Raw genomic sequence first — 57,671 nt, 5'->3', positions numbered from 1 at the left:
ATGCCGGCGGCTGCGCAATGAAGGCCAGACCCTGCCGATCATCATGCTGACGGCACGCGGCGATCCGGTGGACCGCGTCCTCGGTCTGGAAATGGGGGCCGACGACTACCTCGCCAAACCCTTTCTGCCAAGGGAACTTCTGGCCCGGATCGAGGCCGTGCGCCGCCGCCAGAGTCTCGGCCCCCACCTTGGGAGTTCCGGACAGGCGGTGGTCGTCTTCGGGCCCTATGAACTTGACATGGCGCGGATGTGCCTGACCCGGGACAAGGCGCCGGTGGAGCTGTCAACGCGTGAATTCATGCTGCTGAAGACCTTGGTCAGTCACGCCGGCCGGCCACTGTCGCGTGCCCAGATCATTGATCTGGCTCTGGGACGCGACGCCGAAATTACCGACCGGGCTGTTGACGTCCAGGTGGTTCGCCTGCGCCGAATCCTCGAGGCCGATCCGGCCAAGCCGCGTTGGATTCGCACAGTCTGGGGCCACGGCTATGTTTTTGCCATGCCGGAGGCCAACTGATGCGCCGGCGGTCGTTGCGTTTCCAGACCCTGGCCGGCACGATTCTCATCGTCGCCCTGGGCCAGGTCCTGGCCATCGTGGCCATGACCCTCCTGGTGGTGCGGCCGCAGATTGAGCGGACGGCGGATATGGTTGCCCAGAATGTGTCGGTCATGATCGAGACCTATGACGGCCTGCCGCCGGACGCCCGGCCGGTGATCTTGGCGCGGTTAAAGGCCTCGCCCTATCTGGCCGTCTGGCAGGGGGCCGCGCCGCCCGACCGGTCCGGCCCACCACCGCGCTATATGGAACGCGCCTTCATGCGTGCCCTGGCTGATCGTCTCAGCACCCAGGCGCATCTCGACTGGCGCACAGATTCTCGCCGCAAACTGTGGGTGCAGGTTTATCTGGCGGGACAGCCCTATTGGATAGGCTTGAAACCCAAGTCAGTGTTTGCGCCCACCGGGCTGATCGCGACCCTGATGCTGATTGCGGTAGGCCTGGCGTCTCTGCCAGCCTATTGGCTGAGCCGGCAATTGTTGCAGCCGCTGACAGATCTGCGCAGCGCCGCCGACCGGCTCAATCTCAGCGCCCATCCTGAACCCCTGCGCGAGGACGGTCTTGACGAGATCGCCGGCCTCAGTCGCAGTTTCAACGCCATGACCGGCCGCCTGCGCGAGATCGAAGCCAACCGCGCGCTGGTGCTGGCCGGTATTTCGCACGACCTGCGTACGCCTCTGACCAAGCTGCGCCTGGGACTGGAGATGGCGGGCATAGCCGATCCGGCCTTGCGCGAAAGCACCCTGCGCCAGGTGGAAACCATCGAGCGCATTTTGTCGCGATTCCTGCAGTTCGCCCGCGGGTTCGATGCCGAACCCGCGGAAGCGGTGCGACTGGCGGACCTGTTTGCCGCCTTGCGGGCCGATTACGCCGATACCGGCCTCCAGGTGGTTCCGCCGCCACCAGGGATGACCGTAATGGCGCGGCCGATCGCTCTGCACCGTGCCCTGGGCAATCTGATTGAAAACGCCCTGACCTATGGCCGCCCGCCGGTGCGCTTGTCCTGGCGATGGGAAGGAGAAGGCCAAGACGCGTCAGGGCTGTTGCTGAGCGTCCTCGATCAGGGAGAGGGCTTTGGGGAAGGCGAGGCTGAGCTCTATGTGAAGCCTTTCGTCTGCGGCGATGCGGCCCGCCAGCCGCAAGGCGGAGCGGCGCCTGGCACCGGGCTGGGCCTGGCCATGGTCGATCAGATCGTGCGTCTGCATGGCGCCCGGCTGGTGTTTTGCCGACGCGATGGCGGATTTGAAGCGGCGATCGTCCTGCCGCAGATCTACGGTTCTTGAAAACCCCTTCAAAGTGTGTCAGTTCCCCAGTGAGAGTGCCATCGAGTTTATGGCGGGGATGATTTGAAATCCGCAAAACCAACGATTAACGTTGCGGCAGGGGCCGGAGTAGACCGGGGCATCGTGTCGGGCGTTCTGAAGGGCGGGATGAACACTCGAGCCGGATGAGTTTTGATGGACTCAAAATCCCGCTCCACGTTTTTGTTTTGTCGCGCAAGTTTTCCGAAAACGGGAGCGCCCGTGCGGTGGCGTGCACTTTAGCGGATTGCGCTCTCGTGACACGTCGCGTTATGCAATATTGGCCGCCGTCGAGTTGCTGCTTGCCGGCGTGCCCGCTCCGGCGGCGGAAAGGCGACCACAATGAACTATGACATTATTGGTGATATCCACGGGCATGCGGTCCCACTTACGGCGCTGCTGACCAAGCTTGGCTATCGCCAAAGCGCCGGCGCCTGGCGGCATCCCGACCGGATCGCTATCTTTGTCGGGGATTTCGTCGACCGCGGTCCCGGCCAACTGGAAGGTCTTCGCACGGTCCGGGCGATGATCGACGCAGGTTCTGCCCAGGCCGTCATGGGCAATCATGAATTCAACGCCATTGCCTGGTCGCTGCCCGATCCGGACGAGGACGGTGGCTATCTGCGGCCAAGGAACGCAAAGAACCGGAATCAGCACCGCGCCTTTCTGGAGCAGATCGGTGAGGACTCGGCTGAGCATCGCGCATGGACGAACTGGTTCCTCGACCTGCCGCTGTGGATCGAAACGCCGGCCTTTCGCGTTGTCCATGCCTGCTGGCATGCGCCCAGTGCGGCGGAACTCCTGCCGCAGCTCAAACCCGGCCTGAAACTGGATCATGATCTCGTGCTGCAGGCCAGCCGGCGGGGTTCCAAGCCGTATGCGGCGATTGAAACTCTGTTGAAGGGCAGGGAGGTCAGGCTGCCGCCCGACGTCAGCTTTCGTGACAAGGACGGCAACGAACGCCATGAGGTCCGTATCAAGTGGTGGGCCGGCGAAGCGCGCACCTATCGTGACGCCGCCATGGGGACCGGCGATGCTGTCATTCCCGATATTGCTATTACCGGCCTGGACAGTGTGAACGCGCCGGACCGGCTTACCTTTATTGGCCATTACTGGCTGAATGCCGACCACGGGATCGGGCCGCTTTCGCCCAAGGTGGCATGCGTCGATTACAGCGTCGCGCGCGGCGGGCCATTGGTGGCCTATCGCTTCGACGGTGAAGCGGAAGTCGAGCCTGCCAAGTTTGTCGCTGCCTATGGCGATGGGTGAGGGGTGTTTCCGGCGCGCGAAAGACGAAAAAAGCAAAAGGCCCTAACCGCCCACAGCCATCGTGTTCTGACCCGCAGTCGCTTTGCGGTCGGCGCGGCGTTCTTCATCGGGGTAGTTGTCGGCCGAGCGACGGCGACGGTCGGGGCCCTTGTAATTCGGCGCCAGCACGAAACCGCGCGGATAGTCGGCGACCGCCACCAACTTGCGGAACAGGTCTTTGGGTATGACCGGCTTGACGCAGACTTCGTTGATGCCGGCGTCGCGGGCGGCCTCGATTCGCCTCTTTTCGGTCGAGCCCGAGATGATGATGATCGGCGAAAAGCGGTTGGGATGATGCTCCTTCGCCCGCACCCGTCGCGTCAGGGCCAGGCCGTCGCCGCCTTCCAGCACGTAGTCCAGCAGGATTAAGTCGTACTCCGATCGCTCCATGGCGATGTCCGCTTCTTCCGCAGACATAGCCGCAAAGATGCGTTTGGCGCCGAAGCCGCGCAGGACCGTTTCCAGGATCTGCCGCATATGGGCATTGGAATCCACGATCAGGATTTTGCAGTTCTGAAGTCCGACCATACCGGCCCCCAACCACGCCAGCAAACAGCTTTGCACGCTCAGGATGTGCCGAGGCCATTAACAACGGTTTAACGCTACCGGATAAAAACGGGTATTTCGACGAACTTCACGCCAGGCTGGTGGCGATGGTCAGGTTCTGGTTCAGGGGCCTGGTTACCGGCGTGCGTTCGTAGACCTCCAACAGGCTGGAGCGGGATGCCGGAGTGGCATGTCGGAGTGGCGGGCGATAGTGTTTCGGAAAGAAAGTCGCCCCACCACCGCAATTCACTCACTTCGCCTTCGGCTAAGTTTCGCTCGAGCGGTCCCCCTCCCCACGCAAGCGCGGGGAGGTATAGATCAAGCTTTTTTCTCCGGCCTTAGCGACCGCACTTCAAACACATCGAGACCCGAGCCCCGCGTGGTGAACCGCACCCGGACCTTGTCCTTGCCGGCCGTCATGACCGCCGGCAAGGCATAGTCCACGACCCGGAACTGCGCCTCTGACGGGTAGTCCAGCTTTTCGTTGGTCAACAACCGGCCATCGACCGTGATGTCGAAATTGCGTCCAACATCCTGGCCCCAATAGGTCACCTGCAACGCGGTCTGCGCTTCGACGTTCAGAGTAAACTCGAAATACTTGCCCGTCGTCCACATCAGCCAGCGGCCGGACCGGCCCAGCCGTGACGATGGTTCCGAAATATCGGTAGCAAACCCATGGTCGCGCTCGGGCTGCATCTCGCCCAGCCGTAAGATGTCGATGGTGCGCCAGTTGAGCGCCACACGGTCGGCTTCGGCTTCCTCATATGCGGCCTTCTCGACCTGCCATTGGGCCTCGGTAAACAGCGGGAAATAGACGGCCGTCCGGCGATGATACTGATTGAAGAACGGCACAAGCTGCAAGGCCTGCGGCTGGGCATTCAAGGTCAGACTCCCGCGATTGACGGCGCTCAGGGCACTGGCGGCCACGACCACCGGGGCCTGAGGGACATCACCTTCGGCGGGGCCCATATCGCCAGCCATAACCATCGGCCCCTTGATAAAGGCGGCCAGGCGCGGATTGTCCGGCATGGTCTCGACCTTCAGCGCGTGGGGCAGGGTGAGTGCGACCGTATCGCCGGCTTTCCAGGAACGGCGGACGCGGACATAGCCGTTTTTGACCAGCAGCGGCGTGTCCTTGCCATTGACTGATAAGCGCGGTCCGTCGGCCCATTTGGGCACGCGGATGGCCAGGGTGAAATCGGCCTTGCCTTGCGGCGTCACGGTAAAGGACACCGGTTCGGCCTTCAGGATATCGCCGGAAAGGGCAATCTTGGTCGCCTTGTCGGCCCAGGTCAGTTCAGACGGGATGAACAGGTTGGCATAGACGGTGTCGCCGGATCTCCACCAGATCGAGTCTGCGTGCTTGGCGTGACTTTCCATGCCCGAGCCGACGCAGCACCAGAAGCTGTTCTCCGGCGTCGAATAGAGCCGCTGGGATCCCGAGGCCAGGGGGACGAAATAGACGAAGGCGCCGGTCTGCGGGTCCTGGTGCGCCATGATATGGTTGAGGTGGGCGCGTTCGTAATAGTCGAACCAGGCGGCGTCTGGCTGCCATTGATACAGGTGCCGCGTCAGCTTCAGCATGTTGTAGGTGTTGCAGCTTTCGCAGGTCTTGTCGTCGATGCGGCCGCTCAGCTTGCCCGGGGCGCCGAAATGCTCACCGGCCGAATTGCCGCCGATGACATAGGAATGGTGATGCACCACCCGGTCCCAGAAGAAGGAGGCCGTGTCGCGATAGCCAGTGTCGCCGGTGACTTCGTAGAGCCGCGCCAGGCCGATCAGCTTGGGGATCTGGGTGTTGGCATGCTTGCCGTCCAGTTCGTCGCGGCGCTGGGCCAAGGGCGTCAGGACGGCCTTGTGGTAGATGCGCCGGGCCATGTCGAGGTAGCGTTTGTCGCCGGTGCGAACATAGGTTTCAGTGAAGGTCTCGTTCAGGCCGCCGTGCTCGGCCGCCAGGACCTTCTGCATCTCGTCGTCGGACAACCCGCTTAAGATCCCGATCAGATAGTCCGACAGGCCGACGGCGACCTTGAGCGCCTGGTTGTTGCCGCCGTAGCGATGGGCATCGAGCAGGCCGGCGTGGACCTTGTGCCAGGTGTAGAGCGGCACCCAGCCGCCATTGAGGTCGAAACCGTGCGAGGTGATGACGTGGTTGCGGACCTCTTCGAAGACGATCTTGCCGTCGACGATCTTGCCGTCGCGCTCAATGGTGGTGCCGCCGACATAGCCGTCGCCATGGGCTTTCTGGATGACGTTCATCTCGCTGACGGTATAGTCGAGCTTCTGCTTGAACGCCGGATCGCGGGACTGGGCGTAGGCCAGGCCCAGTGCCGTCAGATAATGGCCCAGCGAGTGGCCGGCGATGCCCATGTTTTCCCAACCGCCGTAGATCTCGCCCTTGGGGGCCAGGCCGGCGGATTTATGGAAGTTGTGCAGCAGCCGGTCGGGTTCCAGCGCCAGCAGGTAGCGGCCATTTGCCTCGACGGCATCGCGCCAGATGGAGGGGCTCAGGGTGACGGCTTCGAGCGGGAAGGCGGAGACCTTGACGGGTGCGGTCTTGGCGGTCGCCACGACGGGCAGGGCGGCCATGGCGGCGCCGGTGAGCAACAGTCCGCGGCGATTGAACATGACCATCTCCCGGTTTTTGTCTGACAATAAGGCGGTGATGTATGCGCGTCAATTGCCAATTGGGCAGCCGACGTGTCGATTTTTTCGATTTTTTCGACACCTCCGACTCCCTGAGCACCAACTTTGTCGGGATCCGCGCCGACGTCGCCGGCTGGTCTTCACGCAGGGCGCAGACGCTGTTGACCGGGCGACCAGACGGAAAGGTGTTACGGTCAGTGTAACTTGGATCAGGCAGGGACTTGGGAACGTTCTTCACAAAATGTCGCTTTGGTGATAGATTTTCACAGTTGGTGAAGATCTTGCGCATTAAGGTGCCGCTGGTGGTGAAAAAAAAATCACAGAGAAAAGCATGGGTGAGTGGTTCTCGCAGCCGGTGACGGAATTTCGCGGACGGTCCTTGCCGGAAGCCGGCATACCTGCGGGCTATGCGGCCATCATCGAACGCTACGACCTCTTCGTGCCAAACCCGCCTGTCATGGCCGCGATCGCGCGACGCCACCATCCCCGGTCTACGAAAGACTGGTACTTTGTGACGCCCCGCCAGGCACCCGCCCCGCAACTTGGCGCGCACCTGAGCTTTGCCTTCAGATACGAAGGAATCGACCTCCAGATCCTGGCCCGGCTCTTCTCGACCATCGACGCAGCGGACATCGAAACTGTCGTTCGCACGACGCCGACCGGCAGTTTTTCACGACGCCTGTGGTTTCTCTATGAGTGGCTAACAGGTCGCGACCTTGATATCGCTGATCCGGGCAAGATACGCTTCATTCCCGTTCTCAATCCCGACCAGCAGTTCGCCCTGGCCACCGGCACGCCATCGCCCAGGCACAAGGTCGTCAACAACCTCCCCGGAACCCACCAGTTTTGTCCGCTTGTCCGTCGTACAGGCGTGCTCGAAAACTACGCGGGTTTAGATCTTCCTGGCCGCGCGGCCCAGGTCATGGGTAAGGTCAGACCGGACATCATGGCGCGGGCAGCCGCCTTTCTGCTGCTGAGTGACTCGAAATCATCATTTGCCATCGAAGGCGAGCGGCCCACGGGTCGGCGGGCCGCGCGATGGGGACAGGCCATCGCACAGGCCGGCAATCGTCCTTTGTCCGTCGACGAATTCAACCGCCTGCAACATATCGTAATCGGAGATGCGCGCTTCGTCCGCCTTGGCTTGAGACACGAGGGCGGATTTGTCGGAACGCATGACCGGGAGACAAACATGCCGGTTCCCGATCACATCAGCGCACGGTTCGAAGACCTCCCGATGCTCATGCAAGGTGTCGTTGATTTCTCCGCCCGCGCCGTGGAAGGTGGTCTTGATCCTGTCATCACGGCGGCCAGTCTTGCCTTCGGTTTCGTTTACATCCACCCCTATGTCGACGGTAATGGCCGCTTGCACAGGTGGCTGTTCCACCACGCCCTTGCGCAAGCCGAGTACAGTCCTGCGGGTCTTGTGTTTCCGGTCAGCGCCGCGATCCTTCGCAACCTGGAGTCCTATCGACAGGTCCTGGAATCGTACTCGGCACCCCTGCTGCCCTTTATCGAATGGGAAAGGACAGCCACCAACAATGTCGAAGTCCTAAACGAAACCCTCGACTACTACCGCTTCTTTGATGCGACCGCGCACGCGCAATTTCTGTATGGATGCGTTCAAGAGACGATCGACGAGGATCTTCCTGACGAGGTATGGTTCCTCCAGGCCTTCGACAGATTTAACCAGGCCTTGCAGGACATAGTCGACATGCCGACGACTGAGGTCGAGCTCCTGTGTAAATTCCTGTCCCAGAACGCGGGAAGGCTTTCGAAGAGGGCAAGGCAGAACGAGTTTGAAGCGCTGACGCCGGACGAACATCAGCAGATCGAAGCCCTGTATGCCGATACATTCGCGCGTGAGCCCAAGGGTTAACCCGGTTAGGTCCGGGGGCACTTCATGCGATTTTTCTCGGCATCTCGAACGCCGGCACGACTGGCCAGGTTGTTGTGATCACACCACGGTCGCGGAATTTCCAGCCTGTGTCATCGAACCGTAACAGGGTTTTCACAAATCCGTTGTGCGCAAGCCCTATCGCTTAACTCGGGCGCTCGTTTCGGGCGCTGGTCAGGCGCTGGCTCCGGGCGCTCCCGAACGAAGGCAGATAACCATGGCACATCAGTACGCGACACCCCGAACGCTTTGGAAACCGCTGTTGTTGGGCGCGACGTGCCTGGCGTCGCCCTTGACCGCCTTTGCCCAGGACGCGGCAACCGTTGCGTCGGAAGACACCACCGAAGTCATCATTCTGGGCCGCGGGCAGCCCCGTCAGGTCCAGACGATCAAGGCGCAGAAGGTCCTGGACTACAAGGTTCCGGGCGCCAGCCCGCTCAAGCTGGCGGAACAGCTTCCCGGCGTTTACTTCGCCGGTGCTGATCCGTTCGGAACCTATGAATATGCGGCGACCCTGTACCTCCGCGGGTTCAATCAATCGCAACTTGGCTACACGCTGGATGGCGTGCCGCTGGGCGACATGAGCTACTCGAACCACAACGGCCTGCACATTTCACGCGCCATTATCTCGGAGAACGTCAATACGGTTCAGTTGGCCCAGGGCGCCAGCGATGTTGACGCGGCTTCGACGTCGAACCTCGGCGGTTCGCTGCGTTTCAGCGGCCGGCGTGCCCCCGAGGCGTTTGGCGCAGACCTGTCGCTCAGCGCCGGCTCCGATGATTACCGCCGGCTGTTCGCCCGCGTCGATACCGGCGAGATCGCCGGCTCGGGCGTGGCTTTGAGCCTGTCGTACGCCGACAGTTTCACCCACACCTGGAAGGGGTCAGGCGAACAGCAATCGCGTCAGGCCAATCTGCGCCTTGACCGCAACTTCGGCGACGACCATCACGTGGCGTTCTGGCTGCACGGATCGCAGCGCCGTGAGAACGACTACCTGGAGCAGTCCCGCGAACAGATAGACCGCCTGGGCTACGACTGGAACTACCTGGCGCCTGACTTCGCCCTGGCCGAACGGATCGCCGATGTCGCCAACAACCGGGATGACACAGGGTTGGGGATCGTAACAAATGCGGCCGCCGGCACCGACTATCCCGGCAATATTCAAAGCCCCGACGACTCCTATTATCAAGGTGCCGGCCTGCGCGACGACCTGATCGGCGCGATCACCTGGGACGGCCGGCTTAATCCGGCCGTAAGCTTCAGTGTCAGCGCCTATGGTCATGCCAACAAGGGACAGGGCCCGTGGTTCACGCCCTATGTTCCGTCTCCCAATGCAACCGACCCGCTGGCGACGGAAGACAATTCACCTTTGTCGTTCCGCGGATTTTCCTACAACTTCACCCGCGCCGGTGCGATCGGCGGGCTGAGCGCCGAACTGGGGGCGCACAAGCTGTCGACGGGCCTTTGGGTTGAGATCAACAACTCCAAGGAAGCCTACAACTATTATGGTCTGACGCGCGGCCGCCTTAATCGCGATTCCCTGGAATTCCAGACAAATCCTTTCTTCACCGACGACCAGTACAGTTTTGAGACCAAGACGGTGAAGTTCCACGTGGCGGACCTGTGGCGCGTCAGCGATGTCCTGACCGTGCAGTACGGTTTCAAGTCGCAAAGCGTCGTCAGCCGGTCGCGCAAGCTGATCGATGAAAATGCGCCGGTGGGGCCGGGCGACGCCGGGTATGTGGCGGGAAAAATCAGTTCTCAGGATGGCTTCCTGCCGCAGGCCGGATTTGTGTGGCGCGTGCAGCGCGATCACGAGGTTTTCGGCGCCTATGGCGAAAGCATTGCCGCCTTCGCCGCCCAGGTTAACGGCATTATCGCCAATGGCGATCAGGCCATTGTCGATGACGCGATCGCCAAGGTGAAGCCGGAACGTTCGCGGACGACGGAGCTGGGCTGGCGTTACAAGGGCAAGCAGTTCGACACGGTTCTGGCCGCCTATGCGGTGCGTTTTGATAACCGCGTCCTGGCATTTTACGCTGACCCGACCTCGCCGATTCTGGTGTCGGATACCATCTACCGCAACGTCGGCTCGGTCCGCACCGTCGGGGTCGAGGCCGCGATCAACTACCGGCTGGACTCTCACTGGACGGCCTCGGCGTCCTACACCTACAACGATTCACGCTACGACAGCGATGTTGTGGAAGATACCGGCGCAGTGTCCGTACAAACACGTGACAAGGTCGTCGCCGGTGAGCCGTCGGAGTTGGTGAAGGCCAGCGTCAACTATGATGACGGCGCCCGGTTCGCCGGCCTCAGCTATGCCTTGCAGGGGTCGTGGTACTATACCTATGAGAACGATAATCCGGTCAAGGGCCATGACCTGGTGGATGTGACGGCGGGCTATCGCTTCCAGACGGGTACGCTCAAGGGGGCAGAGGTCACCGTGAATGTTTCCAACCTGTTTGACCGTCGCTACCTCTCAACCGTTGCCGGGCTGGTGCCGAACGATCCGGACGGTACGGCGCAGGTGCTGTTTGTCGGCGCGCCCAGGAGCGTGTTCATCACCGTCAGCAAGGCGTTCTGACACTTCGCCATACGTGAAACGGCGCCATGATCTTCGGCGCCAGGCCCCTCGTGCGCCCTGGACGTCGGGCGCCAAAAACCTTAGAGCGGCGTTTTGGTAGAATCAAAACGTCGCTCCAGATTTTTGTTTTGACGCGCATTTTTCCGAAAACGGGAGCGCCCGTGCGGGTGCCGTACACTTTATCGGATTGCGCTCTAAGGTTTGCTGAAGACCGGGAAAGGTTTGCCGATATCGCTGGCGAAATCCTGCCAGTCCAGACCGAGCGCGGTCAGGGCCGTGGCGGCCAGCTGGTGCGTTTGGGCACAACCGCCGGCGGCAAGGCCCGTCTCGCCGGCAGGGTCAATGGACGGTCCGATGGCGGCAAACCAGACCTTGTCCGAACCCGTCACGCCGGTTTCATTGTATTCCGGTTGATAGGTCGGATTGAGCTGGTGATAGCGGACGGCCGAGTGATCGCGCCAGGCACCGGTGGCCAGGTCACCGCGACCATGATCCGTCGTGACGAGCAGGGTCGTCTGGCCGCGGTAGAAGGGGTCCGCCTGCAGCGTTTCCCACAGCTGGCGCAGATAGTCGTCGCCGCGTTCGATCGCCTGGAGATATTGATCATAGTCCCCGGCGTGCGCCAGCTCGTCGGTGTCGCCAAAGGCGATGTAGACGACACGCATGTGATCGCGGATGGCTTGCAGGCCGTAGCGCGCTGTCAGGACGTCGGTCGGATAGCGACCCGCAAACGCGGCGTTGACGGGAATTCCGGAGCGGCTGGCATTGACGATGTTCGGAAAGAGAGTCCAGGTGCCCACCATGGTCACCTTGTCACGGAAATCCTGACGTCGGTTGAGGTATTCCAGGAAGGTGACGTTCGCATTGGGAATGTCGTCGTTCTCGACGATCCGCGCATCTGCCTTGCCGGTCAGAATCTCATTGTAGCCGGGGTAGGAGAACCACATGTCATTGGCGACGTGCGCGCACTGGCCGATATCGTCATTGCCGTAAAGCACGCCGTCGCGCGCGACCACACCATGAAGAAACGGGGCCAGGGCGGCAGGACGATCGGTGGGGTCCAGGTAAACGGGCTTGACCACGTCCGCGTTCAGGTCGGGTTCGACGAAGCGGGCGTCGGCGGCGATAACGGGGTCGGCGCCGCGAAAAATCTCCTGCCAGCGCACGCCGTCCATGGTGACGAGCACCAGCTTGGGTTCAACAGGGGGTGTTTGTGCCATGGCCTGTAAGCCGGCCAGTGCCCACATTATGCTCGCCGCTGTCAAAGAACGCATCATTTCCAATCTCCACGATGGCTGGTATGGGTTGGATAGGTGACGTTCGCGAACCTGATATGACAGGGACGCAACCCCTTTACTTTGAAAGTCGCCATTGGCTGGGGCTGTGCGCGCCGGCCACCTGTGCGGCGTTCAAGAGGGTTTTTCATGCCCAAATGGGCTAGTATCTTGATTTTATTGAAGAAGAGGATGGTGGGTGGGCACGGACTCGAACCGTGGACCCGCTGATTAAGAGTCAGCTGCTCTACCAACTGAGCTACACACCCAAACCATTCGTCTGTCCCAGCCTTGCGGCCGTTCCCATTAGGGAGGCGACCGTTTAATCGGTTTGTTGCCGTGTTGCAAGCACAAATCCATGAAACTTTTGGCTTTGCAACAATCAAGCTAAGGTCGGCCCGGCTAAGGTCGGCGCCAGAGATGACGAAACCGCTTGCATCTTAACTATTTCAAATTAAATTAATAAAAAAGCTCGTGAGGAAACCCCTATGACTATGTCCCGTCGTTCCGCTCTGGGCGGTATCAGCGCGTTGGCTCTTGCGGCTGGCGGCGGCGCAATAGCGCAAACCGTTCCGGCCAAAGGGGCCTTGAGCAATCCGAAGGCTTCGCCCGAAGCCAGGGCGCTCTATGACTATCTGTGGAGCCAGTACGGCAAAAAGACCCTGACGGGACAGCAGGAATCGATCTGGCGCAAGCCCGACGGGCCGCGTCATGAACTGAACTATATCGAACGCACGACGGGGAAACTGCCGGCCATACTGGGCCTGGACTATATCGATCCCAACGACTACGACGCGCTGAATGATCGCGCCACCTCGTGGTACAAGGACGAGAATGGTATTCCCAGCATCTGCTGGCATTGGGGTAATCCGATGCTCGGCACGGGTTACGAGAACTCCAAAAAGTACTTCGACATGTACACCGCGTTCAAGCGCGGCACGCCGGAGAATGAAGCCCTGCTGCGCGACATGCGCATTATCGCCGACAATCTGACGGTGCTGCGCGATCGCGGTGTGCCGGTTTTGTGGCGGCCGATGCATGAGTTTACCGGTAACTGGTTCTGGTGGGGGATGTCGGGTCCTGAGCCGTTCAAGGCTTTGTGGATCGCCATGTACACGTACTTCACCCATGAGCGCGGTTTGAACAACCTGATCTGGGTGCTGGGCTACACGGCCGAGGTCAAGCCCGGCTATTATCCCGGGCGGCAATATGTCGATATCGCCGGTGCCGACACCTATGTCGACCACCACGGCCCGTTGAGCGAGATGTTCCAAGCGGTGAAGGCCGAGGTCGGTGATACCGTGCCGATCTGCCTGCATGAGAACGGCCCGATTCCCGATCCGGACAGGCTGGGGCCCGACGCTGACTGGCTGTGGTTCATGACCTGGCATTCGGAATGGATTTTTCCCGGGAAGCACAATACCGACGCCAGCGTGAAGAAGGCCTATGCGTCGGAGCGCTATTTGACCAAGGATGAACTGGGTGTGTTCAAGCCTCAGGCCTTGTAAGGAGAGGGACCAGGATTTGTACGTGGGTACCCTGGGGGACCTTACACATCGCGCCGCATGGGCGGGGATTGTTAATCGGGGAGCCGGGGTAGTGACTGATACAAGTGTTTGCCCTTGCGGGGGGGGGGGGGGGCACTCAAAAAATGCGGAAGATCCAGCCTTGAATGTTTCTTAAATTTCGCGATTGACGTCCGGTTGAAGACGTTGGACAATTTATGCACGGTTAAGGTTGCAGAAAAAGCGTCTACCAAAAGAGCCGGGAAAGCGGAACCGAGCCTACGCTGAGATCGTGATCGGAAATGCCGGCAACAATGCCCTGAATGGAGGCGCTGCCAAGGATACTCTGGCTGGCGGGCTGGGCGACGACAGCTACTGGGTTGACAATACCGGTGACAAGGTTGTCGAGGCCAGCGGCGAGGGTTTCGATACCATTTATGCCAGCGTGACCTGTACCTTGACCGCGCGCTATGCCGAGGTGCTTGAGCTTACGGGTTCGGCCAATCTTGACGCCACCGGCAACAGTGTCGGCAATACGCTGAAAGGCAACAGCGGCGGAAATACGCTGAACCGCCTGGGCGGCAATGACATCCTGACCGGTGGTACGGGCCTGGACGTGTTCCTGTTCCAGACCGGTAGCCGGCTGGACACCGTTACCGACTTCACGGTGGCCGATGGCGACCTGATCAATGTCAACGCCTTTACCGGCGGGGTGGCCAATGCCGGCTTGGTGTCTCAGGTCGGGGCCAATGTGCTGATCACTCTGGGCGGTGGCAACACGGTCACCGTGCTGGGCGCCAACCAGGCCGATGTGCTGGCGCATATGGTTTGGTGAGTTCCGCGCCGATCAACACTGTCAGGTTTCCGGGTCCAGGGTGTTTTGCAGCCTGGACCACATTTCATCCTTATTTTTTTGCGGGCAAAGCTTACGGCCAGGGCAGGATAAGGAACAGAACATCATGTCGAAGACAGAGGAAGTTTGCCGCTGGGCCTATGCCAGGGCCATGCGTCTGGACCATATTCGTCAAGCTTTGGAAAACTATGGCCGGGCCGTGTTTTTCGATGACGGTCTGGGCGAGCCGGAAGTCCTGCCGGTGCCGTATCGCTTTGTGTTGTCGCGGGTCGAGATGTCGGCCGCGACCGGCCACGCCCTGACCTATTGCAATGGCGTCCAGGTCGCCTGAGGGCGGCTTCGACATCGTAAGCACCCTGGGCTGGGGCAAGCGTGTTGCTCCGCTGAGTGCCAATCAAGCAGATGTGTTGAGTCAAACCCGTTGGCAGGTGTCTCAACCAGAAATAACTATAGCCTAGGCTATCGAAGCGCATTATCGTGGTAAGTTCTCGCCGTGGTTGACGGAAGAGGTGCCTGCCATGTCTGACAGAATTACGGTTCAGATTAACGATCACGCCCATTTCGTGACCTTCAAGCTGCGTGGCATCGTCTATGGCAGCGATCTCCTGAAAACGACCGAGGTGGTTTACAAGGGCCTCAACGAGCCGTGGCGCTACAACCGCCTGTTCGACATCCGCGCCTTTATCAATGTGCTGCAGTTCGAAGACTTTCGCGCCACGGCCGAGCAGTGGCCAGCACTGGCCGGCGGGGCTTACCCGACCCGTTTCGCCGTGGTCACCGACGACCCCGTCCGTGCGGCGCGGATCGAAGCCTTCGGTCCTCTGTTCCCCGATATCACCACGCGGGTGTTCAGCCGTACGCGCGACGCCATAGGCTGGCTGAACGAGGGCGTTGCGGTGCAAAGCCTTTTGCTGGCGCGGCGGGCTGTTTGATACCAAGCCTCATAAAGAATGACGCTTAATATTCGCATTTTTTCAGCTCAAACGCCGGACCAGGCGTCCCGCATGGCGCCTCGGATAAGCTCGGGCGGCCAGGGTCTACGGTGTTTCGTTCCTATCACACCACATCCCGCTCGTCTGCGAAACCCGATTTGGGATTGATCCCGGAAAGGTACCTTTGCCTTGCTCCGCTCGCATCCACCTCACCCTGAAACCGTTGAGGTCGAGGCGCTTTCTTCTGGCGATGGGGATTGTCCCGTTTCACAAACTCAGGCATGCCATTGATCCTGCCCCAAGTTTGGCGCCGCAGGCTTCACAGCAAGCGCGGCGAGTCAGATAGCGGCGGGGTAGGCGGTCTCGTTGTGCAGTCGGGGGCTAGGGGTGAACCATCTGTCGATCCGGAATAGCGATGTCGCGTCCTTCAACGGTTCTGACCCCACACTATTGGCATGGTCGAAATCCGACACTGACCGCCCGGCGCGCGGGGGTGCGTTATGAGGGTGGGCTGGGCGCGCCTTCTTGACCTTGCGCGCCGGATTAAACGCCGGCGCAGGTTGCTGTTGATCACCCTGGCGGTCCTGTTGCCGGTTTTTGTCCTCTCCGGGCTTGTTATCCAAAACAGTGCCAGGGAGACAGCGATTACGCAAAAGGAACTGGCGGGCACCGCCTATATGCGTCGGACCTGGGACATTCTGTCAGCCTGCGATGCCGGGCTGCCGCTGCCGCAATCGGGCCTGGTTGCGCCGCATCACCATCGTCTGCCCGAACTGGCGACGGCCAGCGCCCGGCTGATCGATGACATGTCGGGTGAGCGCGATCGTCGCGCCGCCTGTCATCGCGCCCGCAGCTTTCTGCGCCAGGTGGCCGACGACAGCGGCCTGATCCTGGACCCCAGGGCTGACACCTATCACCTGACCCACATGACAGCGAAGGACCTTCCCGAGCTCAGCGGTCACGTCGCAGACCTTGCGACCCCGGCGGCCAACGTCGAAAGCGATATTGACCGGCTTTCGGAGGCCACTGCCGAGGTTGTGGATTCGCTGAACCGGGCGACCCAGCGCGACGGTGATGGCGCGCTTCGGTCGGGTGTGGCCTTGCCGTCAGATGTCCTGACCCGGGCGGTCGACCGCTACAAGGACGCCGTGCGTAAGAACGGCGTCGCCGATGCCCGGGATCTGCGCGGCCCGCTGGATACCCTGTGGGGCGTCGGCGTTGACCATCTCGAAAGGTTGTTGAACGCGCGTGTGGCCTGGGCGAAGTTGAAACTGTGGCTGTCCTTGGGGACGGCTTTCCTGCTGACCGGTCTGGCCCTGGCTGTGCTGGTCTATTTCGAGCTTTATGTTGAACGCGAAGAGATCATCAAGCTGAACGCCAGTCTGAAACAGTCGAATGAAGAACTGGAACGTTTCGCCTATATCTGCTCGCACGACATGCAGGAGCCGGTGCGGATGATGAACATCTATGCCGGCCTGCTGCTGACGGATTCGCGCGACCAGCTCGACGAGACCGGTCGCCGCCATCTCGACTATATCGCCCAGAATGCCCGCAACCTGCGGCAGATGATCCAGGACATTCTTGATTTCTGCCGGGTCGGCCGCGATCGGATGGATCTGGTGCTGGTCGATAGTGGCGCCATCGCTGCCCAGGTTCTGGCCCTCTATGCACCGCAGATTGCCGCCGGCGCGGTGAAGGTCAGCGTGGCCGATTTGCCGAGGGTGACGGCCAATGCGACTTTGCTGCAAGTGGTGTTCCAGAACCTGATCGGCAATGCGCTGAAATTCCAGGATGGCGGCCGGACGCCCGACATCCGGATATCGGCGCGGCAGACCGGCCTGTTGTGGCGGTTCGAGGTGAGCGACAACGGTATCGGTATCGACGAAGCTGGCCGCGAGGATGTCTTCGCCGCCTTCCGCCGGCTGAACCGCCGCGAAGACTTTCCGGGCAATGGCCTGGGGCTGTCAACCTGCCGCAAGCTGCTGCGCCTGGTCGGTGGCGACATCGATTTTACGTCGACGCCGGGGCAAGGCAGCACCTTCTATTTTACCCTGCCGGTGACGCCGGAGACACAACAGGCTGTGGCAGGCGGCCAGAGCGCAATCCGATAAAGTGTGACGCACCGCACGGGCGCTCCCGTTTTCGGACAAATTGCGCGACAAAACAAAAGCTTATACCAAGCCTCATAAAGAATGATGCTTGGTATTCGCATTTTTTCAGCTCAAACGCCGCGTGGCTCCTCGCAAAAGCTCGGGCGCGCAGTCGCGCTTGCCAACCCGCGATGAGTCAAGGTCATCGAGGGTTGGTTTTAGAGCGGTGCGATACGGTCGCGCGGCACGAACCAGGTCACAGCCGCGCTGTGCGGATCGGGAATATCGAGTTCGTAGTCGAGGCCGCAGGATCCGCGGCGGACGGACAGCACCGTCGCCGTGCCCAGACCTTCGTAGGGAAAGCGCAGGTAAACCGTTGCGCCGGCTTCGAGGGGCGGCGCGGCGGGCAGGGCAGGGCGCGGACGCAGCAGACAGGTCGCCAGCGACGGATCGGCGGCGACTGCCCGGTTGACGCAGGCACTGTGGCTGAAGGGGATTACGGCGATCCCGGCGGCCTCAGGCAGACCGAAACGAAAACCGGTGGCGTGGGTGTCGTCCATGAATGCCCCCCGATTGCAGGGATAAAATGTACTAAATATACATTCAATAGTCAAGCGGCAATGTGTTAAGTGTATATTTTTGCAGAGGGAGAGGTAGAACTAGTTCGCCCGAAGTCCCTCGAAGGGGCGGGCCCACTCGACGGTTACGGCTTCGATGGGCGCGAAGGCCGGGTTCAGGCTGTGGAGATCCCACAGGCCGGGCGTCTTGCTGGAGCGCAGGATCTTGATCATCCGCTGGCCGTCGGTCGTCCGCACCAGGACCTGTTTGTTCACCAGGGACGAGGGATCGTCATACTTGTGGCCGAAGACGGCGATTTCGCCCGGCATGAAGCGGGGCGTCATCGAGGTGCCGTCGACAATCACGGCCACGCTGTCCTCGATATTGAAAGGCTCCAGAGGTTCGAAATCACCCGTGTCGTAGTCATCGATATGGGAGCCGTCGGGGCCGGCCAGGGCACGGCCGATCACCGGCACCTTGCCCTCGCGCATCGGGCCGATACCGGCATACAGCCACGCTGCCCGCACCTTGAACTTCTCGGCATAGTCCAGCGACTTCTTGAACGAGAAGGAGGCCGTGCCGCTTTCGTTGTTGCGGTACGAACTGGTCCAGCCGAACCGGCGCGCAGCATCCACCGCCGTTTCAAACCCCGCCTCGATCCGGGCCCGCATCAAACGTTCGCTCTGTTCGCTCATGGGGTTAATGTATAAACCCTACAAATGTATTTTGCATACATTTTTTTCTTGACCTTTGAATGCATATTTTATACATTGCACTTCGCCGGAAAGCTCCGGCCTCCCTGAAACCTGCGGGCGGCTGTGTCTCTGTTGCCGCCCGCCCCTTTTTTGCGCCCGGGAGCGCCTGCGATGATGCATGTCCACAATTTTGTAATCCTGCTGCGGGGCTGTCGCCGCCTGTGGGAAATGGCTTTTCCGCGCCCCGTGTCCTGTAATCCGTTGCTGCGCGACCCGTTCTGCGCCCGGCTGCGTGCGGCGATTACGCTGGCGCAGCGCCGCCACCGGCCGGTGCGGCATTTGAAGGCACAGCTTCAGGCCCGCGTCGACGAGATCCTGGGCGAAAAGGGGCGACCATGAGCGGCTGGACCCCATTGCGGCTGGCGGAACTGAGCCGGCGCTGGAACGAAGGCGAGTCGAGTGCCGCCATAGCCAACTATCTCGGTGTCAGCCGCAGCGCCGTGATCGGCAAGGTGTTCCGGCTGCGGAAGGCCGGCCACGACCTGAGGGACAATTCGGCGACCATCGCCATGGGCTATCTGTTCACCCGCGCCCGGGTGGCGGTCCGGACCGAAATAGCGGAAGCGGCGGCGCCGTTTCGACCTGTCGGGCTGGACCCATTTGCCGCCGAGCCTGAACCGGCCAGTCCCCGGGCGCGTCAGGCGGCAGAGGGCCGCGCTTTCCTGACGGCCCTGGAGGACGCCATGCCTGGCACGGGGATACCGTTCGCGGCCTTGAGCCCCCGGACCTGCGCCAACGTTACGGGCGGCGAGGCGCCGATGTGGCTGTTCTGCGGGGCGGAAACCGCGCCGCGCAGCCGCTATTGCGCCGCCTGCCGGCCGAAACTTTATCTTCCCCGAAAGGCGGTGCCATGACCCAGTCGAAACGCCGCAAACGCCTCAACCAACTGACCTATTGTCCGGCGCCTGAGGCCGTCGCTCTGGCCGGGATCGCCCGGCAGGACCTGGAGCCGGTCTATGACCCGAAAGGCGCCGATAGCGGCGTCAGGCGCCGCTCCAACGTGTTTCGGGTGCTGCGCGAGACGGAAGAGATTACCTCCAATCAGTCGGCGGCCGGCGCGAAGCTGGTCGAGATCTATGCCCGCTGGCGCGGCCTGTGCGGCAGGCCCGATGCACGCGAACTGGGCTGGGCCATCGTGTCGGGCAATGCGGCGCCGGATCTGGTGACGGACCGGATGATCGAGAGCGGCCGTGTCTGGCGTCACGTGATGCGCTTTGTCGGGCCGTCATCGGGGCGGCTGCTGACGGCGCTGGTCCAGGACATCCTGGAGGGCGACGGCGTGGTGGTACGGAGCGCCGACGGACGGGCGGGTGTGCGCTGGCGTCAGGTGGTCGAAGCGGTCACCGGTGAACGCCGGCCGCAGGCTCAGGCGGCCCTGGTGCGGCGAGCGTGCGAGGACCTGGAGGCGTTCTGGCGGTAGCGCGTGGTCTCCTTCGCGGGCCAAACACGGCACCTGTCAGACACTGTGCGGCGTTTCCCTGACGCCTTTCAGGCGTAAAATTCGCCAACGCGTGTAAAAACGGGCTTCCTTCGGGGCACGCCTTCGCTTAGTGTCCGCGCGCCTTTAAACCTACCTGCCTCTGGGGGAAATCATGACCAAACTGTTCGCCGCGAGCGATGCGCTGTCCTTGTCCATCGTGTCGGCGCCAGGTGAGGCGCTGTTTGTCGGTTCACCCGGAAACGACACCTATGCCGGGACCGTGCAAGACGATGAAATCTTTGGAAACGACGGCGATGACCTCCTGTCCGGCGGCAGCGGCAACGACGAAATCGTCGGAGGCGCGGGCAGCGACCGGCTGGAAGGCGGCGGGGGCTATGATACGGTCGAGGGCGGCGATGGCAATGACGTCCTCAGTGATTCCGCCGGTGGCGGCTTCCTGTCCGGCGAGGCCGGCAATGACAGCCTCATCGGCGCTGCCGGCAACCACAGCCTTGTCGGCGGAGCCGGCGATGACAGCGTGGTCGGCGGCGACGGCAACGATACCCTGGAGGGTGGCGACAACCTGGGTGACAGCGGCCATGACCAACTGATCGGCGGCGAGGGCAACGATCTCGTCATCACCGGGGGCGGTGCTGATACCGTCGATGGTGGTGCCGGCGACGACGCCCTGGTATGGAACCGCAGCGACACGACTCTGGGCGTCTATGCCGGCGGTGACGGCATTGATACATTCCGTTATATCTCCGGCGACATCTTTGGCAGTTTCGCCGGCTACGAAATTCTGGACGGCGGCAGCCATGAGGTCCGCGCGTCCACGGCGTTTATCAACAGCTTCGCCACCGTCTTCGGTAGCCGTTTCCTGTTGACCGACGAAGGCACGGTGGACCTGTCGACCATTGCCAGTGGCATCCAGGTCAATGCCGCTGGCGGCGCGGCGACAATCACCACCGGCGGCGGCAATGATACCCTGATCGGCAGCGATGACGCCGATGCCCTGAGCGGTGGCGACGGTGACGACTCGTACTATGTGAACGCCGGCGATACCGTGACCGAAGCCCTGGACAAGGGCACAGACACCGTCATTACCGCGCTCAGCTATACCCTGGGCGCCAACCTGGAAAACCTGGTTCACAGCGGCAGTGCTGACGTCACCGCAACCGGCAATGCGCTCGACAACCGTCTCACCGGCAACAGCGGCAATAACTGGCTCGACGGCGGCGCCGGAGCCGACACGCTGAGCGGCGAACTGGGCAATGACAGCTATATCGTCGACGATGGCGCCGACTCCGTCGTTGAAGCCGCCGACGGCGGCAGCGATACCGTCCGGGCATCGGTGACCTACACGCTGTCGGCCGGGGTCGAGACCCTGATCCTGACCGGAAGCGACGCGATCGACGGCACCGGCAATGGCCTGGTCAACAGCCTGAGCGGCAATGACGGTAACAACCGGCTGGACGGCGGGACCGGCGCAGACAGCCTGACCGGCGGCCTGGGCGACGACACCTTTAGTGTCGACGATGCCGATGTGGTTGTCGAGGCGGCCTCGGGCGGCAACGATAGCGTGGTGTCGTCCGTGAGTTACAGCCTGACCGCCCATGTCGAGAACCTGACCCTCACCGGAAGCGGCAACCTGACCGGTCTTGGCAATGCGCTCGGCAATAGCCTCACCGGCAATACCGGGGGCAACCTGCTGGACGGAGCTGCAGGTGCTGACAGTCTCGCCGGCGGGCTGGGTGACGACACCTATGTCGTCGACGACGCAGGCGACGTCATCGTCGAAGGCCCGGCAGAGGGCAGCGACACCGTCCTGGCTTCGATAAGCTACACGCTTACCGCCGGGGTCGAGGTCCTGACCCTGACCGGAAGCGGTCATTTTGACGGCACCGGCAACGGTCTGGCCAATATGATAACCGGCACGGACGGCCATAACCGTCTGGACGGCGGCGCCGGCAACGACACCCTGAACGGCGGCCTGGGCAACGATACCTTTGTGGTCGATGGCGACGATGTCGTTGTCGAAGGCGAGAGCGGCGGCATCGATACCGTGTTGGCCTCGCTGAACCACAATCTGGCCGCCAACGTCGAGACGCTGATCCTGAGCGGCGACGCTGATCTGAACGGCGGCGGCAACGGCCTCGCCAACATGATCACTGGCACGACGGGCGATAACGCACTGGACGGCGGGGCGGGCGCAGACAGCCTGACCGGCGGCCTGGGCAATGACACCTACTATGTCGACAATGCCGGGGACAGCGTCTACGAATCCCATCTGGAAGGCCGCGACACGATTATCTCGTCGGTGAGCTATTCGCTGAACAGCCGTGCCGTCGAGGTGCTGACCCTGACCGGCGCTGAGCACCTCAACGCGACCGGCAATTCACTCGACAACCTCCTGACCGGCAATACCGGCAACAATATCATCGACAGCGCGGGCGGCAACGACCTCCTGGACGGCGGCGCAGGCGTCGACAGCCTGACCGGCGGTTTGGGCGACGATACCTATATCGTCGACGGCGCCGATGCCGTCGTCGAAACCGAGGCGGCGGGCATCGACACCGTCCTGGCGTCGGTGAGCCACAGTCTGGCGGCTCATGTCGAAAACCTGACACTCACGGGTTCGGCCGGGATCAGCGGCACCGGCAACGATCTCGCCAACACGGTGACCGGCAACAGCGGCAACAACGCTTTGGATGGCGGCACGGGGGCCGATACCCTGACGGGTGCGGCGGGTGATGATACCTACTATGTGGACAACACCGGCGACAAGGTGGTGGAACTGGGCAATGAGGGCACAGACATCATCTTCGCGTCGGTCAGCTATACCTTGTCCGGCCGCGTGGTTGAAAGCCTGACCCTGACGGGGGCGGAAAACCTCAATGCCAGCGGCAATTCGCTCAAAAACACCCTGACAGGCAATACCGGCAACAATCTGATCGATGCCGGAGCGGGCAATGACGTGCTGGACGGTGGGGCGGGGACGGATACCCTGGTCGGCGGGTTGGGCGACGACACCTTCGTGGTCGATAGTGACGATGCCGTCGTCGAAGCGGCAGCCGGAGGCAACGATATCGTACTGGCCTCGGTCAGTCACGTCCTGACCGCCCATGTCGAGACCCTGGTCCTGACCGGGGTGGATCATCTGAACGGCACCGGCAATGCGCAGGCCAACACGATTTCCGGCACGGCTGGCAACAATGCACTGGACGGCGGCGCCGGGGCCGACAGCCTGACCGGCGGACAGGGTAATGACACCTATTTTGTCGACGACGCCGGCGACAGGGTGGTGGAACTGAGCGGCGAGGGCGCGGACCTGATCGTGGCCACCGCCAGCTACAGCCTGGCCGGCCGTGTGGTGGAGAGCCTGACTCTGAGCGGGTCGGGCAACATTAATGCTACTGGCAATGGGCTCAACAATCTCCTGACCGGCAATGTCGGCAATAACCTGCTGACCGCCGCCGGCGGTAATGACATCCTGGATGGCGGGATGGGGACCGATACCCTTACCGGCGGGGAGGGCAACGACACCTATTATGTCGATAATGCCAGCGACAGGGTTATTGAAAACCACCTGGAAGGCAGCGACTCCATCTTCGCCTCGGTCAGTTATTCGCTGTTCGGCCGGGCGGTCGAGGCGCTGACCCTTACCGGCGCCGAGCACCTGAGCGCCGTCGGCAACAGCCTGGGCAATACGATCACCGGCAATGCCGGCAATAACAGCCTGGATGGCGGTACAGGCGCCGATACGCTGACCGGCGGGCTGGGCGATGACACCTACTATGTCGATAATAGTGGCGACAAGGTCGTCGAACTGAACGGCGGCGGCAACGACCTGATCCTGGCCTCGGCCAGCTATACTCTGGCCGGACGGTTCGTGGAAAACCTGACGCTGACAGGGGCGGGCAACCTGGCCGGCACCGGCAATAGCCTTAGCAATCTTCTGACCGGCAACAGCGGCAATAATGCGCTGGATGGCGGCGCCGGCCATGACGTCCTCGACGGTGGTGCCGGCGTCGACAGCCTGACCGGCGGGCTGGGCGATGACACCTTCTACGTCGACACCAGCGGCGACAAGGTCTTCGAACTGACCGACGGCGGCAATGACCTGATTCTGGCCTCGGCCAGCTATTCGCTGGCGGGGCAAGCGGTCGAGAGCCTGAGGCTGACCGGAGCCGGCAATCTGGCGGGCACCGGCAACGGGTGGGACAACCTCCTGACCGGCAACACCGGCAATAATGCGCTGGATGGCGCCGCCGGCCATGACGTCCTCGATGGCGCTGCCGGGTCGGACAGTCTGACCGGGGGGCTGGGCGACGACACCTACTATGTCGATAGTGCCGGCGACCGGGTTTTCGAAAACCACTTCGAGGGCAACGACCTGATCGTCGCCGCGGTCAGCGTTTCCTTATTCGGACGGGCGGTCGAAGGCGTCCTGCTGACGGGCAGCGATCATCTTGCTGTTACCGGCAATTCGCTCAACAACAGCCTCACCGGCAACAGCGGCAATAACAGCCTGGAGGGCGGGGTTGGGCTCGACACACTGACGGGCGGCCTGGGTGACGACAGCTATTATGTCGACAATGCCGGCGACCTGGTCATCGAAGCCGGCGATTCGGGCAACGATGCGATTTTTGCCTCGGTCAGCTATTCGTTGTCCGGACGGACGGTGGAGACCCTGACCCTGACAGGCCTCGGCCATATCAATGCCACCGGCAACGGCAGCGCCAACACCTTGATTGGCAACAGCGGCAACAACCGTCTTGACGGCGGCGGGGCCGGCGACATCCTGACCGGCGGGCTGGGGGCGGACGTGTTTGTCTTTATGGCCGGCAGTCGCAAGGACACGATCACCGACTTCAGCGCGACCGACAACGACATGATCGATGTCCAGGCCTATACCGGCGGCGTGGCCAATGCCGGTTTGGTGGCTCAGGTCGGGCTCGATGTCGTCATCACCCTGGGCGGCGGCAATGTCGTTACGGTGCTGAATGCCAGCCAGGCCGACGTGCTCAGCCACATGGTTTGGTAGCCGGGTCTATGGCGTTCGCACGATCGCAACGCCCTGGGCCGGAATCGTCATGGTTATCCGGCCCGAGGCGTTGCTGGTAACCGTGGCGCCCGTCGTCGGGTAGATGGTTGCGAATGTCGTGACACTCAGGCCGGTATCGGCGGTCATGGTTTGTGAAGTCGTCGACAGGTTGATCAGCACCACGGCTGTCTGAGCGGCCTGGCGGCGCAGGAAAACCACGCGCGGATCGCCGGCCGCTGACAACAGGGTCAGAGTGCCTGATTGCAGCAGCGGATTGGCGGTCCGGACTGCATACAGGCCGCGATAGGTTTCCAGCAGAGACACGGAGACACCCGTCTGGGCGGCGGCATTGTAGCTGGCCAGGTTCGATGCGACCGTCCGGTAGGGCGTGCCGGAGGTGAAGCCCGCGACGGTATTGGTCCAGCTCATCGGGGCACGCAGGCTGGCATCGCCGCTTTCACCGTTGCTGCCCATGCCGATCTCTTCCCCGTAATAGGCAAACGGCGTGTCCGAGCCAAGGATGGCAATGGCGGCCGCGATGCGATAGTCGCCTTCTGCGTGGCCGCTTAACTCAACGATCGGACGGCTGCCGGCAAAGCTGTCGTGGTTTGACAGGAACAAGGGAAGCACTGATCGTTGCGGTGAAGCGAAGTGGGCGGCCAGGCCGGCCGTCATTGCGCCCGACGTGGCCGTGGTGCGGATATCGCTTTGGCGGCCGAAGGCGAAGACATGGCCGCAACTGGCGCCGGCATAGTCACCGGGATGGTCGGGGGCTTCGCACACCATGTAGCGATTGGCATAGCTGTTGATGGTGTTGCGCGCCTGGATCAGGACGGCGTGGGTCTCGGGTTGGTTGTACCAGTTGGCGGACCCGTTCTCGACAAAGGTTTCGACCGCGTCAAAACGGAAACCGTCGACGCCGCGGTTCAGCCAGAAGCGCAGATTGTCCATATGCCAGGCGACGACCGCCGGGTTTTTCAGGTTGAAATCGGGCATGATGTCCGCGAACAGGCCATAATTGTAGCCATAGGCGGTCGGCCGCCAGGGATTGCCGCCCCAGGTGCTCCAGTTGGGATCGGTAGCGTTGAAGACATACCAGTCGCGGCGGCTGTTGGTGGGGCTCGACACGGCGTCGAGGAACAGCGGGTTCTGCGCCGCGGAGTGGTTCATGACATAGTCGAGGACGATACCGATGCCGCGGGCGTGGGCCTGGGTCACCAGCTCATCGAAATCGGCCATCGTGCCGTAGTCGCGCTCAATGGCGCGGTAATCGGCGACGGCATAGCCGTGGTCGTTGTCCTGGCTTTCGAACACCGGCATCAGCCACAGGCCGGTGACCCCGAGCGATTGCAGATAGTCGAGTTTGGAGGTCAGGCCCTTGAGGTCGCCGCGGCCGTCGCCGTCGCTGTCCTTGTAGGACCTGACGAAGATTTCCATGAACTGGCCGCGTTGCGACCAGCCGGCGGGCAGGGCGGAGGTGGTCGTGCCAACGGGAACAGCGGCCATGTCCAGGCTTTCGGCCTGGCGGCCGACCTTGGCCGCGGCGGTGTCGGCGGCGGCCTGGGTGGCATACAGCGTGCCGGTTTCCTGAACGACCCAGACATCGCTGCCGAAGGTCGCATGGTTGACGCGCAGGTCCAGCATCGGGCTCTTGGCGTCGCCCTTATGGATCAGGAAGTTGAGATGGGCATTGCTGTTGCTCAGCGGGATGATGGCGGTGGCCCAGCCACCGGTAACGCTATCGAAGGCACGCGGCGAGGTCCAGGTGGTGACGGTACCCGACGCTATGGCGGCTGTGCCGGTGGTGTCGTTCCACAGGTGCAGGCCCCAGCCGGAATAGTCGTTGTCGAGCCGCTTGTAGTGGATGGTCAGGGTGAGGGCGGCACTGCTGGAGGACGAACTGCCGGATCCGCCGCCGGACCCGCCAGAGGATCCCCCGCCGCCGCCGCAGGCCGCGACCAGCAGGCACAGGGCTGCCGCCAGGAGGGCCAAAGCCCGGTGCATATTGGTCATGATCGCTCTCCCGCGTGCCGCCACTTTTGTCCGGGCGTCTTGCGGAGGAGGCTACATCGCGTGGTGACCGGCCCGGGCGTGAATACGTATGCGCAGGGGCGTGAATACGTATTCGGCAAGACGGGGAAGTTTCGCGTCGGGTGCAATTCCCTCTCGCCATTGCAGGCATTCGAGGCTAAACACCGCGCCCTCCCTGACTTTCGGCGCACGACATGGCCTTACCTTACTGTGGCATAGACTTCGGCACTTCCAATTCCGCCGTCTGCATCGGCAGCGGCGACATCGTGCGCCTGGCGCCGATCGAAGGCGAGGCCGTGACCATGCCGTCGGCCATCTTCTTCAATGCCGAAGCCGAGACGGTCACCTTCGGGCGGCAGGCCATTGCCGAATATCTCTACCATTTCGACGGCCGGCTGATGCGGGCGCTCAAGTCGATCCTGGGCTCCAGCCTGATGGACGAGAAGACCCAGGTCGGCGACCGGCGCAAGGATTTCCGGAGCATCATCGGCCTCTATATCGCTGAGGTAAAGGCGCGCGCCGAGCGTGTCGCCGGCCATACCATCGAGCAGGTCGTCATGGGGCGCCCCGTCCGGTTCAACGACGCCGATGACGCCGCCGATGCCCGCGCCGAGTCCGAACTGCGCGCCATAGCCCAGGATGTCGGGTTTCGCGACATCGCCTTCGAATATGAGCCCCTGGCGGCGGCGCGGGACTATCAGTCGCGGCTGACGCGCCAGGAGATGGTTCTGGTGGTCGATATCGGCGGCGGCACGTCCGACTTCTCGGTCGTCGAGCTCGCACCGGCGGGTGGTGATAGCCGTATCCTGGCCAATGGCGGCGTCCATATCGGCGGTACCGACTTCGATACGCGGCTCAGCCTGGGCACGGTCATGCGCGACATGGGCTACCGCAGTCAGTTGAAGAGCGGGCTGGAAATGCCTGGCCTTTACCACCATCAACTGGCGACCTGGCACCTGATCAATTTCGTGTACACGCAGAAGACCATGGCGGGCATTCGCCAGCTGCATCACCAGGCGGCCGATCGCAGCCTGACCCAGCGCCTGATCGCAACCGTCGAAAGCCATGCCGGCCACGAGATCGCCAACAAGGTCGAACAGGCCAAGATCGCCCTTTCGGATGCTGAGACGGCGACCCTGGACCTGACGGCGATCGACCCGGCATGGCGGCCGCAGATCGGCCGCGAAGCGCTGGTTGCCGCCACGGCGAACGACATCCAGCGCGTGGTCGATGCCGCGGTCGCGACCGTGTCGGAGCGGGCAGGCCTGGTGCCGGAGCGGATCGACACCCTGTTCATGACCGGCGGCTCGACCGCCCTGCCGGGGTTCGAAGACGCCATGCGGGCGGCCTTTCCCCAGGCGCGCATGCACTATGGCGACCGCTTTGCCTCGGTGGCCTTCGGTCTGGGTTTAGCGGCGCGGGAGCGCTTCGGGTAACTGGCCGTAGAGCGGGATGGCTTTAGGTAGAATCGCCATCTCGCTCTAATACCAAGCCTCATAAAGAATGACGCTTGGTATTCGCAATTTTTCAGCTCAAGCGCCGCATGGCTCCTCGCGCAAGCTCGGGCGGGCAGTCGCCCTTGCCAATCCACGATGAGTCAAGGTCATCGTGGATTGGTATAATGCCAAGCCTCATAAAGAATGACACTTTATATTCGCAATTTTTCAGCTCAAACGCCGGACTAGGCGCCCCCCATAGCTCCTCGCAAAAGCTCGGGCGCCCCAGAAACGTACACTGGCGCGCTTGCCAAGCCGCGATGAGTCAATGTCATCGAGGATTGGTATAAGTTTCTGTTTTGTCGCGCAATTTATCCGAAAACGGGAGCGCCCGTGCGGGTGCCACACACTTTATCGGATTGCGCTCCAGTGATGCCAGATTGCTCGTGCCAAGGTATCGCCGCTTGCGCAGGCATCCGGAAAATTTTCGCCAAAACGGCGACTGGCTTGTCCGGCGGTGGATTTGTGTCTACAGTCGTGGACAAGGGGACGCTATGACTGCCTTGCCAGTATCCGTCTCGACCTTGCGGGGGCCAACGAACAGACCTGAAGCGTTGATCGGCACAGTTGAGGATTCCTGTTCGCGAGCTTGTATATCGCCAGATTTCTGAAAAAGTGCCAGACGTCACGCGTCTGATTCGACGGATTGCGCGAGATCTTCGATTTAAGCCATGGCTTGACCCCTTGCGCACCTGTTGTGCCATCTTGCTGTCATTGAAAGGATGTCTATGAGCATTTCCCTGAAAAAAAATGCGTCGGTAAGCCTCACGAAAGAGGGCGGTGACGGCTTGACCAGCATCACCCTTGGGGTGGGTTGGGATGTCGCCAGCGGTCTGCTGGGCGGGCTGTTCGGCGGTGGCGGCAGTATCGATCTGGATGCCTCGTGCATTGCCTTCGGCGCCAACGGCCAGGTCATCGACACCGTGTGGTTCCAGCAACTGCTCAGCCGTGACGGCTCGATCCGCCATAGCGGCGACAATCTGACGGGCGAAGGCGATGGCGACGACGAAACCATTTCGATCGACCTGACTCGCCTGCCGGTCGAGATTGAAACCCTGGTTTTCACTGTCAGCAGCTTCCGTGGCCAGACCTTCGACAAGGTCAAGAACGCCTTCAGCCGCGTCATTGACAGCCGGGCCCGCAAGGAGCTGGCGCGCTTTGACATCTCCGAAAGCGGCCCCCACACCGGCGTCGTGCTGGCCTATGTCAAGCGTGACGGCGGTCAGTGGACCTTCAAGGCGATCGGTGAACGCACGAACGCCCGGACGGTTAAGGACATTACAACCCTCGCTGCACAACTGATCTGATATTGACAACTTGGAGAGGGGCCAACGCCTCTCTCCCCCCAACTCCAGAGACAAGCATGCAATTGCAGCGTGGCGAAAAGCGCGCCCTTTCGGACCTTGGCATCGGTACCCAGTGTGCTGTGAAGGTCGAATTCGGCATGGACGGCGCCGATATCGCCGCCTTCGGTCTTAACAAGGATCGCAAGATCGGTGACGACCGCTATGTCGTCCTGTTCTCCAACACGCGCACCCCGGAAGGCGCCATTACCCTGGCGCCGTCGTCCGGGGCGGCGCTGTTCAACCTCGAACTCGACAAGCTGCCCTCTTCGATTGACCGGGTGGTGTTCACCGCCACCCATGATACGCGTCCGGTTGGTGAATCGAGGCCCCTGCTGGTGACCGTCGGCAATGCCCAGGCCACCTTCAATGTCGCCGAGCACCTGAACGCCGAAAAGGCCGCGATGCTGATCGAAATCTATCGCCACAGTTCCGGCTGGCGGCTCGGTACCATCGCCGCCGGTTTCGAAGGCGGCCTGGCCAGCCTGATTGCCCACTTTGGCGGTGAAGTCGCCGATGCTCCAGCGCCTGCACCCGCCGCAGCGCCCGCGCCAATTCCGGTGGCTCAAACTGCGCCAGCGGCTTCCCCTGCGCCCGCCGCGGCCGCTTCCGTCAGCCTGAAAAAAGTGACGCTGGAAAAAGGCAATTCCCGTGTCAGTCTGCAGAAGACAGGAGGCAGTTTCGGTGAGATCGTCCTCAACCTGAACTGGAGCCAGCTGGAACAGAAACGCGGCCTGTTCGGCGGAGGTACGAAGACCCTCGACCTCGACCTGGGCGTCATGTTCGAACTTCAGGACGGTTACAAGGGCTGTATCCAGGGGCTGGGCCGCAGTTTTGGCGACTATGAGCGTGAGCCCTATATCCAGTTGTCGGGCGATGACCGCACCGGCGCCGTGACGTCGGGAGAGACCATTCGCGTCAATGGCCGCCACTTTGACAAGATCAAGCGGATCGGCGTCTTCGCCCTGATCTACGAGGGTGCTCCAAACTGGCAGCAGACAGATGGTGTCGTCCGGATGACGGTGCCAGGCCAGCCCGAAATCGAAATTCGCCTGGTGGAAGGCCGCGACAATGCCCGCCTGTGCGGAATTGCCCTGCTCAACAATGTGAATGGCAATCTGCAGGTCGACCGTCATATGCAGTATTATCGCGATCAGAAGCAATTCGCCGACGATATTGGCATTTTCCTGCAGTGGACCGCTGGCAGAAAAGACTGACAAGCCCCATATGCGCGGATCATTGCGGTAACCCCAGGGTTTTGCCCAACGCCAACACAGGATACCTATGCTAAAGAACTTTTACGGATCGATCGCCTTTACCGTGGTCGCCCTGATCCTGGCGGGTGCGCTGGGCTTTTACCAAAACGGCGGCACGGCCGCCGCGGTGCTACAGATGCTCTTTCTGGCCAGTGTGCTGGGCATCATGGAAACCTCGCTCAGCCTCGACAATGCCGTCGTCAACGCCTCGATCCTGAAGAACATGGATCCCGTATGGCAGCGCCGCTTCCTGACCTGGGGCATCCTCATTGCCGTGTTCGGCATGCGGATCATCTTCCCGATCATGATCGTTTCGATCTCGGCCATGGTGACGCCGTGGGAAGCCACCCGCATCGCCATCATGGACCACGAGCTCTATGAAAGCATCGTTACCAAGGCGCATGTCGGGATTTCCGGTTTCGGCGGTGCCTTTCTGATGCTGGTCGGGCTGAACTTTTTCTTCGACGAGGACCGTGAGCACCACTGGCTGGGCGTTATCGAGCGGCCGCTGGCGTCGCTGGCCAGGATTCCGTTTTCACCCTATATCGTCACCGCCCTGCTGATCGGCGGTTTATCGTTCCTGGTCCACGGAGAAGAGCAAAAGACCTTCCTGATTGCCGGTCTGTCGGGCGTGGCAACCTTCTTCGCCGTGCAGAAGTTCGGCGACTGGATCGGAGGCGGTGAGACGGACCATACCGGCGCGGTCGTGCGTACCGGGGCCGGCGGCTTTATCTATCTCGAATTCCTCGATGCCTCCTTCTCGTTCGACGGCGTGATCGGCGCCTTCGCCATCACCAATGATATCATCCTGATCGCCCTGGGCCTGGGTATCGGCGCCATGTTCGTGCGCTCGATGACCATCGCCCTTGTGCGCGGAGGCCACCTGGCACAATTTCGCTTCCTGGAGGCGGGGGCCTTCTATGCGATCATCGCCCTGGCCAGCATCATGCTGCTCAGCATTCGCTTGCATATCCCCGAGGTCATCACGGGCCTGATCGGGGCGATCATCATCGGCGTTTCGCTGTGGGTCTCGATTGACCACAAGAAGCGGTTCCCGCAGGAATATGCCGAGGATGGCGACGCGCAGATTATCCTGCCGACCGGTGAGGTCGTGTCCGACCAGCCGACGCAACCGGCCAATGAAAAGAACCGGCTCGATATATAACCCTTACCGTTGTGGCGCGCCCCAGGCGGAAGGCGCTTCACTCAGACCCGACCACCGCCAAAGATGAAAAGGAATGTTTGACATGGCAATTTCGCTTTCCAAAGGCGGCAACGTCAGCCTGAGCAAGGAAGATCCCGCACTCGACGAAGTCATCATTGGCTTGGGTTGGGACACGCGCGCGACCGATGGCACCGATTTCGACCTCGACGCCTCGGCCTTTCTGCTCAAGACGGACGGCAAGGTCCGGAGCGACGGCGACTTCGTATTCTACAACAACAAGGCCGTGACGGGTGTCGAGCATCTGGGCGACAACCGCACGGGCGCGGGTGATGGCGACGACGAACAGATCAAGGTCACTCTGACCAAGGTGCCGGCGGACGTCGACAAGATCGCCGTGGTCGTCACCATCCACGACGGCGAAGCCCGCAAGCAGAGCTTCGGTCAGGTCTCCAACGCCTTCATCCGGCTGGTCAACCAGAAGACCAATGTCGAGATCGTGCGTTACGACTTGTCGGAAGACGCTTCGGTCGAGACGGCCATGATCCTGGGCGAAGTCTATCGCAACAATGCCGAATGGAAGTTCCGCGCTGTCGGTCAGGGCTTCAAGGGCGGCCTGGGGCCTCTGGCCACCAATTACGGCGTAAGCGTCGGTTAAACCCGGTCGCAACGGCCGGCCTGGCCGGCCGTTGCGATGCTTGATGACAAGGATTTTCGATGGCAGTTTCTCTCGTCAAAGGCGGCAATGTGTCGCTGTCCAAAGAGGCTCCGGGCCTCGTCAGCGTCACCGTCGGGCTCGGCTGGGACGTTCGCGCTACGGACGGCGAAGGCTTCGACCTCGACGCCTCGGCGTTTGTCGTCGACGAGGGCGGCAAGGTGCTCAGCGACGGCCACTTTGTCTTCTACAACAACAAGACCTCGCCCGAGGGCGCCGTCATCTATGGCGGCGATAACCGTACAGGCGATGGCGAGGGCGACGACGAGACAATCAAGATCGACTTTTCCAAACTGCCGGCCAACGTCAAAAAGGTCATCGTGGCCGTGACCATCCACGATGGCCAGGCGCGTCGGCAGAATTTCGGCTCGGTGTCAAACGCCTATGCCCGGGTCATCAACCAGGCGGACAACAAGGAGCTGGCGCGTTACGACTTGTCGGAAGACAGCAGCACCAACGCCGCCATGGTCTTTGTCGAGCTGTACCGTGGGGGCCAGGGCGATATCAAGGTCAAGGCTGTCGGCGAGGGCTGGGAAAGCGGCCTGGCCGGTCTGGCGTCCGCCATGGGTGTGAGCCTGGCCTGACGACCTCCGGACGGGGCAATTCAATGCGTATCTGGTTCAACCGCGGCTTCTCTCTGGCCAGCATTTCGCAGGCCATGATGTCTGCGGAGCCGGGGCTTGAGATCTATGCCAGCGTCGCCAGGGGGATGCCCCGCCATGCAGGGCCCGTGGCGACCTGGGTCGAGCCCGAAACCGACGTGGCCGGCTATGTCCAGTGGGTGCGCGACCAGGTGGCGGCGCACCGCATCGACATTCTCATACCGACCCACTACCGCACGGCCCTGCGCCAGGCAGACCTGGCGTGCCGCGTCGAATTCCCTGCCGGCCATAAGGTGCTGAAGCTCCTGGACGACAAGTACCGTTTTGCCGAGGACCTGAAGGACACCGAGTTTCACCTCGCAACCGACCTGATCCGAACAAGCGGCGACCTGGAAAAGGCCCTTGCGTCCTTCCATCAACGTTTCGGCGCCAAGGCCATCGCCTGCGTCAAGCCGCGCAATGGGGTGAACGGGTTCGGCTTCTGGAAGCTGATCCGTGACCGGCCGATGCGGCACCTGGAAAGCCCGGACAGCCGCGAGATCCAGGCCGACCTCTATGTGGCGGCGCTGCGGGCGCAGGAAAAGATCAAGCCGATCCGCGACATGGTGCTGATGGAGTTTCTGCCCGGGCCGGAGGTTTCGTTCGACATCCTGGCCGACCACGGGCACATGTTGCGCTATGCCGCCCGCACCAAGCTCAGCACCGGTCGCCAGCGCGTCCAGACCGATCACCCGCTGAGCGGCTACGCCGTGAAGCTGGTCGAACGGTTCGGGCTGCATGGTACGGTCAATATCCAGTTCCGCAAGCATCGGGACGGGAGTTGGAAGATCCTGGAGATCAATGCGCGCCCGGCCGGCGGGGTGGTCTATGCGGAAGCCGTTGGTGCGGGTATCCTGAGTGGATGGGCGGGTCTGCTGACCGGCAGGGTGACCGCAGGTGAACTGGAGGGCAAGATGATTGATACCGAGGTCAGCTTCGAAACGGCCGTCCAGCGGCTGGCGTCCTGAGGTCGCGGCATGCAGACAGCCATTCCAGGTCAAAGGCTTCAGGTCGCCCGCGAAGGCAACTGGGTCATAACCGTGCAGGGCCGCGATGCCGAGCGCGTGGTCGTGTGCGCGGTCGGCGCCGACGGCGGCATTATTGCGTTTACCCAGGGCGAGGGCGGGCGGTGGATGGCGCCGTCGCCGCTGATCCGCGATACCGCCCTGGAGATCATCGCCTATATCAATGATGACCGCAGCGGTGGCTTCGTTAACACCGCTTATCCGATCGAGGTCGATATCGCCGGCCAGGCCTTCAGCTTTCCCGAACCAACCCAGCAGTTGGCGGCGGTTATCCTGACCGAAATCTATGTCAAGGACGGGATCTGGCGCGCCAAGGTTTCGAACGACGGCTTTACGTTCGGGATCGAAGCCTTTGCCCGCGCCCGCAATCTGCAGAATGTCGACTTCCCGTCGCGGCCCCGCACCAGCGAGACCCGCCCGCCGCGCGGTGCCACGGCTTCGGGCAGTGGCGTGCTTATCGCGCCCGGCCTTGTCGTCACCAATGCCCACGTCATCGAAGACGGGGTCTCTCTGGAACTGGGGCGCAGCCGCGCCAAGCTGAAACCCGTGGCCGCCGACATGCTTCATGACCTGGCGCTGCTCGAAGGTGAGGTCGAGGGAGACCCGTTGCCCCTGCGCTACAACGCGCCCCTGTGGCTGGGCGAAGGCATTCTGGCGGCGGGCTTTCCCCTGATGGATGTGCTGGGCAGCGACCTTAAGGTGACCACCGGCAATATTTCGGGCCTGACAGGCAGCCATGGCGATGTCTCGCGCTTTCAGTTTACGGCGCCGATCGGGTCAGGTTCGTCCGGCGGGGCGATCAGCGACGAAGCCGGCAACCTGGTTGGGATTACGGCGTCGTCTCTGGCCCATGGCAATATGCGCGAACGCGGCTCGATCTCGGAAAATGTCAACTTCGCCATTCGGGCCGCTCTGGTCTATGAAATGATTGCTGCGGCGGGTTTTCCGCTGCCGGAGGTGAAACCGTCACGCAATAACGACCGCCGCGACGTGGTGCAGCGGCTGCGCAAGTCGGTCGTCAGTATCATCGTTCATTTTTAGGCCCTCCCTTATGACTTTTGCGCCTGCGACGGAGGTATCGCAAACCATCCGCCTGCCGACAGGGGACCTGACCCTAAGCGTGCACGACGGTCCGCCGTTGCATGAGTTGTGCGACTTTGCCGCCCGGTCCAATCCCAAGCGCGGCTTCCTGATCGTGTCGAAGGTGCTGGGGCGCCATCTGCCGGCGGCGCCGGCGCAGATGCGTGCCACCATGGCGGCGCTGGCGCGAAAAATCCCGGCCGACCTGCCGCAGCCGGTGGTATTTCTCGGCATGGCGGAAACGGCAACGGCTTTGGGCCAGGGCATATTCGCAGCCTTTCGCCAACTCAACCCCGAGGTCGAGACCCTCTATCTGCAAAGCTCACGGCAAGGCGTTGCGGGGGCGCGTGTGCTGGCGTCGTTCGAAGAGGGCCACAGTCACGCGACCACCCATCTGATCCAGGTCGCCGACCCCGCGCTGGAGGCAAGAGTCCGGGCAGCGCCGTCCCTGGTCATCGTCGACGACGAATGCAGCACCGGCAATACCTTTATTGCCGCCGCCCAGGCCCTGGCGCGCGAAATGCCGCAACTGCGCCAAATTGAAACCTGCTGCATCACCGACTGGGGCAATGGCGATTACCTGGCCGGCATGCCACACCCGACGAAGGCGCGGGCCATCCTGTCCGGTGCCATGACCTGGCAGGCGGCGGAGGCAGCCGCAACGCCCGTCCTGGCCGCGAAATCCAACCAGGCCGGCTCTGCCCCGGCCGGCGGGATGCGCAGCCGCACCGGACTGCGGGCACCGGAAAAAGCAATCAGGCCGCCGGTCGAGGCGCGACCGGGCGAACGTGTCCTCGTGCTCGGCGATGGAGAACATTCCTACGAGGCCCTGCTGGCCGCCGAGGAGGTCGAGGCGCAGGGCGGCATTGCGGCGGTTCAGTGCATCACCCGCAGTCCCGCCCTGTTGGGCGGGGCGATGCAAAGCGCGTCGGCGTTTTCGGACGCCTATGGCAGCGGCGCGCCATGCTTCCTATATAACGTTCTTGGGCATCGTCCCGACAGGCTCCTGGTCATGACCGAGGTGGTGAAGGCGCAAGCGAGCGAAGCGTCCGCCGCCCTGTTATGTCTCGGTCACGACCTTCCGGTGGAGGTCATTGCCTGCACCTACGTACCCGAGCAGGAAGGTTTATGACGTCGCGCCCCTTGATTTTTACCGATCTGGACGACACGCTCTTCCAGACGGAGCGCAAGTGTCCCGACGGTTCGGCGCAAGGTCTGCGCCTGATGAGCCGTTTGGCCGACGGCAGCCCCAGTGGCTATGCGACCCTTCGCCAGGACCATATGCTGGGCTGGCTGCGGATGGGACAGGTGATACCGGTCACCGCCCGCAGCCGCGCTGTGCTGGCCCGCGTCGATATTGAACAGGCGCCGGCGATCTGCGGCAACGGCGGCTGCATTCTCGACAGCGCGGGCGAGGTCGACCGGGACTGGCACGACCATCTGGTCATGCTGGCGCGAAACGGTGACGCCGTTGAAGACGTCGATGCCTGCCTGATGGGGGGGCTGGCCAGGACACGTGACCCTGCGGCCTTTCGCCACTGGGTGGCGGCTGAGAACGGTCTTAAGCAGTACATCGTCATCAAGAGCAACCGCGATGAGGGCGAGGTTCTGGCCGAGGTCGAGCGCGACCTGGCGGCTCTGGTGCCGGCGGGATGGCGGGTGCATCGCAACGACAATAATCTTGCCTATCTGCCGCCGTGGCTCAATAAACGGTATGCCGTGAAATATCTGCTCGACAGGCTCCGCCGCGACACTCCGGATACGCCGGTGATCGGTATCGGCGACAGTCTCTCCGACGCCGGGTTCATGGACCTGTGCGATCTTGCCATGACACCGACCCCGTCTCAGCTTTGGAAAACTCTGACCCGTGACAATGCCTGGATTGATTGAAGCCGACCAAAACACCGGGGCGCGGCACGGGCACTTCTGCGGCAGCTTCGCAGCCGACGATGTCGTCATGCTGCTGAAGCCGTCATTGATCGCGCATGTCGGCATCGCGGAGAAGGAAAGGCTGATCCAGTCGGGAGAAAAGCACTATTCCGAAATGCTGTCTGCCGAGACGTTGCCGGATTCCCGCTATATGGAGCTCTATCATGACGCTCTGGGGCGCAATGCCGGCCGGCTGAAGGGCGATATCGAAACCCTGGCCGGCAAGCTGACTCAGCGCCCGCAAACGGCGGAGGCGTGCGTGGTGATTTCGCTGGCGCGAGCCGGAACGCCGATCGGCGTCCTGCTCAAGCGCGCCCTGGAGCGGCTGGGTATCACGGCCTTTCACTACACGGTCAGCATTATCCGCGGCCGCGGCATCGATCTCAATGCCCTGGCCTATATCCGGGCGCGACACGGCACGCATAATGCGATCTTCCTGGATGGCTGGACGGGCAAGGGGGCGATCAGCCGCGAACTCGAGGCGTCTTTGCGCGGGTCGGACCTGGGCTTTACACCGTATCTGGCCGTGGTCGCCGATCCGGCCGGCTGTGCCAGTCTGGCGGCGACGGTTGACGACTACGTTATCCCGAGCGGTCTGCTTAACGGCATCGTGTCGGGGCTCATCAGCCGCACGGTGCTCACCGACGCTCTGGTTGGGCCGGACGACTTTCACGCCTGCCTGTTCCAGGAAGCGCAGGCGCCGCATGACCTGACCCATCATTTCCTCGCGACGGTCGAGGCCGCAGCCGCGGTATCGCTGTCGTCGGCGTGGTCACCGCAAGGCGCGGTCCGTGCGGGAGCCTCCAGCCAGCAAATTCTGTGTGACCTTATGGACAAGTATGCGGTCGGCGACGTAAATCGTATCAAACCGGGCATAGCCGAGGCGACGCGCGCTCTGCTGCGCCGGGTGCCGGACGCGGTGTTCATCCGGGATTTTGACGATCCCGAGACCCTGCACATGCAGCACCTGGCGGCCAGGTCGGATGTGCCGGTCGTGCAACGGGATTTGGGTGGTTATCGCGCAGTGACGATTATCAAGAGTTTGAAGGGCGAGCAGGAATGAGGGCCATAGAACTGGGCGCGACGCTTTATACACCGGTGCTCAATCCGGCAGCGCTCGAGAATGCCTATGGCGCCTGTCCCGACTTGCGCTCCATGGTTATTTGCCTGGAGGACGCGGTTCGCGATGACGAAGCTGCGCGCGCCGAGCAGGCGCTGAAGCTCTGCCTTCAGCGTTTCAGCATTCTGGCGCCGTCGGTTCGTGTCTTTATCCGCCCGCGTAGTCCGTTGATGCTGGCGCGAATTCTCAGGATGCCTGGTGTCGACCGGGTGGCGGGGTTCGTTCTGCCAAAGGTTACCGCCGCGACCCTGCCCCAGTGGCTGGACCTGCCCATAGGTTCGCATGCCCTGATGCCCTGTATCGAGGGAGAAGAAGCTTTCGATTTCAAGAGCCTTAGTCATCTCAGGGACCTCATGAGTCCTCACCGCAGCCGAATCCTGGCGGTGCGGATCGGCGGCAACGACCTGCTCAACCTGATCGGGGTACGCCGCTCACGCTACCGCACAGCCTATGATGGCGTTCTGGGCGTGGCCATCCGCAACATTGCCGCGACCTTCGCAAGCCATGGTTTCAGCGTTTCGGCGCCGGTCTTCGAACATTACGGCGACCACGCTCTGCTGACCGAAGAGGTCGAACAGGATATCGAGCACGGCCTGCTGACCAAGACTGCCGTCCATCCCAGTCAAATCCCCGTCATCCAGCGCCTGTACAAACCGGCAGCGTCGGACATCTCAGAGGCACGCGCTATTCTCGATGCCGCGTCTCCGGCGGTTTTCGGTTCGAACGGCAGCATGTGCGAGCCGGCAACCCACAGCCGGTGGGCGGAAAAAATCGTCCAGCGGGCGCAAATCTATGGTATCACAGAGGGTCTGTCCACAGCCGACAGCCGCGTGGCCTGAGCGGGGTCGCCTTAAAGGCGACGCGGCAGTTTGGGGGAATCATGCCTTATTCATCGGCGAAGTCTAAAACCTGCTTTGCGGAGGAAACACGACCATGAGTGATCTCGTTCTTGAGGCGCCGGCGCCCGTTGCGGTTGTTCCGGCGGAGAAGGCCGCGGGTCTGGTGCCGATCGAAACGGCGGTAAAGACGGAACTGGAAAGCAAGGTCGACTCCTTCGTCAACGATCTGGTCAGCGTTGACGCCAACAGTCCGGAGTTTGGTACCAGGGTCAATCAGCTCAACAGCCTTGGCCAGCGCGAAATCACCGCCTTGTCGTCGCAGAGCAATCGTTTCCTCGACCGTCCTACCCGGCAGATGGAAGGCGAGGGCAGTGTCGGCGATTCCCTGGTCGATCTGCGCCAGACGATCGAAGGCCTGGATCCGTCGCGCGGCGGCGGTCTGCTGGAGCCGCGCAAGCTGTTTGGCGTCATCCCGTTCGGCAACAAGCTGAAGGGTTATTTCGACAAGTACCAGTCGGCGCAGAGCCATATCAATGCCATCCTGGTGAGTCTGGCGCGCGGCAGGGACGAGTTGTTGCAGGACAATGTCGCCATTGACGGCGAACGCAGCAAGATGTGGGAGATGATGGGCAAGCTGGAGCAGGTCATTCATATCTCGAAGACCCTGGATAGTCGCCTGGAAGGGAAGGCGGTCGAGCTGGATACGTCGGATCCGACCAAGTCGCGTGCCATCCGTGAATCGGCCCTGTTTTATGTCCGCCAGCGCACCACCGACCTGCTGACCCAGATGGCGGTTACGGTTCAGGGTTATCTGGCGCTGGATCTGATCAAGAAGAACAATATCGAGCTGATCAAGGGTGTTGACCGGGCGTCGACCACAACCATCTCCGCCTTGCGCACGGCGGTTACGGTGGCCCAGGCCCTGGCCAGCCAGAAACTGGTCCTGGATCAGATTACGGCGCTCAATACCACCACGTCGAACATGATCGCCAGCACGAGTGAACTGCTTAAATCGAACACGGCGAGCATCCATGAGCAGGCGACCTCGGCGACCATCCATGTCGAAACCTTACAGCGCGCCTTCGCCAATATCTATGCCACCATGGATGCGGTCGACGAATTCAAGATCAAGGCTCTGTCCAACATGAAGACAACGGTTGACACGCTGTCGCAGGAGACCGAGAAGGCCAAGGGCTATATCGCGCGGGCCCAGGGCAATATCTCGGATAATTCCGGTCCTTCGCCGCTGGCCTTGAGTTGATACCAAGCCGCAAAACTCTCGACCCATCTCGGGTTGGCAAGGCCGCCAGCGTAGGCTTCAGGCCGTCCGGGCTTTTGCGAGGCGCCATGGGGGGCGCCTAGAGCGGCGCTTGAGCTGAAAAAAAGCGAATACCAAGCGTCATTCTTGATGAGGTTTGGTATAAGTCTGCTGATCCGTGGTTCAAATTTTTACGACTCGCGCACTATTCTTGTTGGGTATGAAGATCGTGGAGTTCTTTCGGCGGCTGTTTGCCAAGCCCTCCCCAGCGCCGGCCCCCCAACCGCCGGCCCCTGAGCCTGTGCGTGTCGAATACAGCGACCCGCGCGTGCCGGAGGGCGCTCAGAAACGCATCCAGCGCATCCTCGAAAGTCTCAAGGACGTCTATGATGCGGCCCAGCGGGAGCAGGCGGGCGGGATCAACCGTTTCGAACTGGACCAGATGCGCGATCTGCATCTGCCCAAGCTGGTCAAAAGCTATATCGACATCCCGCCGGCCCACCGGGCCGAGATCTTTCGCAAGACGGGCAAGTCGGCGAGCTTTATTCTCGATGAAAGCCTGGACACCATGCAGGCTAAGCTCGACGGTATGCTGCGCAGCCTGGCCCAGCATGACCTGGATGCCTTTACGCACAACACCCAGTTTATCGGCCAGCGCTATGCCGACAAGGACAATCCATTCCTGTGAGCAGCCGCGCGAGGTCGTGACAGGTGCGACACCAGGCAAGGGCCCCAAGACTTAAGTGGGTCCACAGATTACACAGATTTCACAGATTAAGTCTCTGAATAATATGTGAAATCTGTGGACCTAATTGGCAAGAGGCGCCGCTGCGCGGCGGGTTCGGGTCAGCGCAAAAACCATGGTCCTACAGCGCACCGGCGTGGGGTGCCGGTTCTTCCGTGGAGATGGCGTCCGTCGTTCGCACAGTATCTTCAGGGCCACCGTCGACGCGGTCGATGGTTATGTCGACCGGGCCGTAACTGACATTGCCGAAGGGCGAGCAAAAGGCGATTTCGGCGGCGTCGCGCCCGACCCCGATTCGGACGAGGCCGTCGAGATTGGCCATGCGGGTACCGTCAAACAACCACCAGCGTCCGTCGAGATAGGTTTCAAAGAGGGCGTGAAAGTCGGCGGGGCGCAGGCCATAGGCATAGCAACTGACAAAGCGCGCCGGTATACCGAGCGCCCGGCAAAAGGCGATGCCCAGGTGGGCGAAGTCGCGACAGACACCGGCGCGCAGCAGCAGGCTTTCGGTGGCGGTGGTCTGTTCGTTGGAAGCGCCGCGGCGGTAGTCGATGTTGTTGTACAGCCAGTTGCAGATGGCCGTCACCCGGTTGAAGCCGCGTTTGAGATAGCCGAATTCCTTGCGGGCGAAATCGGCGAGGCGGTCGGAGGGCACGAAGCGCGACGGCAGAAGGAAGGGCATGATGTCCAGCGGCAGGTCTTCGATGGCGGTTTCGCGCACACTGTCCGGATCGGCCCGGAAGGGGTCAAGCGTGACTTCGGCCTCGTAGTGGACGGTCACGGAGCCCGCCGGCACCTGAAGGCCGAAATAGCGGTTCTTGATATCCGGGACCGTATAGACCTTGAGCGGCAGGTCCGGCGATACGGTCAGGCGCTCGACGAGGTCGATATGCCGGCGCAGTCGCGCCACCTCGATGTTGAAGATGAACACCGACGGTGACAGGGCCTCGTAGGCCAGGGTGCAGCCGAGCTTGTAGCGAGCGGTCATTGGGAATTTCAAAACGGGAGGAAGGCGGCAGCCGGTCTGATTGTGACCGGCCGGATGAAAGGATTCGATGCGAACCTATCCTAGAACCTTTTCATCGGCAGAGTCTCGAAAGTTTGTTTCAAGCAGATGAACGTGGTCGAGACAATTGTGTTGTACTGGCAGGGTTACGAATTCGCCAAGCAAGGCAAGGCGGATCAGATCACTGGGCTAACGACGTTCCGCAATGACGCAAAACACTCGGCAAACCTTGTCAACTGGCAGGTTACCACCTATTGTCGAGGCAGGGGGTATCATGAAAAACTCTGCCTTTATGCGCCGGTGTATTGCTGCCTTAGCCGCCGCGGTTGCTATCGGAACCGCGCCGGCATTGGCGCAGGATCTTTCTGAGCCCAGCGCATGCCTTGCCGCGGAAACATCCGAAAGCCAGACACCCGTGCTGGATGTCTGGGAAAAGGCCGGACGGCATACCGACCCCCTGTGCATTTCTGAAGTGGCGGAGGCCTTGCGCAGGGAAGGCGAGACCTCGCCCGAGGCCTATGCCCGTCTCGTGGATATGTTCGCCGTTCTGGTCGTGCGCTCGGCCGGAGTCGATCGGTCGTGCTATGTTGCTCATGGCGACTCCGCGCCGCCAATACGTGTTTTCAGAATGCTGCGTGCGTCGCGTAAGGCGCTGGCCCTGGAGCGGCGGGAAAACCGGGAAGCTTTCGCGGCAGCGGTGACGGCTGCGCTCGATCGTCCTGACGTCTGGAGCGGTTTGCCAATTGCCGAGGGCTGTTCGACCCAGGCCGAACTTCTGGAAGAAGAGCCCGAGTATTTCGGTGTGAAGCTGTTGGTCAAGGGTATTGCCAATGTCATCGCCGAAGGCGGTGGTGTGGGTATTTTCGAAGCGAGTTCGCAACCGGATGCAAAGGGCACGACGATAACCTACACGCTGACGCACCAACTCACCGGGCGGAACTGGGATGAGCAGAACCTGGTTTTTGTCGTTGACGGCGTCCGGCACAATGTTGCGCTTCCGCTGGAAAAGCCCAGCATCGCGGTAACGCCGCGCCGGGTGAACCTCTATGAAACGCCGGATGGCGACTACGGTCTTATCCGTGCCGGCTGGGAGGTCTTCACCATCTCGCGGACAACCTTTGCCTTGACAGCCGGCGCGGGGCAAAGTCCCGATTCCTGGCGTTACACCGGCGCATTCGACACGCGACTGGACCGGGCGCCGGTTACGGATCCAGGCCGCTTGTCCGGGCGACTGTCGCACTATCGTGCCGAGGAATTGCCGGAATGTCTCGGCAATCTGGTGGGCGCACAAAAGGCGCCCTACCGCGCCGGTGCCTGGAGGGATTGCCTCCCGGATTTGTACCTGGTTCAGGCCGAGGCGCGTAAAGGATGGATCGCCGAGGTCAATGCCGGTCGCGAGCCGCCGGACTTCGTTAACGACGGTCGTGTCCGCATTGCGCCCATGCTGGCCTATGCCGGGGACCTTGAGTTGGCGGACTTGGAGATCAGTGCGTCGGGCGACCGGGTTATCGCCCAGATAAAGGACCCTGCATTCGGGCCGGGGGGCTTCCTTATCGACCCCGCGACGAACCGCACCCTTGCGATCATGATCGGAGCGGGCATGGGCGGCGAAGAGGCGTCCTTCAATGCCGATGGCAGCCAGCTGTTCGAATGGGCCGCCGGATCGGTCTTCGTCCGTCACGACGCGGCCACCGGGGCCATTGCAGCGGCGCGGCAGTTGCCGTTCCTGAACTATTCGCCTATGTCAGACGACGGCCATTATCTCCTGTCGGAGGGGGGCCGCGGCGTCGGAGTTTTTGATACGCAGGCCGACACCGAAATGTATCGCATTGGGGATGCGGAGTCCGGTGTTATCAGCGGCGATGGCCAACGTGTGGCCGTAAGCGGCGAAACGGGCGGCGACCGCCTGTATGAGACCTTGACCGGCAAGCTGATTTCCAAACTCGCAGAAAGCAAAGGCGATCCTCATTTCACATCAGATTCGGCCCGCCTGTACCTCAATGAGGCAGGAAGGCTGCAGGTTTACGATGCAGACTCGGGCAGGCTGTTGTGGACGTCCGAAGCCAGCGCCGTGAGCGAGTTGGCAGGCACGCGCCATTTCCTTGTCACCCCGGCGGAGGGGAAGCCGGATGAGGTGCGCGACGGCAATTCCGGCGCGGTGCTGAAACGTTTCGATCGGCTGTTCCTGCCAATCGCCTCCAACGGCCATGTCCTGGTTGGCGCCCTCAAGGACGGGGGCGCCGCGGTTTGGGACGTCAAGACCTTCGACTTGCGTCATATCCTGCCGTCGCTGACGGGGGACGCGCGTTACGTGGTCGACACCGGGTCCGCAATCAGTCCGGATGGGCGATGGATCGCGCGGGGCGTTAGCGTGGGGCAAAAACTCGACCTCGTGCCTCTGGCGTCGGATGGTACGCCCGCTAAATCGGATAAACTCTATCTTGGACCTGGCGCGTGGCTTGGCGTTTGGGACGCGGTTAGCGGTGAACGGATGTGGTTACAGGCCAATCCCGGACTACCGGCAGGAGAAAAATATGTCGATGATTACGTCCACCTGACTTTCAGCCGCGATGGCCGGCGATTGATGTTTTGCCGTGGCGAGCGGTGTTGGATGGTGGAGTTGCCGGCGAGTAAATGACGGCAATAAGAAAGCCCGGCAGCTTGCGGCTGCCGGGCTTTCTTATGGAGGGTGTGTCGCTATCAGTGATCGACCGCGTCCGACGCGCCAAGGCCCGTCTGAGAGCGGACGAACTGGGCAAAGAACTTCTCGCGTTCGGCCTTGCCGCCGGCCGAGTTGTCCGTAACCGAAAACAGCCAGGTTCCCGCGAAGGCCGCAATCATGGCGAACAGGGCCGGATACTTGTACGGGAAGATGGCCTCCGCGTGGTGCAGGACATCGACCCACACCGTCGGCGACAAAACCGTCAGGGTCAGGGCCGTGATCAGACCCATGGCCCCGCCGATCACAGCACCGCGCGTGGTCAGTTTCGACCAGTACATGCTGAGGATCAGGATCGGGAAGTTCGTCGCGGCCGCCACCGAAAAGGCGAGACCGACCATGAAGGCAATGTTCTGTTTTTCGAACACCACGCCCAGCACGATGGCCACGACCCCCAGGACGATCACGGCGCCCCTGGACACGATCATCTGCGATTTTTCACTGGCCTGGCCGCCACGCAGGACGTGGGTGTAGAGGTCCAGCGCCACAGCTGATGCGCCGGCCAGGGCCAGGCCGGCCACGACCGCCAGGATGGTGGCAAAGGCCACAGCCGAAATAAACCCCAAGAAGAAGTCTCCGCCTACGGCCTCGGCCAGGTGGACGGCTGCCATGTTCGAACCGCCCAGGAGGCCGCCGGTGGCGTCCTGGAAAGCCGGATTGGTGCCGACCAGCAGGATGGCGCCGAAGCCGATGACGAAGGTCAGAATGTAGAAGTAGCCGATAAAGCCGGTGGCGTAGAAGACCGACTTGCGCGCTTCCTTAGCGTCATGAACGGTGAAGAAACGCATCAGGATGTGGGGCAGGCCGGCGGTGCCGAACATCAATGCCAGTCCTAGGGAGATGGCGGAGATTGGATCGGTGATGAGGACGCCGGGTGCCATGATGGCGGTGCCCTTGCTGTGGACGGCGACGGCCTCGGAGAAGAGGCGGCCAAAGTCGAAATTGACCGCCTGCATGACCATGACCGCCATGAAGGTGGCCCCCGACAGCAGCAGGACCGCCTTGATGATCTGGACCCAGGTTGTGGCCAGCATGCCGCCGAACAGCACATACATGACCATCAGGACGCCGACCAGGGTGACGGCGATCGCGTAGTCCAGGCCGAAGAGAAGCTGGATCAGTTTACCGGCGCCGACCATCTGGGCGATCAGATAGAAGGCTACCACCGTCAGGGACGACAGGGCCGACAGGAAGCGGATCGGCCTTTGGCCGAGGCGATAGGAAGCAACATCAGAGAAGGTGTACTTGCCGAGGTTGCGCAGGCGCTCCGCCATCAGGAACAGGATGATCGGCCAGCCGACCAGAAAGCCGATCGAATAGATCAGGCCGTCGAAGCCGGACGTAAACACCTGGGCTGAGATGCCCAAGAACGAGGCGGCCGACATGTAATCGCCGGCAATGGCCAGACCGTTCTGAAAGCCGGTGATTTTCCCGCCGGCCGTATAGTAGTCGCTGGTCGAGGATGTCCGCTTCGACGCCCAGCGCGTGATGAACAGAGTCGCCACGATAAAGGCCAGGAACATGCCAATGGCGATGTAGTTGGTGCCTTGTTTCTCGACATTGCCGGTGAGGGCGTCGGCCAGGACGGCTGCCGGCATGACGGCGATCAGCAAGGCCATCAGGTAGGGACGAAAGCGGCTCATTGACCGTGCTCCTTCAGGAGTTCACGCGTCAAACGGTCGAACTCGCCATTGGCGCGCTGGACGTAGATGCCGGTCACGATAAAGCACAGGACGATCAGGCCGAGTCCGCCGGGAATGCCCCAGGTAATGACGGTGGCGGGGCTGAGCGGCGTGCCGAGCAGTTCGGGCTCGAAGGCGATCAGAAGGATAAAGCCGTAATAGGCCAGCAGGGTGATAATGGACAGGGTCCAGGCGAAACGTCCGCGCTTTTTGACCAGGGTCTGAAACTTCGGGTCATCATAGATGCGGCGATAAACCTCGTCGGTACTCACGTTCTTCTCTCCCACAGAATTATTGGCACTTGTTTTTGGGCATGGCGTTGCCGTTGCGGAAAACAGTCCCCGTTTTCCGCAACGAAGGCAACCCTTATCTATTTAACGGTGAGTTCAAACGGCGCGGCGGGCAGGTCGTCTGCGCTGAACAGGTTGACGAACGGCGAGTCCGCCCAGGCATAGCGTACCCTGGTGATGCCAGCGCCGACGTTTTTCAGGACCACCGTATCACCTGACGCCAGGGCCTGCGCATAGCGGCAGGTGCCGCCGGTGCAGGCTTCGAAGGCGATGGCCACGTCCGAGCTGTAAGTGCGCAGGCCGCCATTGGTGCTTTTGAAGGTGATGATGACGTCGTTGCCTGACTGGGTGGCGGAGACGGCTTCGGGGCCGCCGGGCGTGACCGTGGTGTCGCCATAGGCGATGACGCGGGCGGCACGGGCCAGGCGTTCGCCGACGATGGTCTTTTGCGTCGGATGGATGTCCGAGCGGTCGCCGAAGTCGATGGTTACGGCCGTGAAAGCCCTGGGATCCTCAGCGATGCTAAGGCGTTGAGCCTCGCGCAGTTGCGCCCAGCCGGACTCGATCGGCTGGCTTGCTGTCGAGCCGTAGGCCGTCAGCTGGGTTACCAGAAAGGGCATGTCGGGCTGGCCGAAGGTGTCGCGCCAGTCCTTGATCAGGAGGGGCTGCAAGGTGCGGTATTGCTCGGCACGACCGACATTGGATTCGCCCTGATACCAGGCGGCCAGTTTGAAATGGTAGCCTTTCAGGGGGGCGATCATGCCGTTGTAGAGGGTGGTCAGGCTGGTCGGGATGTTCCACGGCGCCGGCGGGACTGATAGTCCCCTGGAGGCCATGCCCTTCTTGTATTTCCAGTCGGCCTTGAGCTGGATGTACTGGCCATCGCTGGTTTTGACAGCGCGGTTTTCCGGCCGGCCGGTCAGGCCGCCTCCGTTGCCGCCGCTGAGGACGCGCAGGACAACGACGTTCGTGCCGGCCTTAAACACGCCCTTGGGGACGGTGTATTCGCGCCACATCCAAGACGTGCTGGCGCCGCCGACGCGGGTGCCGTTGACCCAGGCGGTGTCGTAGGTGTCAATGGGCCCCAGAACCAGCTGGTTGGCCGTGGCGGCCTGGGCTTCGGTGAGGTCAACCGTGGTGCGGAACCAGCCGACGCCATCGTGGGTCTTGAAGTCATCGATGCCGGCGGCTTTCCACGAGCCGACCGGGGTCAGGGACGGCCATTTGGCGTCATCATACTTCGGAGAGATATAGGCGCGTTCAGCCCTGGCGTTTTTGTCATGGGCGTCCCACCAGGCTTCCTGGCGGCGGTCTTCGCGGGCCATGGCGGCAACGGGATCGGTTCCCAGTTCGGTGACGGCGGCGACGCCTTCTGCGAAGGTCGGGACGGTTTTCAGCGACGATGGCCCAATCCAGCTTTCGATGGTGGTGCCGCCCCAGCTCGAATTGATGAAGCCGACGGGGACCTGATAGCGGGCCTGGAGCGACCTGGCCATGTAGTAACAGACGGCCGAGGCGTCGCCGGTGGTCTCTGGCCCGGACACCTTCCATTGCGTAGGATGGGTCAGGTCGTCCAGCGGCAGGGGCTGGGTGTCCTTCTGGATATTGGCGAAGCGGATATTGTTGTTACCCGCGCCCATCAGGGCGGACCAGGCATTGGTCGCGTTGCGAACCGCGAACTCCATGTTGGACTGGCCGCCGCACAGATAGACATCGCCGACCAGAATATCGTTGCGCGTGGCGGTCTCGCCTTCGGATGTCGCGGTCAGGCTGTAAGGGCCACCGGCGGTCATGGCCGGCAGGGTGGCGCGCCATTTGCCGGCAGCATCAGCCGTGGCTGTGGCCGTCCGACCGTTCAGGCTGACCGTGACGGCTTGTGACGGTGCGGCGGTGCCCCAGACGGTGACGGGTTGATCGCGCTGGACGACAGCATGATCGGTGAAGATTTTGGCGAACTGCGGGGCGGCCCAAGCCTGAGTCGTAAGGGCCGGCGCGGCAAGGAAGGTGACTGCGAGCGCGGTGGACAGGCTGAGACGGAGCATGGTGTTCCCGTGTGTGCTTATATTTAGTTGGCGAAATTGTCGGACGTTTTGCGGCATAAGGCAACTCAAAAGATTTAATGGCACATACGCCAGGCGGGTCTCTGGCTACCGGCCAGCTTGTAAGGTGCTGCAACACCTGCCACACTGCGTTAACATTTTGGAAACTTTTGCCGGGGATGGCCATGACGGGCATAAATGTCGCCAAGCGCGATACGGTTTTGACGGTGTCTGTTCAGGACCCGGTGCTTCAGGCGGTCGACGCGTCGGTGATCGACGCAGTGTTTGTGGGCGGAACCGGCAACGATACCTACGCCGGCGGTAATGACAATGACACCATCAGCGGCGCCGGCGGCAATGACAGCCTGTCAGGTAGCGGTGGCAATGATCGCCTGGATGGCGGCTCCGGCAACGACACCCTGGTCGGCGGAACCGGCAACGATACCTATTACATAGACCAGATTGGGATCCAAAGTGGGGACCAGATTGTCGAATTGGCCGGAGAAGGCCATGATCTGGTATTCAGCACGCGCAGCTTCAACCTGACTGGCCTTCATGTCGAGGATGCGACCCTTCTTGGAACCAGTGACAATTCACTTACCGGCAACAGCCTGAACAATATCCTCACCGGCAACAGCGGCTACAATACTCTGTCCGCCGGGGCGGGCAATGACACTGTCTTTGGCTCCAGCGGCCGCGACACGATGCTGGGCGGTGATGGTGCCGATGTTCTCAACGGTGGGACGGGGCGGGACTCGATGACCGGCGGGGCCGGCAATGATACCTATTACGTTGACGAGGCGTCGGACCGGGTGATTGAGGTGGCGCGTGAGGGCCACGATCTGGTCTATGCCTATAGCACATTTACCCTTACCAATGAGGTCGAAGACCTGACCCTGTTGAATTCGGACAACATTCAGGGCACGGGCAATGTCCTGAACAATGTCATGACCGGCAACAGCGGCGCTAACTGGCTGTACGGCCAAGGTGGCAACGATAGTTTGAACGGTGCCGCGGGCGACGACCGGTTGGACGGGGGCGACGGCAATGACACGCTTGTGGGGGGCGAGGGATTTGACAGTCTACAGGGGTTTGTCGGCAATGACTCACTATCGGGAGGCGACAGTAACGACAGCTTGTATGGCTATTCCGGCGACGATACGCTCCTGGGCGAAGGCGGCAACGACTATCTGTACGGCGATGCCGGCAACGACACGCTGATGGGCGATGCCGGTAACGACACCCTTTTCGCCGGTGGCGGCCGGGACCTGCTGATGGCTGGCGCCGGGAACGACAGGCTTCAGGACAATATCGGCGAGGCCGCGACCCTGGTCGGCGGCTCAGGCAACGATACCTATGCCATCTACAGTGCGGCGACAAATCTCACGGAGGTCGCCGGCGGCGGCCTGGACGAGATCTGGAGTTCGCTGGCAAGCTACACCCTGGGCGAGCACTTCGAGAATCTCCGCGTCGACGTCAACGACGGCATCGGCATAGGCAATGCCAAGAACAATGTCATCACCGGAAACAACGCAGCCAACTGGCTGGATGGCGCAACCGGGGCTGACACCCTGGTGGGCCTGAACGGCAACGACACCTACGTCATTGACAGCGGTGATACGGTGGTCGAACTGGACGGCGGCGGAACGGATCAGATATCCGCATCCTTCAGCTATGGTTTGGCAGATTTCGTCGAAAATCTCGCCCTGATTGGAACGGGCAATCTCGAAGGCACCGGCAATTCGATGAGTAACAGCCTGACTGGCAATGCCGGCAACAACCTGCTCAACGGCGACGGCGGCAGTGATACCATGATCGGCGGACTGGGCGACGATTCCTACTATGTCCAGTCAGCGGGTGATGTCGTTATCGAAGCGGCGGGCGAGGGGAAAGACCTGATCGTATCGTGGGTCAGCTATGCGCTGGGCGGTACAGTTGTCGAGAACCTGACACTGATAGGGCCGGCCGGTCTGAGCGCGACCGGCAACAGCCTGGGCAACACGCTGACTGGTAATGACGGCAATAACATCCTGAACGGCCTGGGCGCGCGCGACGTGCTGATTGGTGGGCTGGGGGCGGACACCTTCCTGTTCACCACCGGCAGCGGGCGCGACCGTATCAATGATTTCAGCGCGGCGCAGAACGACCGGATCAACATCAACGCCTACACCGCCGGTGTCGCCAATGGCGCAATCGTGACTCAGGCCGGGGCCGATGTCGTCATCGCCCTGGGTGTCGACGATGTCATCACCGTGCTGAACGCCGTCCGGGCGGAGGTTTTGAGCCACATCGTTTGGTAGTGTCAGGGAACACTTAGAGCGGGATGAGTTTTGATGGAATAAAAACCCCGCTCTAAGTTTCTGTTTTGTCGCGCAATTTTTCCGAAAACGGGAACGCCCGTGCGGTGGCGTCACACTTTATCGGATTGCGCTCCAGAGCGCTGTCCGATGAAGTGGAAGCGCAGGTTTTGACGCCAGACGGTCATGCATTCCCTGTCGGGCGGCAGGGAATGCATGGAGGCTTGACTGCGGCAACCAGAGCCGTTGGTAACGGATCAGGTGTGCGGCGGTTCGGCGGGCTTGCCGCTTGTCTTGATCAGCGAAACCACGACCCCAATGAAGATCAGGCCAGCTGTGACGCCGAGGGAAATGGTGGCCGGAAACTTCTCGAGACCCATCAGATCGGCAATGAAGATCTTGGAGCCGATAAAGATCAACACAATTGCGAGAGCTGGCTTCAGGTACTCGAAGCGGTGGATGATGGCCGCAAGAGCAAAATAGAGCGCTCGCAACCCCAGGATAGCGAAGATATTGCTGGTGTAGATGATAAAGGGGTCGAGGGTGATGGTGAAGATGGCTGGTACGCTGTCGACGGCAAAAATCACGTCGACGAACTCGATCGCCACAAGCGCCACCAGCAGAGGTGTGGCGTAGGTCCGCCAGCGTCCTGTTTTCGGATCGGCCTGACGCGTCAGGAACTTTTGTCCATCCAGTTGCGGCCACACCGGGATGACCCGCTGCACCAGTTTCAGGAGAGGATTGTTGCCGACGTCGGGCTCTTTGTCGGCGACGAACAGCATCTTGAAGCCCGTGAAGATAAGGAAGGCCGCAAAGATGTAAAGTATCCAGCCATACTGGGCGACGAGTGTGGCGCCAAGGCCAATCATGATGCCGCGCAGGATGAGAACACCCAGTATACCCCAGAACAGGACGCGATGCTGAAAAGCCCGTGGGACGGCGAAATAGGTGAAGACCAGCGAAATGACAAAGATGTTGTCGAGCGCCAGCGTCTTTTCGACGAGGAAGCCGGTCAGATATTCCTTACCAGCCTGGTCACCCAGAGAGTACCACACCCAGCCGCCAAACGCCAGGCCAACGGCGATGTAGAAGGCGCTGGTCCACAGGCTTTCGGTAACGCCGATCTCATGGCTTTTGCGGTGAAACACGCCCAGATCAAGGGCCAGAAGCGCGATTACAACCGTGACGAAGCCAAGCCACATCCATAGTGGCTGGCCCATAAAGGGTTCAAACAAAAATTCCATATACTTATCCTTCGGGAGTTGAGCGGCGGGAGGGTCGCGGATGCGCGCGCGGCATCACACCGAACAGGGCCTGCTCGACGATTTGTTCCAGTTCTCCACGATCAAGCCAGACGCCCTGGCAATGTGGACAGATGTCAATGCGGACCTGACGGTAGTCTGTCTCCAACAGCGCCTCAGTGCAGTCCGGGCAGCGGCGTTTCGGTTTCGGCTTGGCGGTCAACACCTTGCGCCTCCGTCCGGCGGAAGAGCGTTGATGTGCGATGGCTCGCTGACATCAGCGGCGCAGAGATGGGTTCGTCCATAACTCAAAAAAACCTCCAGAAATGACCCGTCATTCAGAAACGGGAACCCGATCCTAAATACAAAGAGCGCTGGAAGTCTGCTGGGTTCTTCAGGTACTTTCGCTGGAATCCCGATAGTGGACGGCTACGGGTTTTTTACACGGCGGCAGCGGCGGTCATACCTGGCCTGAACCAAGGCGTGATGCGTAGGTTTGACCACAGATAAGGCAAGGATAAGGCATGGATGAGGCATGGATGAGGCGCCGCAATGCGCTGGAAAGCTTAATGCGTTTCGATAGGAATTCCTATCCGGCCGGAACGAAGTCGCTTATGTGAAGCCTCTCCGAGGCTCAGCCAAACCCGTCGGGTACGATGAAATAAATTAGTAATTTCAGTCTATTATATAACTGTCGCCAGGCAAGCTCTTACGCGGTTTGCATCCGGAAGACACTTCGTCGGATCAAAGAAAGCGTTAACGACCTGAGTACATATGTGACTAATTTAAAACAGGTTTCAAATGATAATGACAAAAATAAGTCTGGAGATTGACGGATTTTACTAAGAAAGGTTTAACTTTCATAACAGCATGGAGCTGGTTTTTGCCGAGGGTGCGCCAACGCCCTTTTGTAACCCGGAGAAGACTAAAGTGAAAAAGATTAACAAGCGATTTGGCTTGCTGAGTACGACATCGTTTTGCAGCGCAATGTTGCTCTCGGTCGTCGCTGGCGGCAGCGCCCAGGCCCAGGACGCTCCGGCTCCAGAGGCTGAAGAACCAGAAATCACCGAGGTGACCGTTGTCGGTTCGCGCATTCGCAAAGACACGTTCAACTCTGCCTCACCGATCCAGGTGATTACCCGCCAGGAAGCAACCCTGGCAGGCTTGGCCTCCACGTCTGCTATCCTCCAGTCCACGGCGGTTACCGGTGGTACCGAGCAGATTAACAACGCCTTCGGCGGCTTTGTCGTCAACGGCGGTGGCGGTGTTAACACCATCGGTTTGCGCGGCTTGGGCCCAGGCCGTACGCTGGTTCTGATCAATGGACGCCGTGTGGCGCCCGCGGGTACGCGCGGCGCCGTCGGCGCGGCCGACCTGAACGTTCTGCCGAATGCCATCATCGGACGTATTGAAACCCTGCGCGACGGCGCTTCCGCGATCTATGGTTCGGATGCCATCGGTGGCGTTGTCAACGTCGTAACGCGCAATATCGACGGCGTGACCCTGGAAGGCCAGTTCAACAGCCCGACTGCGGGCGGAGGCGAACAATCCCGCATTTCCGTCGTTGCGGGCAAGTCCTGGGACAGGCTTTCGGTTCAGGGTTCGTTCGAATATTACGAAGCCGAGGAACTGACGCTTGGTCAACGCGACTGGGCGCGTTGCCAGACCGACTACCGCTTCGATCCGACGACAGGGGTTACCACTGACTATATCGACCCTCTGACGGGTAAGTCGAAGTGCTATACCATTACCGGTACCGGCAACAACGGCGTGACCATCAACACCCTGGGTACGGCAAGAGTGGCCGGTGTCCCGGCCACGGGTAACCCCACCTTGACAGGTTACAACCGTTGGCGTCCGAACTCAGCTGTCTCGACCGGTCTGGTCGGTTTTGAAGGCGTGAGTGGCGGCAGCCTGAACGTCCGCGATACCTTCGATCCGCGCATGCTGAACAATTCGATGCTGTCGCCGGTGCAGATTTTCACGTCATTCGGTCAATTCGAGTACGATCTGCCTGAGTTCTCGAACTCCAAGATTTACGGCGAACTGCTCCTCAACGAGCGTATTTCCAGCCAGACGGGTTACCGTCAGCTGTCGCTCGACTATGCGACAGGTTCGCCTTTGATCCCGGCCAACATTGCTGCCATTTCGGCCAACTTCCTCGCCGCAGGTGGAACTGTTCTGTTCTCCGGTCCGACCAAGGCACGCGCCTTTATCGGTTACGGCAACAGTGAGAGCGAGCAGGACGTCGGCTATGTGAAGGCTGTCGGTGGCATCAAGGGCGATTTCGCGCCTCTGAGCGGCTGGAAGTATGACTTCGCCATGCAATACGCCAAGTCGGACGCGACCTATATGTTCGAATCCTGGCTGACGGATCGCATCTCCAAGTCTTTGGATGTCGCCACACCGGACTCGGACGTGCCCGCCAATCTGATTGCCAAGGACGCAAGCGGCAACAACATTACCTGCGTTGCCAACAATGTTGACCCGTCAGCAGGTTGTATCCCTGCGCCCGTCCTGAACAGCGCGACGATCGGTGGGGTACTGCCCGAAGCGTGGAAGGCCTATACCTTTGTACCGGTTGAAAGCACAACCGAGTACGAAGAAACGACCATCAGCTTTGACATCAACGGCACATTGTTCTCTCTGCCGGCTGGCCCTCTTGATTTCGCCTTCGGCATTGAACACCGCTCCGCCAGCATCAACGACCAGCCCAATGCCAATTCGGTGTCCGGCAACCTCTACAACCTGACCTCGGCGGCACCAACCGTCGGTGAAGACAGCGTTCTGGAAGCCTATACCGAAATGCTGGTTCCGGTTCTGGCCGACCTGCCCTTCGCCAAGACCTTGAATTTGGAACTGGCCTATCGCTATACCGACTACGACTCCTACGGCGATGACACCACTTACAAGATCGGCCTGCTTTACGAGCCGACTGATTTCCTGACGTTCCGTGCCAGCCAAGGTACATCCTACCGTGCGCCAGCCCTGTTTGAGCAGTTCCTGGGCGCCACGTCCGGCTTCCTGTCCAGTGCTGGCGATCCCTGTAACAACTGGGATGCGCCGGGTGTGAACCCGAATCGCGCGGCTAACTGCGCCTCGCTTGGTCTCCCGGCGGGTTGGGCGGTCGGCAATGGCAACAACCAGTCAATCCGCGTGCTCCAGGCAGGCGGTGCAGAACAGGGACTGTCCGCTGAAACGTCGGAAAACCTGACGGCGGGCGTTATCTTCCGTCCAACTTTCCTTCCGGAACAGATTTTTGGTAAGCTGGCTCTGGCCATCGACTACTTCGACATCGAAATCAACAACGGTGTTGCCCGGGCCGGTTCGACATTCCTTATGTCGCAGTGCTATGACAGCCCGAACTTCTCAAGCCCTTACTGCGCCTACTCGGAGCGTACGCCCGTTACCAATGCCCTGACGGTTTACGACAGCTATACCAACCTGTCGGTCCAGACGGTCAAGGGGTACGACTACAACCTGCGTTGGGAGCGCGACTTTGGTGAAGTCGGCGTTCTGGTCAACATGGCCGTTACCCAGTTCGAAGAGCAAGGTGTTGCCGCGCGCGCCGATACCGCGCTGATCGACTATAACGGTCTGATCAATACACCGAAATATACCGGCACTCTGGATGCGTCGTTCACCTACAAGAACTGGCGTGTCCGTTATGGGATGGAATGGATTGATGCCACCTCATCCTATGACTTCTACGGCCTGAGCCCGGTGACGTCTGACTACATCCTCGATACACCCGACTACTATCTGCACCATCTCTCTGCCCGTTATACCGGCAGTGATTGGAACATGACGTTTGGTATTCGTAACCTGAGCGACGCCGAGCCACCGCAAATTTCCCAGGGTGTGGAAAACCGTGTTGGTAACGCACCTCTCTACTCTGGCTATGACTACAAGGGCCGCGAAGTCTTCGTGACCTTCAGTAAGTCGTTCTAATCCTTTACGGGATTCACGATCAGACAGCGGCAGGGTCAATCCTGCCGCTGTTTTTTTTGGTGCGCCCAGCGGGACTATTGGCTGTTGCCACTGTTCAGCGGCAAAAGCGCCAGAGCGCAATCCGATCAAGCGGATGCCCCCGCACGGGCGTCCCCGTTTTCGGATTGCGCTTTAATGCCTATCAACGAAAAGATTGACACATCGACAGTCGGTAGACCCCTCCGCCTCGAGCCTCGCCGGCAGGCAGCGCTGCGCCCTTTGGGCTCGCTTGCTCGGCACCTCCCCATTTGAAATGGGGAGGAGAAGAAGCCATTGAATATATTCTTTTTTCTCGTCCCCATCCCTTCGATGGGGAGCGGTGTGGCCCGTGCCATGGCGAGCAAGCGGAGATCGAAGATCGTAGCGCTGCCTGCCGGCGAGGCTCGAGACGGAGGGGGCCCCTTGCGAAAAGAATGTCAAAGTCAAAGTGGGTTGGTATAATACCAAGGGCATTAAGCGCTGACTCTGTTTGGGGATTCCCTTTTCATAGGG

At 61.4% G+C, this 57,671-nt stretch carries 43 protein-coding genes and 1 tRNA gene (1 of these 44 running past the window's edge); 31 read left to right on the top strand and 13 right to left on the bottom strand.

Annotation, left to right across the window (positions count from 1 at the left end):
- The 3 genes from ABAC402_RS36460 to ABAC402_RS36450 all read left to right on the top strand — a co-directional run.
- Positions 1-517 carry the 3' portion of a response regulator gene (locus ABAC402_RS36460; RefSeq protein WP_023450844.1) on the top strand. The gene continues 200 nt to the left of window position 1, outside the view, so only the last 517 of its 717 coding nucleotides appear in the window; the start codon falls outside the window, past its left edge; its stop codon occupies positions 515-517.
- A complete protein-coding gene (locus ABAC402_RS36455) occupies positions 517-1,839 on the top strand; it encodes an ATP-binding protein (protein WP_023450843.1) in 1,323 nt (440 codons plus the stop codon). The genes ABAC402_RS36460 and ABAC402_RS36455 overlap by 1 nt, the downstream gene beginning before the upstream one ends.
- 360 nt (positions 1,840-2,199) lie before the next feature.
- Positions 2,200-3,126 carry a metallophosphoesterase gene (locus ABAC402_RS36450; RefSeq protein ID WP_023450842.1) on the top strand — a complete coding sequence of 309 codons (927 nt, stop codon included), beginning with the start codon at positions 2,200-2,202 and terminating at the stop codon, positions 3,124-3,126.
- A 42-nt stretch (positions 3,127-3,168) separates the two neighbouring features.
- On the opposite strand, the gene ABAC402_RS36445 is transcribed toward ABAC402_RS36450, so the two are convergent.
- Both ABAC402_RS36445 and ABAC402_RS36440 read right to left on the bottom strand, forming a co-directional pair.
- The gene (locus tag ABAC402_RS36445) at positions 3,169-3,693 is read right to left on the bottom strand and encodes a response regulator (RefSeq protein WP_023450841.1); all 525 of its coding nucleotides are present in this window, start codon (positions 3,691-3,693) and stop codon (positions 3,169-3,171) included.
- A gap of 336 nt (positions 3,694-4,029) precedes the next feature.
- A complete protein-coding gene (locus ABAC402_RS36440) occupies positions 4,030-6,339 on the bottom strand; it encodes a glycoside hydrolase family 127 protein (protein WP_162148538.1) in 2,310 nt (769 codons plus the stop codon).
- Between the two features lie 397 nt (positions 6,340-6,736).
- Here ABAC402_RS36440 and ABAC402_RS36430 point away from each other — a divergent pair, with 397 nt between their 5' ends.
- The gene (locus tag ABAC402_RS36430) at positions 6,737-8,236 is read left to right on the top strand and encodes a Fic family protein (protein ID WP_235080001.1); all 1,500 of its coding nucleotides are present in this window, start codon (positions 6,737-6,739) and stop codon (positions 8,234-8,236) included.
- A gap of 235 nt (positions 8,237-8,471) precedes the next feature.
- Positions 8,472-10,841 carry a TonB-dependent receptor gene (locus tag ABAC402_RS36425; protein ID WP_082180040.1) on the top strand — a complete coding sequence of 790 codons (2,370 nt, stop codon included), beginning with the start codon at positions 8,472-8,474 and terminating at the stop codon, positions 10,839-10,841.
- 194 nt (positions 10,842-11,035) lie between these two features.
- Here ABAC402_RS36425 and ABAC402_RS36420 read toward each other — a convergent pair whose 3' ends face one another.
- Both ABAC402_RS36420 and ABAC402_RS36415 read right to left on the bottom strand, forming a co-directional pair.
- Complete coding sequence (locus ABAC402_RS36420) at positions 11,036-12,061, bottom strand: alkaline phosphatase family protein (RefSeq protein WP_162148537.1); 1,026 nt, start codon at positions 12,059-12,061, stop codon at positions 11,036-11,038.
- A gap of 247 nt (positions 12,062-12,308) precedes the next feature.
- A tRNA-Lys gene (locus ABAC402_RS36415) sits at positions 12,309-12,384 on the bottom strand.
- A 219-nt stretch (positions 12,385-12,603) separates the two neighbouring features.
- Here ABAC402_RS36415 and ABAC402_RS36410 point away from each other — a divergent pair.
- The 5 genes from ABAC402_RS36410 to ABAC402_RS39485 all read left to right on the top strand — a co-directional run bounded on the left by ABAC402_RS36410 (position 12,604) and on the right by ABAC402_RS39485 (position 17,516).
- Complete coding sequence (locus tag ABAC402_RS36410) at positions 12,604-13,623, top strand: glycosyl hydrolase (protein ID WP_235080000.1); 1,020 nt, start codon at positions 12,604-12,606, stop codon at positions 13,621-13,623.
- 289 nt (positions 13,624-13,912) lie between these two features.
- Positions 13,913-14,455 (top strand): hypothetical protein, encoded by a 543-nt coding sequence (locus ABAC402_RS39490; RefSeq protein ID WP_023450834.1) that lies wholly within the window; start codon positions 13,913-13,915, stop codon positions 14,453-14,455.
- A gap of 124 nt (positions 14,456-14,579) precedes the next feature.
- A complete protein-coding gene (locus ABAC402_RS36405) occupies positions 14,580-14,804 on the top strand; it encodes a hypothetical protein (RefSeq protein WP_023450833.1) in 225 nt (74 codons plus the stop codon).
- A 187-nt stretch (positions 14,805-14,991) separates the two neighbouring features.
- Positions 14,992-15,405: a hypothetical protein gene (locus ABAC402_RS36400; protein WP_023450832.1), complete on the top strand. Its 414-nt coding sequence runs from the start codon at positions 14,992-14,994 to the stop codon at positions 15,403-15,405.
- Between the two features lie 500 nt (positions 15,406-15,905).
- Positions 15,906-17,516 carry an ATP-binding protein gene (locus ABAC402_RS39485; protein WP_052025366.1) on the top strand — a complete coding sequence of 537 codons (1,611 nt, stop codon included), beginning with the start codon at positions 15,906-15,908 and terminating at the stop codon, positions 17,514-17,516.
- A 197-nt stretch (positions 17,517-17,713) separates the two neighbouring features.
- Here the strand turns inward: ABAC402_RS39485 and ABAC402_RS36395 are convergent, their stop codons facing one another.
- Together ABAC402_RS36395 and ABAC402_RS39480 are read right to left on the bottom strand one after the other, a co-directional pair.
- Positions 17,714-18,055, bottom strand: coding sequence for a hypothetical protein (locus ABAC402_RS36395; protein ID WP_023450830.1), 342 nt, complete (start codon positions 18,053-18,055; stop codon positions 17,714-17,716).
- 99 nt (positions 18,056-18,154) lie between these two features.
- Complete coding sequence (locus ABAC402_RS39480; RefSeq protein WP_023450829.1) at positions 18,155-18,748, bottom strand: S24 family peptidase; 594 nt, start codon at positions 18,746-18,748, stop codon at positions 18,155-18,157.
- Between the two features lie 171 nt (positions 18,749-18,919).
- Between ABAC402_RS39480 and ABAC402_RS36390 the strand changes: the two genes are divergently transcribed.
- The 4 genes from ABAC402_RS36390 to ABAC402_RS40335 all read left to right on the top strand — a co-directional run bounded on the left by ABAC402_RS36390 (position 18,920) and on the right by ABAC402_RS40335 (position 25,275).
- A complete protein-coding gene (locus ABAC402_RS36390; RefSeq protein WP_023450828.1) occupies positions 18,920-19,147 on the top strand; it encodes a hypothetical protein in 228 nt (75 codons plus the stop codon).
- The gene (locus ABAC402_RS36385; RefSeq protein ID WP_023450827.1) at positions 19,144-19,662 is read left to right on the top strand and encodes a GcrA family cell cycle regulator; all 519 of its coding nucleotides are present in this window, start codon (positions 19,144-19,146) and stop codon (positions 19,660-19,662) included. Before ABAC402_RS36390 ends, ABAC402_RS36385 begins: the two co-directional genes overlap by 4 nt.
- Positions 19,659-20,228: a hypothetical protein gene (locus ABAC402_RS36380; protein ID WP_023450826.1), complete on the top strand. Its 570-nt coding sequence runs from the start codon at positions 19,659-19,661 to the stop codon at positions 20,226-20,228. The genes ABAC402_RS36385 and ABAC402_RS36380 overlap by 4 nt, the downstream gene beginning before the upstream one ends.
- Positions 20,229-20,400: 172 nt before the next feature.
- On the top strand, positions 20,401-25,275 hold the full coding sequence (locus ABAC402_RS40335) for a calcium-binding protein (RefSeq protein WP_023450825.1): 4,875 nt from the start codon (positions 20,401-20,403) through the stop codon (positions 25,273-25,275).
- Between the two features lie 6 nt (positions 25,276-25,281).
- Here the strand turns inward: ABAC402_RS40335 and ABAC402_RS36370 are convergent, their stop codons facing one another.
- The gene (locus ABAC402_RS36370; protein WP_023450824.1) at positions 25,282-27,288 is read right to left on the bottom strand and encodes an alpha-amylase family glycosyl hydrolase; all 2,007 of its coding nucleotides are present in this window, start codon (positions 27,286-27,288) and stop codon (positions 25,282-25,284) included.
- A 212-nt stretch (positions 27,289-27,500) separates the two neighbouring features.
- Here ABAC402_RS36370 and ABAC402_RS36365 point away from each other — a divergent pair, with 212 nt between their 5' ends.
- The 14 genes from ABAC402_RS36365 (at position 27,501) to ABAC402_RS36300 (ending at position 41,858) form a co-directional block, all read left to right on the top strand.
- A complete protein-coding gene (locus ABAC402_RS36365; protein WP_023450823.1) occupies positions 27,501-28,742 on the top strand; it encodes an Hsp70 family protein in 1,242 nt (413 codons plus the stop codon).
- Positions 28,743-29,530: 788 nt separating this feature from the next.
- Positions 29,531-30,109 carry a TerD family protein gene (locus ABAC402_RS36360; RefSeq protein ID WP_023450822.1) on the top strand — a complete coding sequence of 193 codons (579 nt, stop codon included), beginning with the start codon at positions 29,531-29,533 and terminating at the stop codon, positions 30,107-30,109.
- A gap of 56 nt (positions 30,110-30,165) precedes the next feature.
- On the top strand, positions 30,166-31,362 hold the full coding sequence (locus tag ABAC402_RS36355) for a TerD family protein (protein WP_023450821.1): 1,197 nt from the start codon (positions 30,166-30,168) through the stop codon (positions 31,360-31,362).
- 67 nt (positions 31,363-31,429) lie between these two features.
- Entirely contained in the window at positions 31,430-32,566 is a 1,137-nt protein-coding gene (locus tag ABAC402_RS36350) for a DUF475 domain-containing protein (protein WP_023450820.1), read from the top strand.
- 82 nt (positions 32,567-32,648) lie between these two features.
- A complete protein-coding gene (locus ABAC402_RS36345; RefSeq protein WP_031235955.1) occupies positions 32,649-33,221 on the top strand; it encodes a TerD family protein in 573 nt (190 codons plus the stop codon).
- Between the two features lie 59 nt (positions 33,222-33,280).
- Positions 33,281-33,862 carry a TerD family protein gene (locus ABAC402_RS36340; RefSeq protein ID WP_023450818.1) on the top strand — a complete coding sequence of 194 codons (582 nt, stop codon included), beginning with the start codon at positions 33,281-33,283 and terminating at the stop codon, positions 33,860-33,862.
- 23 nt (positions 33,863-33,885) lie between these two features.
- Complete coding sequence (locus ABAC402_RS36335; RefSeq protein ID WP_023450817.1) at positions 33,886-34,887, top strand: ATP-grasp domain-containing protein; 1,002 nt, start codon at positions 33,886-33,888, stop codon at positions 34,885-34,887.
- Positions 34,888-34,896: 9 nt separating this feature from the next.
- Positions 34,897-35,985, top strand: a complete 1,089-nt coding sequence (locus ABAC402_RS36330) for a serine protease (RefSeq protein ID WP_023450816.1) — start codon at positions 34,897-34,899, stop codon at positions 35,983-35,985.
- A 10-nt stretch (positions 35,986-35,995) separates the two neighbouring features.
- Complete coding sequence (locus ABAC402_RS36325; RefSeq protein WP_023450815.1) at positions 35,996-37,156, top strand: phosphoribosyltransferase domain-containing protein; 1,161 nt, start codon at positions 35,996-35,998, stop codon at positions 37,154-37,156.
- Positions 37,153-37,914 (top strand): hypothetical protein, encoded by a 762-nt coding sequence (locus ABAC402_RS36320; protein WP_023450814.1) that lies wholly within the window; start codon positions 37,153-37,155, stop codon positions 37,912-37,914. The genes ABAC402_RS36325 and ABAC402_RS36320 overlap by 4 nt, the downstream gene beginning before the upstream one ends.
- Positions 37,898-39,016, top strand: a complete 1,119-nt coding sequence (locus ABAC402_RS36315) for a cysteine protease StiP family protein (RefSeq protein ID WP_023450813.1) — start codon at positions 37,898-37,900, stop codon at positions 39,014-39,016. Before ABAC402_RS36320 ends, ABAC402_RS36315 begins: the two co-directional genes overlap by 17 nt.
- Positions 39,013-39,912: an HpcH/HpaI aldolase/citrate lyase family protein gene (locus ABAC402_RS36310; RefSeq protein WP_023450812.1), complete on the top strand. Its 900-nt coding sequence runs from the start codon at positions 39,013-39,015 to the stop codon at positions 39,910-39,912. The genes ABAC402_RS36315 and ABAC402_RS36310 overlap by 4 nt, the downstream gene beginning before the upstream one ends.
- Before the next feature lie 94 nt (positions 39,913-40,006).
- Positions 40,007-41,173, top strand: a complete 1,167-nt coding sequence (locus tag ABAC402_RS36305) for a toxic anion resistance protein (RefSeq protein ID WP_023450811.1) — start codon at positions 40,007-40,009, stop codon at positions 41,171-41,173.
- A 226-nt stretch (positions 41,174-41,399) separates the two neighbouring features.
- Positions 41,400-41,858 carry a hypothetical protein gene (locus tag ABAC402_RS36300; RefSeq protein ID WP_235079999.1) on the top strand — a complete coding sequence of 153 codons (459 nt, stop codon included), beginning with the start codon at positions 41,400-41,402 and terminating at the stop codon, positions 41,856-41,858.
- Positions 41,859-42,036: 178 nt separating this feature from the next.
- Here the strand turns inward: ABAC402_RS36300 and ABAC402_RS36295 are convergent, their stop codons facing one another.
- Positions 42,037-42,903: a transglutaminase family protein gene (locus ABAC402_RS36295; RefSeq protein WP_023450809.1), complete on the bottom strand. Its 867-nt coding sequence runs from the start codon at positions 42,901-42,903 to the stop codon at positions 42,037-42,039.
- A gap of 292 nt (positions 42,904-43,195) precedes the next feature.
- Here ABAC402_RS36295 and ABAC402_RS36290 point away from each other — a divergent pair, with 292 nt between their 5' ends.
- Entirely contained in the window at positions 43,196-45,559 is a 2,364-nt protein-coding gene (locus tag ABAC402_RS36290; protein WP_023450808.1) for a WD40 repeat domain-containing protein, read from the top strand.
- A gap of 62 nt (positions 45,560-45,621) precedes the next feature.
- Here ABAC402_RS36290 and ABAC402_RS36285 read toward each other — a convergent pair whose 3' ends face one another.
- From ABAC402_RS36285 to ABAC402_RS36275, 3 genes are all read right to left on the bottom strand, one after another.
- A complete protein-coding gene (locus ABAC402_RS36285; protein ID WP_023450807.1) occupies positions 45,622-47,283 on the bottom strand; it encodes a cation acetate symporter in 1,662 nt (553 codons plus the stop codon).
- Complete coding sequence (locus ABAC402_RS36280; protein WP_023450806.1) at positions 47,280-47,594, bottom strand: DUF485 domain-containing protein; 315 nt, start codon at positions 47,592-47,594, stop codon at positions 47,280-47,282. The genes ABAC402_RS36285 and ABAC402_RS36280 overlap by 4 nt, the downstream gene beginning before the upstream one ends.
- Before the next feature lie 98 nt (positions 47,595-47,692).
- A complete protein-coding gene (locus ABAC402_RS36275; RefSeq protein ID WP_023450805.1) occupies positions 47,693-49,654 on the bottom strand; it encodes a sialate O-acetylesterase in 1,962 nt (653 codons plus the stop codon).
- A gap of 182 nt (positions 49,655-49,836) precedes the next feature.
- Between ABAC402_RS36275 and ABAC402_RS0120760 the strand changes: the two genes are divergently transcribed.
- Positions 49,837-51,951, top strand: a complete 2,115-nt coding sequence (locus ABAC402_RS0120760; protein ID WP_162148536.1) for a calcium-binding protein — start codon at positions 49,837-49,839, stop codon at positions 51,949-51,951.
- Positions 51,952-52,205: 254 nt separating this feature from the next.
- Here the strand turns inward: ABAC402_RS0120760 and ABAC402_RS36270 are convergent, their stop codons facing one another.
- Positions 52,206-53,192 carry a TerC family protein gene (locus tag ABAC402_RS36270; protein WP_023450803.1) on the bottom strand — a complete coding sequence of 329 codons (987 nt, stop codon included), beginning with the start codon at positions 53,190-53,192 and terminating at the stop codon, positions 52,206-52,208.
- 4 nt (positions 53,193-53,196) lie between these two features.
- Entirely contained in the window at positions 53,197-53,415 is a 219-nt protein-coding gene (locus ABAC402_RS39840; RefSeq protein ID WP_155847459.1) for a zf-TFIIB domain-containing protein, read from the bottom strand.
- Positions 53,416-54,176: 761 nt separating this feature from the next.
- Here ABAC402_RS39840 and ABAC402_RS36265 point away from each other — a divergent pair.
- Entirely contained in the window at positions 54,177-57,140 is a 2,964-nt protein-coding gene (locus tag ABAC402_RS36265) for a TonB-dependent receptor domain-containing protein (protein WP_023450801.1), read from the top strand.
- Positions 57,141-57,671 lie beyond the last annotated feature (531 nt).

The sequence above is a fragment of the Asticcacaulis sp. AC402 genome (assembly GCF_000495835.1).
Lineage (GTDB): Bacteria > Pseudomonadota > Alphaproteobacteria > Caulobacterales > Caulobacteraceae > Asticcacaulis.
This window is presented reverse-complemented; position numbering and strand designations above follow the sequence as displayed.

Coding starts and splice junctions, on each gene's coding strand:
- ABAC402_RS36360 (WP_023450822.1), top strand. CDS start 29,531: ATGAGCATTTCCCTGAAAAAAAATGCGTCGGTAAGCCTCACGAAAGAG.
- ABAC402_RS36320 (WP_023450814.1), top strand. CDS start 37,153: ATGACGTCGCGCCCCTTGATTTTTACCGATCTGGACGACACGCTCTTC.
- ABAC402_RS36440 (WP_162148538.1), bottom strand. CDS start 6,339: ATGTTCAATCGCCGCGGACTGTTGCTCACCGGCGCCGCCATGGCCGCC.
- ABAC402_RS36385 (WP_023450827.1), top strand. CDS start 19,144: ATGAGCGGCTGGACCCCATTGCGGCTGGCGGAACTGAGCCGGCGCTGG.
- ABAC402_RS40335 (WP_023450825.1), top strand. CDS start 20,401: ATGACCAAACTGTTCGCCGCGAGCGATGCGCTGTCCTTGTCCATCGTG.
- ABAC402_RS36455 (WP_023450843.1), top strand. CDS start 517: ATGCGCCGGCGGTCGTTGCGTTTCCAGACCCTGGCCGGCACGATTCTC.
- ABAC402_RS39485 (WP_052025366.1), top strand. CDS start 15,906: ATGAGGGTGGGCTGGGCGCGCCTTCTTGACCTTGCGCGCCGGATTAAA.
- ABAC402_RS36355 (WP_023450821.1), top strand. CDS start 30,166: ATGCAATTGCAGCGTGGCGAAAAGCGCGCCCTTTCGGACCTTGGCATC.
- ABAC402_RS36450 (WP_023450842.1), top strand. CDS start 2,200: ATGAACTATGACATTATTGGTGATATCCACGGGCATGCGGTCCCACTT.
- ABAC402_RS36380 (WP_023450826.1), top strand. CDS start 19,659: ATGACCCAGTCGAAACGCCGCAAACGCCTCAACCAACTGACCTATTGT.
- ABAC402_RS36370 (WP_023450824.1), bottom strand. CDS start 27,288: ATGACCAATATGCACCGGGCTTTGGCCCTCCTGGCGGCAGCCCTGTGC.
- ABAC402_RS36405 (WP_023450833.1), top strand. CDS start 14,580: ATGTCGAAGACAGAGGAAGTTTGCCGCTGGGCCTATGCCAGGGCCATG.
- ABAC402_RS36290 (WP_023450808.1), top strand. CDS start 43,196: ATGAAAAACTCTGCCTTTATGCGCCGGTGTATTGCTGCCTTAGCCGCC.
- ABAC402_RS36305 (WP_023450811.1), top strand. CDS start 40,007: ATGAGTGATCTCGTTCTTGAGGCGCCGGCGCCCGTTGCGGTTGTTCCG.
- ABAC402_RS36340 (WP_023450818.1), top strand. CDS start 33,281: ATGGCAGTTTCTCTCGTCAAAGGCGGCAATGTGTCGCTGTCCAAAGAG.
- ABAC402_RS36325 (WP_023450815.1), top strand. CDS start 35,996: ATGACTTTTGCGCCTGCGACGGAGGTATCGCAAACCATCCGCCTGCCG.
- ABAC402_RS0120760 (WP_162148536.1), top strand. CDS start 49,837: ATGACGGGCATAAATGTCGCCAAGCGCGATACGGTTTTGACGGTGTCT.
- ABAC402_RS36420 (WP_162148537.1), bottom strand. CDS start 12,061: ATGGCACAAACACCCCCTGTTGAACCCAAGCTGGTGCTCGTCACCATG.
- ABAC402_RS36295 (WP_023450809.1), bottom strand. CDS start 42,903: ATGACCGCTCGCTACAAGCTCGGCTGCACCCTGGCCTACGAGGCCCTG.
- ABAC402_RS36350 (WP_023450820.1), top strand. CDS start 31,430: ATGCTAAAGAACTTTTACGGATCGATCGCCTTTACCGTGGTCGCCCTG.
- ABAC402_RS36330 (WP_023450816.1), top strand. CDS start 34,897: ATGCAGACAGCCATTCCAGGTCAAAGGCTTCAGGTCGCCCGCGAAGGC.
- ABAC402_RS36395 (WP_023450830.1), bottom strand. CDS start 18,055: ATGGACGACACCCACGCCACCGGTTTTCGTTTCGGTCTGCCTGAGGCC.
- ABAC402_RS36265 (WP_023450801.1), top strand. CDS start 54,177: ATGTTGCTCTCGGTCGTCGCTGGCGGCAGCGCCCAGGCCCAGGACGCT.
- ABAC402_RS36275 (WP_023450805.1), bottom strand. CDS start 49,654: ATGCTCCGTCTCAGCCTGTCCACCGCGCTCGCAGTCACCTTCCTTGCC.
- ABAC402_RS36445 (WP_023450841.1), bottom strand. CDS start 3,693: ATGGTCGGACTTCAGAACTGCAAAATCCTGATCGTGGATTCCAATGCC.
- ABAC402_RS36410 (WP_235080000.1), top strand. CDS start 12,604: ATGACTATGTCCCGTCGTTCCGCTCTGGGCGGTATCAGCGCGTTGGCT.
- ABAC402_RS36270 (WP_023450803.1), bottom strand. CDS start 53,192: ATGGAATTTTTGTTTGAACCCTTTATGGGCCAGCCACTATGGATGTGG.
- ABAC402_RS36285 (WP_023450807.1), bottom strand. CDS start 47,283: ATGAGCCGCTTTCGTCCCTACCTGATGGCCTTGCTGATCGCCGTCATG.
- ABAC402_RS36425 (WP_082180040.1), top strand. CDS start 8,472: ATGGCACATCAGTACGCGACACCCCGAACGCTTTGGAAACCGCTGTTG.
- ABAC402_RS36400 (WP_023450832.1), top strand. CDS start 14,992: ATGTCTGACAGAATTACGGTTCAGATTAACGATCACGCCCATTTCGTG.
- ABAC402_RS36365 (WP_023450823.1), top strand. CDS start 27,501: ATGGCCTTACCTTACTGTGGCATAGACTTCGGCACTTCCAATTCCGCC.
- ABAC402_RS36315 (WP_023450813.1), top strand. CDS start 37,898: ATGCCTGGATTGATTGAAGCCGACCAAAACACCGGGGCGCGGCACGGG.
- ABAC402_RS36335 (WP_023450817.1), top strand. CDS start 33,886: ATGCGTATCTGGTTCAACCGCGGCTTCTCTCTGGCCAGCATTTCGCAG.
- ABAC402_RS36345 (WP_031235955.1), top strand. CDS start 32,649: ATGGCAATTTCGCTTTCCAAAGGCGGCAACGTCAGCCTGAGCAAGGAA.
- ABAC402_RS36390 (WP_023450828.1), top strand. CDS start 18,920: ATGATGCATGTCCACAATTTTGTAATCCTGCTGCGGGGCTGTCGCCGC.
- ABAC402_RS39480 (WP_023450829.1), bottom strand. CDS start 18,748: ATGAGCGAACAGAGCGAACGTTTGATGCGGGCCCGGATCGAGGCGGGG.
- ABAC402_RS36310 (WP_023450812.1), top strand. CDS start 39,013: ATGAGGGCCATAGAACTGGGCGCGACGCTTTATACACCGGTGCTCAAT.